The sequence below is a fragment of the Pseudodesulfovibrio senegalensis genome (genome assembly GCF_008830225.1).
Classification (GTDB): Bacteria; Desulfobacterota; Desulfovibrionia; order Desulfovibrionales; family Desulfovibrionaceae; genus Pseudodesulfovibrio; species Pseudodesulfovibrio senegalensis.
Genome location: NZ_WAIE01000001.1, coordinates 401,682 through 457,204 on the forward strand (window position 1 = coordinate 401,682; position 55,523 = coordinate 457,204).

Below are 55,523 nucleotides of genomic sequence, written 5' to 3' on the forward strand. Positions count from 1 at the left end.
CGTGTTCATCAACTGCGGGTTCTCTATGCTGGGCGGCCTCATGGTCTTCAGCGTGCTGGGATACATGGCCGCGCAAAAGGGCGTTGCGGTCAGCGAAGTCGTCAGTTCCGGCGTGGGGCTGGCCTTCATCACCCTGCCCACGGCCATCAACCTGATGCCCATGCCCGTGTTCTTCGGCGCGCTGTTCTTCCTTGCGCTGACCGTCGCGGGGCTGTCCTCGCAGGTTTCCATTACCGAGGCCGTTGTCTCCACCATCGTGGACAAGCTGGACATGACCCGCAAGGGCGCCTCCGTGGTCGTCTGCGTTCTGGGATTCCTGATCAGCGCGGTTTTTACCACGGGCGGCGGACTGTTGCTGCTGGACATCGTGGACCACTTCATCAACAACTTTGGCGTGCTTTGCTGCGGACTGCTGGAAATCGTCATGATCAGCTGGTTCTGCAAGCTGGGTGACCTGCAGGAACACGTCAACTCGGTCTCCGAATTCCGGGTGGGTACGCTGTGGCAGGTCTGCCTGCGTTTCATCGCGCCGATCATGATGACCTACATGGTGATCATGAATTTCTACACCGACCTGACCAAGAATTACGGCGACTATTCGGATACGGCCATCATGGCTTTCGGCTGGGCCGTGCTGGGCGTGAGCCTTGTGCTGGCATTCGTGCTGCCGAGCAAGGAAATGGCCTTTGCCGGATACTCCGGCTCCAACCGCAACTTCCTGAGGAGGGGCTAGTCATGACTACCGGAGCAATCTTCATGCTTGTTTTCGGGCTGGGTATCACCTGGGGCGGTGCCGCTCTCTGCATTCGCAAGGCCATAACCTCCCGTAAGTAGCCGAACCGCAATAACAACGGTTTTCAGGGCCGCCTCAGCGATGGGGTGGCCCTTTTTTGCAGGGCCACGCGGGGCCTGCCGCACAAATATGGATGCCGGAATCCTTGACGCGGACAGTGCCGTGCGGTAGGGCTTCATGCACAAACCAGCAACGTCCACGGGGACGTGGCCTTTTCAGGGGCCATGCTGGTATTTGCTTGATACCGGCCGTACAGCAGGCGATGTTTTCGTTTTCGTGCTCATGTTCATGGGTGACCAATGGGCTCCGGTCGGGTGTTCACTTTTTTGATTTGGAGTTTTTTCAATGGCCAAAAGCATTTATGTTGGCAACCTGCCCTGGAGTTCCACCGAAGACGAAGTGCGTTCCGCCTTTGCCGCTCATGGTGAAGTCCTTTCCGTGAAATTGATTGAAGACCGTGAAACCGGCCGCCCGCGCGGATTCGGATTCGTGGAGATGGAAGACGAAGGCGCTCTGGCCGCTATCGACGCCCTGGACGGTGCCGATTTCGGCGGACGCAATATCAAGGTCAACGAGGCCCGGCCCCGCGCCGAACGCAGCCCTCGCTGGTAGTTTCGCTTTTTGCATGGTTACGGCCCTGCCTGTATTGGGCAGGGCCGTTTTACGGATATATTTCAAGAACAAGGAGTCTCAATGGCCAAGGAAGAAGGCATTCAGGTCCAGGGCACGGTTGAAGAAGCCCTGCCCAACGCCATGTTTCGTGTGCAGCTCGAAAACGGGCACGAAGTGCTCGCCCATATTTCCGGCAAGATGCGCAAATTCCGCATCCGGGTCATGCCCGGCGATACCGTCACGGTAGAGCTTTCCCCGTATGACCTGACCCGCGGTCGCATCACCTTCCGGCCCCGTTAACAGGCTGCCTTGAAACGGTGATCCGCCGCATTGCGGAAGAGATCGGCAGCGGGCCTGCGAACATGCAGTTCCGGTCCGGTACTTGTTCGCATTGAGCTTACAGCCGTTTTGGGACCGTAGGAAAAAGGCCCGGCGCACATGCGCCGGGCCTTTTTCCTGTTTATGGGTCTGACGATCATCCCCACAGGGCCGGGATGGGCGGATTGGCCGTTCCGTTTTCCTCGTAACAAATGCCGTGTGCGTGGTCTTCCTTGAGCAGCAGCGGGCCGTCCAGATCCACGAAGTCTGCATCCCTTGCCAGCAGCAGGGCCGGGGCCATGGCCAGCGACGAACCGAGCATGCAGCCGGTCATCACGCCAAAGCCCATTTTTCTGGCTTCGCGCAGCAGGGCCGCGCCTTCGGTCAGGCCGCCGGTCTTGTCCAGCTTGATGTTCACCACGTCGTACAAGCCCTGCAACCGGGGCAGGTCGCTGCGGTCGTGGCAGGATTCATCCGCGCAGACCGGGACCGGGCGTTCGAGACGGGCGAGGGAATCATCCTTTGCGGCGGGAAAGGGCTGCTCGATGAGCACCACGCCCAGCGATCCGAGGATCGGGCTCAGCTCGTTGTATTCCTGATCATCCCACGCTTCGTTGGCGTCGATGATCAGTTTCGAGTCTGGCGCGTTTTCGTGCACGGCGCGGATGCGCTGCACGTCATTATCCCCGCCCAGCTTGACCTTGAGCAGGGGGCGGTGGCTGTTTTCCGCAGCCTTTTCGCCCATGCCCTGCGGCGTGTCCAGACTGATGGTGTAGGCCGTAACCGCGGGCTTGGGCGTGGCAAGGCCCAGCAGTTCGTGCGCCGGGCGGCCTTCCAGCTTGGCCCGCAGGTCCCAGAGCGCGCAATCCAATCCGTTGCGGGCCGCACCCGGGGGCAGCAGGCCCTGCAGCATGGTATTGTCCGGTGAAGAAAGTTTCTGCCCTGCGGCCTCGATGCTTTCCACCACGCCTTCCACGGTTTCCCGGTAGCGCGCATAGGGCACGCATTCGCCGCGTCCGGTATGGCCGTTCATGCTGGCGTGGACCTCCACGACAACGGCCTCGGTGCGCGAGCCGCGGGAGATGGTGAATTTTCCGGCCACGGGCCAGGAGCGGACATGGGTGCGTATTTTCAATGGTTCGGTCGGCATGGTCGGTCCCCGGTTGCGGTTTGTTTTTCGTTGAACGGATATGATATCCTTTGGGTCGGATTTGCGCAAACCGAAAACAAGCAGGGGTGTTGTCGGGAAACAAGCATTTTTTAGCCATAAAATCCTTGCTTCCTGCCGTGAACTGACGCAAACAACCTGCAGCACCATACAGCAGACATCCAACCCGAAACCAGGGGAGAACCAATGAATACTCAGCCGACCATGAAGGCGCTGGTCAAGAGCAGGGCCGAGCAGGGCATCTGGATGGAGCAGGTTCCGTTTCCGGTCTGCGGCCACAATGACGCCCTGATCCGCATTACCAAGACCGCCATTTGCGGCACGGACATCCATATATTCAACTGGGACCAGTGGGCGCAGCAGACCATTCCGGTTCCCATGGTTGTGGGCCACGAGTTTGTGGGCGAAGTGATCGAGATCGGCGGCGAAGTGCAGGGACTCAAGCCCGGAGACCGTGTTTCCGCGGAAGGGCACATTACCTGCGGCTATTGCCGCAACTGCCGCGCGGGCAAGCGTCACCTGTGCCGCAATACCGTGGGCGTGGGCGTGAACAGGCCCGGTTGTTTTGCCGAGTATCTGTGCGTTCCGGCCGTGAACGTGTTCCGCATTCCCGACAATATTTCCGACGACATGGCCTCGGTGCTGGACCCGCTGGGCAATGCCGCGCATACCGCACTTTCCTTCGACCTTGTGGGAGAAGACGTGCTCATCACCGGGGCCGGGCCCATCGGCATGATGGCTGCGGCCATTTGCCGCCATGTGGGCGCGCGGCACGTCGTCATCACGGATGTGAACGACTACCGCCTTGAACTGGCCGGACGCATGGGCGCCACGCGCACGGTCAACGTCACCAAGGAGTCCCTTGAATCCGTCATGGACGATATCGGCATGGTGGAAGGATTCGACGTGGGGCTGGAGATGTCCGGCAATCCTTCGGCCTTTGGCGACATGTTGGAAAAGATGAACCACGGCGGCAAGGTGGCCCTGCTGGGCATTCTGCCGCCGGACACGGCCATCGACTGGAACACCGTGGTGTTCAAGGGCCTGTTCGTCAAGGGAATTTATGGCCGCGAGATGTTCGAGACATGGTACAAGATGACCTCCATGCTCCAGAGCGGCTTGGACATTGCCCCGGCCATCACGCACCATTTCGCCATTGATGACTACCAGGAGGCCTTTGAGGTCATGCGCTCCGGCCAGTCCGGCAAGGTCATTCTGGATTGGACCCGCTAGGTTTGAAAGACAGAACATGATGCCGCCTTTGGCGGCATTGACGACAGGATTTCGCCTCCGGCGGGCAAGGGACACGTCCCTTGCAACCCTGATTTGATTTTTTACGTAGACGATCATGAAAACTGCGGCCCGTCCTGCAATAGCAGGGCGGGCCGCAGCGCTATAAAGTTTTGGTGGAGGGGTTTGGGGAGGCCCCTTTTTCAAAAGGGGCCTCCCCAACTGTCTTCCCGAATATTCTTGTCCGACCTGTGCTAGTCCAGGTCTTCGGCAATCTTGTCCGAGTGCAGGAAGCAGCGCACCATGTGCCCGTCACCCAGATCGGTCAGGGCCGGGGCGTGCTGGCGGCATTTGTCCATGACGTGCACGCAGCGGGTGTGAAAGTGGCAGCCTGTGGGTGGATTGAGGGGGCTGGGCAGTTCGCCCTTGACGCCCTCGCGTTTGGGCTTTTCGCCCACGTTGGCCGTAGGTGCGGCCTTGAGCAGCACCTGCGTGTAGGGATGGCTGGGGTTGTCGTAGAGGGCGTGCTTGTCTGCCAGTTCCACGATGCGGCCCAGATACATGACCGCCACGCGGTCGCTGATGTGTTTGACCACGCTCAGGTCGTGGGAGACGAACAGGTAGGTCAGGTTGAATTCTTCCTGCAGGTCCATGAGCAGGTTGATGACCTGCGCCTGAATGGACACGTCCAGCGCGGAAACCGGCTCGTCGCAGATGATGAGTTCCGGGTTCAGCGCCAGTGCGCGGGCGACCCCGATGCGCTGGCGCTGGCCGCCCGAGAATTCGTGCGGGTAGCGCATGATCTGGCCCGGACGCAGTCCGACCTTGTCCATGAGTGCACGCACGATGTCCATGCGTTCGCTTTTTTTGCCGATGTTGTGGATGGTCAGGCCTTCACCGATGATCTGGCCCACGGTCTGGCGCGGGTTCAGGGACGAGTAGGGGTCCTGGAAGATGATCTGCATCTTGCTGCGCATGGGGATCATGGCCTTGCGCGACAGGGAGAGCACGTCCGTGCCGTTGTAGACCACTTCGCCGGCCTCGGGGTGTTCCAGACGCAGGATACAGCGTCCCAGCGTGGACTTGCCGCAACCGGATTCGCCCACCAGACCGAGGGTTTCGCCCTTGTATATGTCCAGGTCCACGCCGTCCACGGCCTTGACCACGCCGCTTTTGCGGCCCATGTCGGCCTTGACTTCGAAGTGCTTGCGCAGTCCCCGGAGCCGGACGAGTATTTGCTTGTTCGATTCGCTCATGAGCTACTCCTGATACAGCCAGCAGCGGACAGGATGCTTGCCGTCGGCGATTTTGAGTTCGGGTTCCTCGTGCTTGCAACGCTCCATGGCGTGGCGGCAGCGGTCCTGGAACCGGCAGCCCTTGGGCAGGCGGAGCAGCGAGGGCACAACGCCGGGAATGGTTTCCAGGCGTGCCTTTTCCTCGTGTGCGCCAAGGCCCGGAATGGAGCGCATCAGCCCGCGGGTGTACGGGTGCATGGGGTTGGTGAACAGGTCCTTGACGTCGGCCTCTTCGACCACGCGGCCCGCGTACATGACCAGCACCTTTTGCGCTGTCTCGGCAATGACGCCCAGATCGTGGGTGATGAGCTGGATGGCCGTGCCGGTTTCCTCGCGCAGCTTGTCCATGAGCTCCAGAATCTGGGCCTGAATGGTCACGTCCAGCGCGGTTGTGGGTTCGTCCGCGATGATGAGCTTGGGCTTGCAGGCCAGCGCCATGGCGATCATGACGCGCTGGCGCATGCCGCCGCTCATCTGGTGCGGGTAGTCGTGAATCCGCGATTCGGGCGAGGGGATGCCCACCTGATTGAGCAGGTCCACGGCGCGCTCGAGAGCGGCCTTGCGGCTCAGTTTTTCGTGCAGGATGATGGCCTCGGCGATCTGGTCGCCCACCCGGAAGACCGGGTTCAGGGAGGTCATGGGCTCCTGAAAGATCATGGAGATGTGATTGCCCCTGATCTTGCGCATCTGGCGTTCGCTGAGACTGAGCAGGTCTTGACCGTCAAAGGTGATCTTCCCGGCAACGATCTTGCCCGGCGGATCGGGTATGAGGCGCATGACGGACAGCGAGGTCACGGACTTGCCGCACCCGGATTCGCCCACCACGCCCAGCGTCTCGCCCGGCTTGATGTCGTAGCTCACATCGCAGACGGCCTGGGCCACGCCGCGATCCGTATAGAAGTAGGTGGACAGTCCGTCCACGGTCAGCAGTGGTTGTTGTGTCATTGTTGGCTTCCCCTAGTCCCTGAGTCTCGGGTCCAGCGCATCGCGCAGGCCGTCGCCGAGAAGGTTGAATCCGAGAACCGCCAGCAGGATCATGACGCCGGGGAAGGTGACCACCCACCAGGCACGCAGGATGAGTGCGCGCCCGCCCGCGAGCATGGCGCCCCATTCCGGTGTCGGCGGCTGTGCACCGAGGCCCAGAAAGCTGAGCGCGGCGGCTTCCAGGATGGCGGAGGCGAAGCCCAGCGTGGTCTGCACGATGAGCGGCGCAAGACAGTTCGGCAGAATGTGCATGAAGATGAGCCGCGTATCCGAAGCGCCCAAAGCGCGTGCGGCCTGCACATAGTCCTTGGAGTATTCCTCCAGCACCGAACCGCGCACGATGCGCGCATAGCGCGGTATGGAAACCACGCCGATGGCGATCATGGCGTTTTGCAGGCTTGGCCCGAGAAAGGCCACGATGACGATGGCCAGCAGGATGCTCGGGATGGCCAGCAGGATGTCCATGATGCGCATGATCACGATATCCACCCAGCCCTTGTAGAATCCGGCAATGGCGCCGGACACCGTGCCGATGATCAGGGAGATGGACACGGAAACTACGCCCACGAGCATGGAGATGCGTGCACCGTAGATGATGCGCGAGAGCAGGTCGCGTCCGAAATCGTCGGTTCCCAGCAGGTAGCCGTCCGCTGCCTTGGGCATCCAGAACGGCGGCTTGAGTTTGGTGTACAGTGACTGTTCAAGCGGGTCGTGCGGTGCGATCCAGTGGCCGAAGATGGCCAGGATGGCGAAGATTGCCACGATGACCAGCCCGGCCAGCGCCGTATGGTTCTTGTGCAGCCGCAGCAGCGCCTCCACCAAGGGGGAGTGCGACTTGTAGGCCGCGGCTGCCGTATTGTTTGCGGTTTGCGTATCGGCCATGGGCTACACCTTGATCCTTGGGTTGATCCATGCGTACATGATGTCCACCACCACGTTGATGAGCACGAAGACCATTGCTATGAGCATGGTTCCGCCCTGCACGGCGTTGAAGTCGCGCGCATAGACCGAGTTCAGCAGCCACGAGCCGATGCCGGGCCATGCGAAGATGGTTTCGGTCAGGATTGCGCCGCCCAGCAGGATGCTGAATTGCAGCCCGATGATGGTAACGACCGGAATGAGCGCATTGCGCAGGGCATGCTTGTAGTGGACCATGCGCGGGGAAAGCCCCTTGGCCTTGGCCGTGCGGATGTAGTCCTGCCGCAGGACTTCCAGCATGCTGGAGCGGGTCATGCGGGCGATGATGGCCATGGGAATGGTGCTCAACGTGAATGCGGGCATGATCAGGTGCCACAGGGCGTCCTTGAATGCGACCCAGTTGCCCTGCAGCAGCGAGTCCACCAGATAGAGGTGCGTGATGGGCTCAAGCACGATGTCATAGCTCAGCCTGCCCGAGAGCGGCAGCCACGCGAGCTTGACCGAGAATATGATCATGAGCACAAGTCCAAGCCAGAAGATTGGCATTGATACCCCTATGAGCGATAGTACCATGGATCCGTAGTCGAATACGGAATACTGGCGCGTGGCGGAAACGATGCCCGCGAGCATTCCGAAGACGATGGCGAATGTTATGGCTACCAGGGAAAGCTCAAGGGTCGCCGGGAAATGTTCCTTGATTTCCTTGGTGATTTTTTCGTTGGTCCGCAGTGCGCGGCCAAGGTCGCCCTGTACGAGGCGCCCCATGAATTTTCCGTACTGGACATACAGCGGCTGGTCCAGTCCGAGCTGGTGGCGCAGCTCCCGGAGCGAATTTTCATTGGCGCGCTCCCCCAGCATCATTTCGGCCGGATCGCCGGGAACCATGTGGATCATCAAAAAGACGAGCACGGAAAGTCCCAGCAGGGTCGGAATGACTTGCGCCAATTTCTTGAGAATAAAATTTAGCAAGGTTCGGCTCTACTTTCATTGAAGCGGCAGGGACGCATAAACGCCCCTGCCGCAGGTTTACGGTGTGGTCAGGACAAGGAGAGTCGCTACTTCATCCAGACCTTGTGCAGGTACACGCTTGCGGTCGGGTGCAGCTTGAAGTCCTGAACGCGCTTGCTCTGGGGCTGAGCCACGATGGAGTGGGCCATGTTGATCATGGGCACTTCGTCGTGAATCAGCTGCTGGGCCCTGCGATAGATTTCTATGCGCTTGGCCTTGTCGGTGGTGGCGCGGCCATCCACCATGAGCTTGTGGTATTCTTCGTTCTTCCACTGGGTGCGGACGTTGGGGTCGGCCAGGCCGTCCAACAACACTGCCAGGAAGTTGTCCGGGTCGCCGTTGTCACCGGTCCAGCCCAGCTGGAACAGGTCCATGGTCGGATCCTGCTTGCGCTGCTTCTTGAGGTAGGTTCCCCACTCCATGGTCACCAGCTCGACGTTGATGCCCAGCTTCTTGAGGTCGGCCTGCAGGGCCTCGCCCACCTTCATGCCGGAGGGGTTGTACGGACGGGCGACAGGCATACACCACAGGGTGATCTTGTCCTGTCCGGCAGCCTTGAGCTTTTCGAAGAACTTGGCTTCGGTCAGCAGGGCCTTGGCCTTTTCGATGTCGTAGGGGTAGTCCACGATGTCGTTGTTGTAGCTCCACAGGTTCGGCGGAATGGTGTTCTTGGCCGGGATGCCCATGCCGTAGTAGATGTTGTCCACGATGGCCTTCTTGTTGACCACGTGGGCGATGGCCTGGCGGACCTTGGGATCCTGCCAGATGGACTTGGTGTGGTTGAAGCTCAGGTAACCCACGTTCATGCCCGGCTGGGTCACGACTTCGAGGTTGGGATCGGCTTCAGCCATTTCCACGTCTTCGGGGTTGGGGTACTGGCAGACATGCACGTTGCCGGACTTGAGTTCCAGGAAGCGGACCGAGTTGTCCGGGATCACGCGGAAGATGACCTTGTCCAGGTAGGCGTCGCCGTTCCAGTAGCCTTCGGCGCGTTCAAGGATGATGCGGTCGTTCTTCATCCATTTGGTCAGCTTGAAGGGACCGGTTCCCACGGGGTGGGTGATGTAGTCCTGTCCGTACTTGAGCACGGCGGTGGGGCTGACGATGTCGGCGAAGTCCATGGCCATGTTGGCGATGAACGGCGCTTCGGGCTTCTTGAGCTTGTAGACCACGGTGTAGTCGTCGGTGGCTTCGATGGAGGCGATCAGGTCGTCCATGCCCATGGAGAGCCAGTATTCCGGAGCCGGCGGATTCTCAGGCCAGGCCCAGGTCTTGGAGAAAAACTTGATGTTGGACTTGTCCTTCATCTGGCGGCCATGGGAGAAAACCACGGCGTCGGCGTTGAAGTCGGTTCCGTCGTGGAACTTGACGCCCTTGCGCAGGTGGAAGGTGTAGGTCTTGCCGTCCGGAGAAATGTCCCAGGACTCGGCCAGGCCGGGCAGCAGGTCGGTGGATTCCGGTGCGAACGCAACCAGTGCGTCGTACAGGTTGTCGCAGACCATGAAGGAGTTGCCGTCGGTTTCATACGCGGGGTCCAGACCGGGGCTGTCGGCGCCGCGGGCAAAGACCAGGGTGCCGCCCTTTTTCGGTGCGGCGATGGCGGTGCCCGTGATCACGAACACTGCCAACATTGCGAACAGCAAAGCTTTTTTGAACATTCAAACCTCCAACGGATCAAGTTCAGATTTCAGAATGGGAACAGTTGTCCAACACCTCTCGTCAATCGCAACCGGCCAAGCGACAGCGGGCCGATTACGCTATCAAACATGCGCTTCACTACATATACGATTTTGTCACTTTAGCAAAGTGTCCAATTGTGCGTTGTTACTTAGTTTGCGGGCTAAATTTCGTTTTCCATCTCCAGAAGCAGCGTCCGTATCGCATCGTGCAAATTGCCGACGCTCGGTATGGATACGCATTCCTCGGAAGTGTGGATGGAACCGAAGACCTCGGCTCCCCATACCACACCTGCCATGCCGTTGTCCTGCAAATACCGCGCGTCGCTGGCTCCGTGTTCCTGCACGGCCTCGGCCCCGGATATGCGCAGCAACCGTTCGGTGTATTCGGATTCGGGCGAAGCAAAGACCGGATCGATGCGTTCCACGCTCACATCCCCGGAAACCGCGGCCTCAATGGCGCTGATGATGGCCTGGGGATCGTCATTTTCCGTGTAGCGGATGTTGAAATGCCCGGTGGCGGTTTCCGGAACCTGGTTCACGGATTCCCCGGCCCGGACAATGCCGAAGTTCACGGTGCGATGCCAGTGGTCCTCGGTGTCTTCGGTGAAAAGTGCCTTGATGGCCTGATAGTCCTCGATGAGCGCGTCGATGGCGTTTTGGCCCAGCCACGGGCGTGCGCCGTGTGCAGCCTTGCCATGTGCGGTCACGGCCATGTTGATGATGCCTTTTTCCTTGAGCACCATGCGTTCGGGCGTGCCGCCGTCCAGTGCAATGACGTAGTCGCATTGGACCTTGGTCATGGCGTAGCCCGCGCCGTTGGCGCCGCCGATTTCCTCGTCGCCGGTGATGATCACGCCGAAGACCATGTCGTTCTGGTCCATGCCCTTGGCGCGCAGGGCCATGAGCCGGTCGCGGAAAAGAATCAAGGACAGGGCGGCCGCGTATTTGTCGTCGCCCGCGCCGCGGCCATAGAGCCGGTCGTTTTCAATGCGCGGTTCGAACATGTCGTCTGCGGCGTCCACCACGTCGATGTGGGCCATGAGTCCGAGGCGCGCCCGATTGTTCTCGTCCGGCATGATCAGGATGGAAGGTACGCCCTTGCGTTCGATCTGGGTGGCGCGGATGTCGTTGTCCGCGCACCACTGTACGATGAAGTCGGCGCAGGCACGGATCGCCTCCGGGTTGGAGTGCATTGATTTGAAGCGGATGAGCTCACTGGTCAGGCTGATGATTTCGTCGAGGGTGTTCATTAGGCGATCCTATTTGATGATGTTCAGTTCCCGGCCTGCGGTGATGAAGGCGTCCACGGCCCGGTCCACCTGCTCGAGGGTATGCCCGGCCGACATCTGGGTGCGGATGCGTGCCGCGCCGCGCGGAACCACCGGAAAGCTGAAGCCCACAACGTAGACGCCCAGCTCCAGCATGCGTGCGGCCATTTTCGTGGCCAGCACCGCGTCGCCCAGCATGACCGGGATGATGGGGTGCTCGCCCGGCACGAGGTCGAATCCGGCCTTTTCCATGCGGGTGCGGAAGCGGCGGCTGTTTTCGCGCAGCCGGTCGCGCAGTTCGCTGGAGCCGGAGAGCATGTCCAGCACGGCTATGGATGTGGCCGCGATGACCGGTGCCAGCGTGTTGGAAAAGAGATAGGGCCGGGAACGCTGCCTGAGCCAGGCGATGATTTCCTTGCGGCCCGAGGTGTACCCGCCGGATGCTCCGCCCAAGGCCTTGCCCAGTGTGCCGGTGATGATGTCCACCCGGTCCATGACCCCGCAGTGCTCGTGGGTGCCGCGTCCGTTTTCCCCGATGAAGCCCACGGCGTGGGAGTCGTCCACCATGACCAGCGCGTCGTATTTGTCGGCCAGGTCGCAGATGCCCTTGAGGTTGGCGATGATGCCGTCCATGGAAAACACGCCGTCCGTGACGATGAGGCGGTAGCGGCAGTCGGCCGAGGCCTTGAGCTGGGCCTCGAGGTCGGCCATGTCGTTGTTGGCGTACCGAAAGCGTTTCGCCTTGCACAGGCGCACCCCGTCGATGATGGAGGCGTGGTTGAGCTGGTCGCTGATGATGGCGTCTTCCGGGCCGAGAATGGCCTCGAACAGGCCGCCGTTGGCGTCGAAACAGGAACTGTAGAGGATGGTGTCTTCGGTGCCCAGAAAGTCGCTGAGCCGTTCCTCGAGCTGCTTGTGTATATCCTGCGTGCCGCAGATGAACCGCACCGAGGACATGCCGAACCCGTATTTGTCCAGTGCCGCCTTGGCGGTTTTGACCAGTTCGGGATGGTTGGAAAGGCCGAGGTAGTTGTTGGCGCAGAAATTGAGGACCCGGCTTTCTTTTCCGACCTGCACGGCGGCCTGTTGCGGGGAGGTGATGATGCGTTCTTCCTTGAACAGGCCGTCAGCCTTGAGCGCCTCGGTCTGGTGTGCAAGAGTGGACAGCAACTCGTTTCGCATGACTTTGCTCCACGGTATGTTGTGGTTATTCCGTAAAAACAGCGAGCTTCTATTGATGGGTAAGGAAAAAATATACTATGAATTTCCACGATCCGCAACCAGGCTGTAATTGCTCCTTCCCGTATTGAGAGATAATTGACCAATGCGCAGTAAAGTGGCTATTATTTGTCACAAAACGTAGGCAAACCACCAATCCAGATTGACGGCAAACCGCAATCTGGCAGGCTGTCGGAATAGTTTCGAGGGCAAGAAAGGAGAGAAGGCCGACGCGTATTTCATATGCGCACCGAGAGATCGGCCTGCATCTTTGTTGCGTTCGTGGCTGTGTCGCAGCCTGCAATCTGCCGCGGGCCCACGGTTCGGGGCGCAGAAAAAAGGAACCCCGGTGAAGAAGAAACCATTGACCCTTGACGAGATTGATCACAGCATCATTCGGGAATTGCAGAGGAACGGACGCGAGTCTTACAAGAATATCGCCCGCAAGCTCAATGTTTCGGACGGAACCGTGCGCCTGCGCACCGAGCGCATGATCCGCGAGGGATACCTGCGCATTTCCGCATCGGTGAACCCCCTGTTTTTCGGTGACACGCTTACGGCCATGATCGGCATTACCCTCAGCATCCCGGCCAACAGGGCGCTCATGAACCGCGTCTCATCGCTTACGGCCGTGCAGTCGGTCATCAACGTGACCGGCCGCTACGATCTCATCCTCGAGGTGTTCGTGCAGTCCAGAAAGGACATGCATCGCTTTCTGGTGGAAGAACTCGCATCCATCAGCGAGATTACGTCCACGGAATCGTTCATCTACCTTGAGGCCATGAACAAGTGGGTGGAGTTCAAGGTCTGATCGAGACGTTTCACACAACAAAATGAAAACGGTCGCTCCTTGTGGGGCGGCCGTTTTTTTACGTCAGCCGCAATTTATGCGGCGGGCCAGTTCACCCACTGTTTCCAGTCCCTGCCGGATTTCTTCGGACCAGACGCCCGTGCAGCTCAGGCGGATGTGGTTGTTGAACTTGTCCTGCGTGGAGAAGATGGACCCCGGCGCGATGTTGACGCCTTTGGCGCGGGCCGCCAGGAAAAGCTCCACGGAGTCGGTGTTGCCGGGCAGTTCCAGCCAGAGCACGCCGCCGCCCTCGGGATGGGTGGCCCGGGTCCCTGCGGGAAAGTATTCTTCGATGTGGCGAAGCATGGTGTCCATCTGCTGCTCCACGCGGTCGCGCAGTTTGCGCACGTGGCGTTCGAACCGTCCACGGTCAAGGTACTCGGCAACGGCCATCTGCGTGGGCGTGGGCGTGCAGACGTTGGTGGTGTATTTGACCTCCTGGGCCTTGTCCATGAACCGTCCGGGCAGCATCCAGCCCACCCGGTAGCCCGGGGCGATGGTCTTGGAAAACGAGGAACAGAGCAGCACCAATCCCTTTTCATCGAATTGCTTCATGGTTCCGGGCCGTTTGGGACCGAAGTGCAGGTCCGTGGAAACGTCGTCTTCAATGATGGGGATGTCCAGCGCGGCCAGCATGGCCACGATTTCGCGTTTGGCCTCGTCCGGTGTGGTGCTGGCGTCCGGGTTGTTGAAGTTGGGCGAAAAGATGCAGGTGCTGATGTCGAATTTGCGCAGGGCTGCGGCAATGTCTGCGGGCTTGACCCCGCAATCCGGGTACGAGGGGATTTCCACCGCGCGCAGGCCGAGGTTTTCCAGCAGGTGCAGGAAACAATAGTACGTGGGAGCCTGTATCAGCACCATGTCGCCCGGCCGCGTGGTGGCGCGCAGGGAGATGTACAGGGCTTCAAGGCAGCCGGACGTGATGAGCACGTCGTCCGGCCGGGCCGGTGTGCCCGTTTCCACGGAGCGAAAAGCGATCTGTTTGCGCAGGCGGGCGTTGCCCGGGATGGTGTCGTAGACCAGCGCGTCGCCGGGGTGGTCGCGCAGCACCTGCGCCATGATGCGGCCCATTTCCGCCACGGGCAGCAGCTCCGGAGTGGGTTCCACCACGTTGAGGGGCACGGCCTGTTTGTTGCCTACGGCGTCGAGCACCGTGCGTATCAGTCCGCTGCGGGTCACGGGCAGGGCTTCGCTGGTGGTTTCCGTTGCGGTTTCCGGGGCGGGCAGGCGGCTGGCCGCGCGCCGCACGAAAAAGCCGGAACGCGGGCGGGATTCGATGATGCCGCGCGATTCAAGCCCTACATACGCCTGGTTCACGGTGCTGATGCTCACGCAAAGGTCGCGGCTCAGAATGCGCAGGGACGGCAGTTTGCTGCCCATGCCCAGCACGCCGGAGTCGATCATTTCCAGCACGCGACGCTCGACCATCTGGTAGCGGTAGTCGTCATTCTTGTTCATGGCGGAATCTGTTATGGTTATATTTTTTGCAATCTGTATCTGTACCGATGACAGATTGTGATGTTCACTGCAACCATGAACGTCGGTTGAATCCCGTAAAAAAAGTTGCAGCGGGCAAAGGGAGTGTGATGGAACAAGTCATGGAAAACGGAACATCCACGTGGAGCGAGGCCTTTCGTCGGGTCGCGCCCCTGGCCATGGGCTATCTGCCTGTTGGCGTGGCTTTCGGCGTGCTGGCGCAGAAGGCCGGGCTTTCGGACCTGAATGTCGTGCTCATGTCCCTGCTCGTGTATGCCGGGTCGGCCCAGCTTATTGCCGTGGGCATGTTTGCGGCGGGCATGCCGCCCCTCACCATCGTGGTCACAACATTCGTGGTCAACCTGCGTCATCTGCTCATGTCCGCGGCATTGGCCCCGTATGCCAAGTCGTGGCGACTGCGGGAGATGGCGGCCTTTTCCTTTGAACTGACGGACGAGACCTTTGCCGTGCATTCGACACGGTTCAACGACGGGGATGTGCGCAAGCCCCTGAGCTTTCGCATCAACATGCTGGCCCATTGCGTGTGGACGCTGGCCTCCTGGGGCGGGGCGCTGGCCGGCAGCACCATCCCGGACGTGAAGCCGCTGGGCATGGATTTCGCGCTTCCGGCCATGTTCATCGCCCTGCTGGCCATGCAGGCGAAGAACGGTTTGCACTGGCTGGTGGCCGGTTTTTCCGGTCTGGTGGCCGTGGTGCTCATGCAGGCCGGGCTGGACCAATGGAGCGTGATTGCGGCCACGGTGCTCGGCGCAACCCTTGGCACGGGAGTGGAAACATGGACCAGACGATAGTGTTTATGACCATAGCCGGCATGTGCGCCGTGACCTACGTGCCCCGCGCCTTGCCCATGCTGGCGCTGGCGTCGCGCTCCATGCCCGCAATCGTCATCCGCTGGCTTTCCTTCATTCCCACGGCCGTGCTTTCCGCGTTGCTGCTGCCGTCGCTGGTGTTGCAGGAAGGCGCCGTGAGCGTGAGTCACAACGAGTTTTTCTGGGCAGCCATTCCCGCATTCGTGCTGGCTGTGCTGACCCGCAGTTTTTTCGGTACCGTTGCCTTGGGCATGGCCGTGGTGGCCGGTACCCGTTTTTTCCTCATGTGACGGGTTAGGCTGTCAACGGATCACCGGCTTCCTCTCTCCGGTGGGTCCGTGTGCGGCTGCGCAGCCTGCCTGTTTTCGGGCAGGGGAGCATGAATAATCAATGCGAACAAGGAGCAGCAATGAAAACCATCGGCCTGTTGGGCGGCATGAGCTGGGAATCCACGGTCAGCTATTATCAATTCATCAACCGGGGCGTGGGTGAACGGCTGGGCGGCTGGCATTGCGCCCGGATCGCCATGTTCAGCGTTGATTTCGACGAATACGTGGAGTGCATGCAGAATGCGCAGTGGGAGCGCATCGGCAGCAAGCTCGCAGAAGGCGCACGCCGGGTGCAGGACGCCGGGGCCGACCTGTTGCTCATCTGCACCAATACCATGCACAAGATGGCCCATGAGGTGGAGCAGGCCGTGGATATCCCGCTTATCCACATCGGCGACGCCGCGGCCGGGGCGGTCAAGGCAAAGGGCCTTTCCCGGGTGGGGCTGCTGGGCACCTCATTTACCATGGAGGACGGTTTTTTGCGCGACCGGCTGGCAGGGCACGGCATCGAGACCGTGGTGCCGGACAAGGACGACCGCGACGTGGTGAACGCCATCATTTTCGATGAGCTGGTCAAGGGCGTTGCCAGCGACGCGTCGCGCGTGGAATATCTGCGGATTATCGGCGACCTGCAACGGCAGGGAGCGCAGGGCGTGGTGCTGGGCTGCACCGAGATCGGTCTGCTGGTGGGGCCGGATCATACGGATCTGCCGTTGTTCGACACCGCGGAAATCCATGCCCGCGCCGCCGTGGAGGCCGCCCTCGACCGATAGTCTCGGCACCGGTAACACTTGACCTCCTCGCGCCAGATGATACACGGTGCTGTCCACGGCCGGTTCGGGCCGCAGATCACTTCGAGGAGGCATGGTTTGAACTCTCTGGAAACAACCACTCTCAAGGCCGCGCTGGAGTCCAGCGCACAACGCTTTGCCGATCGTCCGGCCGTAGGATTGGTGGACGGGGACATGTTGACGTTTTCCCAGTTCCATCAGCTGGTGCAGGACGTCACCCTGCTCTTGCAGGACCGGGGGGTTCTACCGGGCGACCGGGTGGCCATTCTGGGCGAGAACATGCCCAACTGGGGCGTTGCCTACTTTGCGGTGACTTCCATGGGCGCGGTGGCCGTGCCCGTGCTGCAGGAATTTCACGACACGGCCGTGCACCACATCCTGCGCCATTCAGAATCCGTGGCCATGTTCGTTTCCCGCCGCTTCATGCACAAGGTGGAAGAGGGCGAGTTCGACGACATGCACACCGTGATCACGCTGGATGATTTTTCCGTGGCCCCCAAGGACGGACTGAACCAGAGTTTCAAGGAAGCCATGGCTCAGGCACGCAGCCGCTACGAACAGGCCAAGGGCCGCTTCATGCGCTTCATGGACAGGAAGGGCGACGGTTCGCAGGCAGGCGTGCAGCCGGACGATCTGGCCGCCATACTCTACACCTCGGGCACCACCGGCCATTCCAAGGGCGTCATGCTCACTCACCGCAACATTGTGTTCGACGCCCAGTCCACGGCCAACATCGTGAACATCGACGAAACGGACCGCCTTGTTTCCGTGCTGCCTCTTGCCCATACCTACGAATGTACGCTGGGGCTGGTCATTCCCATATTGCGCGGCGCATCCGTGTATTACCTTGCCAAGCCGCCGACCCCGAGAACGCTTCTCCCGGCCATGGAAAAGGTCAAGCCCACCTACCTGCTCATCGTGCCGCTGGTCATCGAAAAGATTTACAAGAACCGCATCCTGCCCAAGCTGGCCGGGTCCGGCATCGGCCGCAATCTCATGAAGATCGGCGCGGCCAAGAAAAAACTGCAGCAGGTGGCGGGCCGCAAGCTCATGGAGGCCTTTGGCGGCAACATCAAGTGCATCCCCATCGGCGGGGCGTTTCTGGCCCCGGAGGTGGAGCTTTTTCTCCGGAATGCGGACATCCCCTATGCCATCGGCTACGGCATGACCGAAACCTCTCCGCTGGTGTCCGGTTCCACGCCGGAAACCACCAAGTTCCGCGCCGCCGGATATCCGGTGCCGGGCGTGGAGGTCATCGTGGACAATCCCGACCCGGAGACAGGGGAAGGCGAGCTGTTGGTCAAGGGTCCCAACGTCATGCAGGGGTATTACAAGGCACCTCAGGTTACGGAGGAAGTCCTTACCGAGGACGGCTATTTCCGAACCGGCGACCTTGGCTATGTGGACGAGGACGGTTACATTTTCCTGCGCGGCAGACTCAAGAATGTGATCATCGGTCCCAGCGGGGAAAACATTTATCCCGAGGAGATCGAAGCGGTCATCAACGAATGCACTTTCGTGCAGGAGTCGCTGGTCTACAGGCAGGAAGGCAAACTCATGGCCCGTGTTTTTCTGGATTCGGAAGGCATCGACGAGAAGTACGCCACCCGCAAGATGACCGAGACCAAGGCCTATGCAAAGGTCCAGCAGGTTATCGAAGACATCCGCAAGAAGGTCAACGGCAAGGTGTCCACGTTTTCCCGGTTGGCGCGCATCATCGAGCAGGGGGAGCCGTTTGAAAAGACGCCCACCCACAAGATCAAGCGGTTCCTGTATATCGACGCCGAGGAAAACACGGTGCGCTAGAAGGCGCGCCGTTGCCACGGAGCCGCACGCCTGTGTCGCGTCCGCAGATGACAAAAATACGGGCCGGAGTTCGCATGAACCCCGGCCCGTCTTTTTTGAGCAAATCAGGTGAAGCGTCTACTTGTTGTTTTCCATGAGCAGCAGGTCCAGCCACGAGGATTTGTAGCCATTCATGTGCCTGCCGCGTGCAATGATATGCGGCGTGCCCTTGAACCCCAGTCTGCCCACGGCCTGTGCCGTTTCAAAGTATTGGGGGAACCGTGCGGCCGCAAACTGTTTCATGGTCATGTCTGCCAATTCTTCAGGGAATCTTTCCTGGAATGTCTTGTAGATGATCGCTCCGGCTTGAGAGTAGCTTTTGGTTTCCGGCTGCTCAATGCGGTAGGCCAGGTCGAGGGCCTCGCGGCCCTTGCCCTTTTCCGCAAGGTAGCCGGCCAGGGCGCCGGCCATGTCCGATCCGGGATGCCCGGCCAGAGCAACATGGACTACATACAGCTGGCCGACCTTGTCGGCCTCGCGCATCAGGTGGTCATAGGACATGCGGCAGAAAACGCAGAACGGGTCCGAAACCATGACCACTTCCGTGCCGTTGCCCATGGTCACGCCGTGGGCCATCTGCTTGAGGGCATCGACGGTTTCCGGCTTGATTTCCGGCATGACGTTCAGTGTGGGTTCCGCGGCCCGGGCGTACGGGGCCAGCATCAGCAGGCAGGCCCCGACCATGAACATGTGTGCGGCGTTCTTTTTGATCAGTGATTTCATGTGGCCCAACCTCGTTTATTGTTCGACGTCCGCTGCGACCTGCATGCGGATGATGTGGTCAGGATTCGTAACGGCTCCATTGGCGTGCGGGTTGCCTTTCTTAATCATGTCCACATATTCCATGCCCTTGATGACCTTGCCCCAGACCGTGTACTGGCGGTCCAGGTGCGGTGCCTTGTCGTACATGATGAAGAACTGGCTGTCCGCGCTGTCCACGTCGCGGGCGCGGGCCATGGAGCAGACACCCCGGTAATGGCGGTGGTTATTGAATTCGGATTTGATCTTCTGGCCGGAGCCGCCCGTGCCGTTGCCCTGCGGGCAGCCGGTCTGGGCCATGAAGCCTTCGATCACGCGGTGGAAGGTGAGCCCGTCATAGAATCCCTGACGCACCAGTTCCTTGATGCGGGCAACATGCTTCGGAGCCAGGTCCGGGTACATCTCGATGACCACGCGGCCGTCCTTGAGGTCCATGTAGAGCGTGTTTTCCGGATCGGGAGTGTCGGCGGCCCATGCGGCTGTCGCGCCCAAGGCCAGAGTCAGGAGAGCCAGTGTCGTGAGAAATATGCGTTTCATGTTGTTCATTTCGTACCTCATGGGCTGCGCCCGTTTGATCTTTTTATCGGAAAGCGGCAACAAGAATACCCGCCGGAGGCGGGGCTGGCAAGGATGTGCATGCGGATGCACCCGTGCCCCGGGAACCTGTTGGTCCGGGGCAGGAAATGTTGGTGGGATCAGGTCTTTTTCTTGGGCTGGGTCTTTTTCTTGACTTTGCTGCCGTTTCCGGATTCGTGGACGCAGCGTTGGATGTATTCCTGCAATTCCTTGCGATCCAGAGGCTTTGCCAGGAACAGGGTCGCTCCCAGCTTGAGCAGGTTGGATATTTCACCGATGCCCACCACCGCGGACATGATCACGATGGGCAGGTCCATGAACTGCTGGTCGCCGCGCAGGGTCTGGATGAGCTGGCGGCCGTCCATTTCGGGCATCATGATGTCCGTGAGCAGCATGTCGAAGTCGTTGCAGGCCATAAGGGCCTCGTAGGCATGCTTTCCGTGCGGACTGACGTAGGCGTCGTGGCCCATACCTTCCACGATTTTTACTGCGAGCTTTTGTGAAATTCTGTCGTCTTCGGCTATCAGCACTTTTGCCATGTTCTGATTTCTCCCTCGTTGCTGCAGAAGCCCCTCAGCTCTGCCTATTCCGCGCGTAGCGCCTCCCTCTATTTCACAGAAATGGCAGTATTGCCGACAATTGCGGCAAAGTCCATGATATTGAGTAAAAGACGAGAGGGGCGGACCCTTTCGGATTCGCCCCCGTCATGGTTCAACACTTTTCGATTTTCATGGAGTCTTCAAAGGTGCAGGTGATGCGAAAGCTTTCTCCATGGGCTTCAAAGCTGTATTCGTTACCCGGGAACAGGGTTGTGGCCGGTGAAAATCCGTCATTGATCATGATGTCCTTGGCCTCGCCGTTGGATTCGAAGCGGACCGAGGTGCCGTCGCTCAATGTGACCAATTCGCCGTGATGCACTTCGACCGGCAGGTCTTTTTCGGTAAACTGTGACATAGTCCCACTCCTTATGGGTTGAAATTTTCCTCTCATTAATAGGACAATAGATGTGTGCATATGTCAAGAGTTGTGTCGGACCCGTTGCGTCCGGGCTGTTCTTTCGCATGACGATGGTGTACTGTTACTCCCCGGGGAGACATGACAAATTACAAGGTGGGAGTTTTGCGATCCAGATTTCTCGTGTGTGACCGTAATCAGCGTGTGCGGCGTCTGTTGGCCGACATTTTGGAGCAGTGCGGTTACGATGTTGCACAAACAGATGATCCGGAGGAATTTTTCAGGCGCCTTGATGAGGGGTGGCCCGATGTGGCCATGGCCGGCAACCTGCCTCTGGAACATGGACAATCGTTGGTGGACCGTTTTCTGGATATGGGCTTGCACGTGCCGTTGATCGTGATGGTGGAGGACGACGGCGTGGATCATGCCCTTTCCATGTTCGAGCATGGCGTATTCGGCTATGTTCGGATTCCGGTGGAGCGGGCTACGCTGGCTGCGGTGGCGTTTCGTGCCGTGGATCATTGCCGCCTGCTCAAGCGCGTGCGTCTGCTGGGGCACGAGGGACGCGACCTGCGCAGTCTTTTTCAGGGGCTTCTCAACACCTGTCCTACTCCGGCGTGGGCTCTGGACCCGGCCGGGCATGTGGTGGACGCCAACACGGCGGCCGCATCGGCGCTGGGACGGACCGTGGATTCCGTGCGCGGCAGGCAGTACCGCGATTTGGTGGACCCCGAGGCCGGCGACCTGTTCGAGCGGGCCGTGGAAGAAGTGCGCCGCGGCGCCGAGAACGTCCAGTTCGAGAAGGCGCGCGGCGAAGCCATGTTTGAGATCATGCTCAGGCCGGTTTATCGCGACAGGGTTCTGGTGGGATTCACCCTCGTGGAAACGGACGTGACCGCCCGCAGGCGCTCCGAGCAGGAGCTGGCCCAGAGCGAGCAGCGATATCGCAGCGTGTATCAGGCCGCGCGGGATGCCATTTTGCTTATCAACCGTTCGGATGGCCGTATTCTGGACACCAATGACGCGGCCTTGCGCCTGTACGGATATTCCCGCGAGGAAATGCTGGGCCTGAGCCTTGAGGACATTGCCGCGGAACCGGAGCAGAGCATGCAGGACCTGCGGCAGGGCTATGAAGCCTCCCCCCTGCGGCACCACGTTCGCAAGGACGGCTCCGAATTCCCGGTGGAAGCGTCCATGAGCCATTTCGGGCATGACGGGCAGGCCGTGACCACGGCGTTCATCCGCGACATTTCCAACCGCAAGGTGGTGGAAGAGGCCCTGCGCGAGGGCGCACGGCTTTATCGGGCCGTGGTTGAAGACCAGACCGAACTCATCTGCCGTTTTGCCCCGGATTTTTCGCTCACCTTCGTCAATCCGGCCTGCACCAAGTTTTTCAACCGTGATGAGGACGACCTGCTGGACACCAGCTTCCTTTCGCTGGTGGTGGCCGAGGAGCGGGACAACCTTATGGAATGGGTGCGCAAGGTCACGCCCGAACGCCCGGTCATGGCCGTGGAACAGCGGACCATGCGCAGCGACGGCGCCATTCGCTGGATGCGTTGGATCAACCGGGCCATTTATGACCACAAGGGCCATCTTCGCCAGTTCCAGTGTGTGGGCCGCGACGTGAGCGACCGCAAGGCAGCGGATGAGGCCCTTGAAATGGCCAATCGCGAAAAGGAGCGTCTGCGCCTGAATCTGGAGGCAACGTTCCGCAGTATTCCGGACGGCATCATTACCGTGGACAGCGACATGCGCGTCATTTCCACCAACAGTGCGGTCACGCCCATGTGTTCCATCGACCGGGACAATGCTCCCGGCCGTCCCGTAGGCGACGTCATGACCTGTGCGAACAGTCCGTGCGTCAGCGTTTTGCAGCAGGTGCTGCGCACCCGCAGGCCCGTGCGCGGGTACGAGGTGCAGTGCAGCCACGACGGCGGCCCGGAACGTATGCTGGAACTGAACTGCTCGCCGCTCATGGACGCCAACATGCAGTTTGTCGGCGCCGTGCTGGTGATCAAGGACATCACCCGCATTGCGGATTTGGAAAAACGGCTTCAGGAACGATTCGGGTTCCGGGGCATGGTGGGCAAAAGCGAGTGCATGCAGGAGGTCTATCATCTGCTGGAACAGCTTTCGCCACTGGACTCCACGGTGCTCGTGCGCGGGGAATCCGGAACCGGCAAGGAACTGGTGGCCGACGCCCTGCACTACGGGGGCAGCCGTGCCGCGTGCGCCATGGTCAAGGTCAACTGCTCGGCCCTTTCCGAAAGCCTGCTGGAAAGCGAGCTGTTCGGGCACATCAGGGGAGCGTTTACCGGGGCCGTGCGCGACAAGGTCGGGCGCATCGAGGCCGCACAGGGCGGCACCCTCTTTCTGGACGAAATCGGCGACATATCCCCGCTGCTCCAGGTCAAACTGCTTCGTTTCCTTGAGCAGAAGGAATACGAAAAGGTCGGGGAATCCAAGACCCGCAAGGCAGACGTGCGCATCATCGCGGCCACCAACGTGGACCTTTTGGCCAAGGTGCACGAGGGAGCCTTCCGCGAGGACCTTTATTACCGGCTCAACGTCATGCCCGTATACCTGCCGCCCCTGCGCGAACGGGATGGAGACATGCCCCTGCTGGTCAACCATTTTCTGGAAGCGTTCGGCGAAACGTTCAAGAAACGTTTTACGGGCGTGAGTCAGGAGGTGCTGGACCTGTTCATGCGCTACCAGTGGCCCGGCAACATCCGCGAGCTCAAGCATATCATGGAGCATGCCTGCATTCTGGCCCCAGAAGGAGAAATCGGGCTGGAATACATTCGACGTGATATTATTGAGGATTTCAGCGGCATACGGGAAAGCGCCCCCATGAGGAAACGCAAGCCCGTCAACGCCGATGCGGCCGCCATCGTCGAAGCCCTGAAAAAGACCGGGGGCAACAAAGCCAAGGCCGCCAAGTTGTTGGGCATTCACAGGGCCACCCTGTACCGCAAGATGGACCAGTTCGGCCTGGAGCAGTAGACTTTTCGGATTACTGGACACAGGACTCGTCGCCACCAGCAAGCGCCGCAAGTGTCGCGGTGTCGCTTTTTTATGCCTTTCTGTCGCATTTCAGTATGTTGTGCGACAAAGAGGCGTTTTTTTTAACATTCTGTAATTGTTGCTTTTGTTCGCATGGCGCGCAATGCGGGTACGTTTGTTCATGTGCTCATGTTCAATGAGCTGAAAATACTAACATTTTCATACGGCAACAAAAACGGGTGGTTATGTTCGGCCATGCAGGAATCTAAGGGGGCTAAGGGATTCGGGGCATGAACCTTGGATCAACCACGGCAAAATGGTCGTGAATACAGGTGCAGCATGGTCGAATGGATTGATCCGAGGCAGGAACATCAGGAAGTGGTCCGTTTCCAGGGGACGGTGTTGCTTGGTTTTCTCAAACGCGACCCGCTGTACGCCCGGCAGGTCGCGCTTTTGGACCGCATGCAGCGCAAGTACGGGGAGCGATTGCGCTGCCTCGTGTATCATGAAGGTTTTTTGGACGCGGGCATGCGGCGCCATATGGTGCGCGGCACGCCGAGCTACGTGCTGTTGGAGCGCGGCGACGAAGTGGATCGTCTGGTGGGGGTTTCCGACGCAGAGACCATGGACGCGTTTCTCAGTCGGTGCCTGAATCGGCGTTGAAGGCCCTTGCCTGATCGGAATTGTCGATGATTTTCAGATTTGTTTCGGTTTTTTCGATGTGGTGCACCACCCCGGAACTCATGCGGCGCAGCACGCCTTTGGGCGATGGCGGACCGCACAGGACGTGGTCCGGAGAAAATTGGCGGACCATGCGTTCGGCAGCGCGTTCCGCGTCCACATTTTCCAGCAGGCGCAGCCCCCAGAGCGCTCCCCTTTCCCGGCATTGCCGCAATCCGGCGCCCAAAGTCTTGAACAGTTGCGCCTTGAACATCTCCAACTCGCCATAGGCCAGATTCACGGGAATGAGGCTGACGAACAAAAGCGCGTCGTCGGTTTCTGCCGCGCTTTCCAAGGCCTCGGCGAACAGGTGTGGCGCGTGCCGGTCCGGTTTGACAAAAACCATGACATGGCGGCGTCCTACTGTCTCGGGACGCGGCGGGTCTTCCACCTCGGGCGCAATGGCGTATTCTCCGCGGGCCGTTGCCGCGAGAATGTCCACGGCCTCGGCCATGGTGGGCCGGTCTTCGGCACGGAAGGCGCGCGACTCCCTGATCAGGGCGCGGACCGCCGGGGGCAGTGATTCGTCCGGTTTTGTGGTGACCAGCAGTTTCCAGAGTTGGGGCATGGAGGCAAGCCATTGGGCAATGGAGTGGCTTTTGGGAGCCGGGTTGGTGATTTCCTGCAGCAGGGTGCCGAAGGCGAAAATGTCGGCGGGCGCATGGGCCGGATCGCCGCGGATCAGTTCCGGGGCGGCGAAACGCCAGTCCACGGCCGTGCGCCGCGTGTTGGCCCACATGTCCTGCCATCCGGCGCGTATTGATTGCCCGAAGCGCATGAGTTTCGGCTCATTGGTGGAGGCATCGCGCAGCACCGAATGGGTGCAGATGTTCAGATGGGCCGAGCCGTGGGCGTGCAGGGTGTTGACGGTCACGGCCAAGCGGTAGGCGAAATCAAGGGCCGTTTCCCTGTCCAGCGGCGCCTTGGCCGTGTTCTGGAACAGCGTTGGCAGGCGCGGGTCCGGCAGGATCACGCCGCCGTGCCATTCGCGGCAGGCCCGCACGAACGCGGGATGTTCGTCCAGATGGGCAAAGCGGGCCTGATGCTGCCAGCGCAGAAAGGCCCCGGTGTCCACGTCATAGAACTGGCGGACCTCGAAGGGGCGCAGATCAGCCAATCCCCTGTAGCGGCGGTTGCCGACCATGAAGGGGATGCGCTGCCGGATGGTCACGCCTCCGGCCTTGTCTCCGGGTTCAAGCTCGTCCGGCGCTTCACGCCGGATGGCCATTTCCTGAATACGCGCCCACATGTCTTATCCCCCGTATGCTTTCATACAACGGCACAGGGGGATCGAAAACAATGATTTTTGCGCGTCAGAAACCGGGCTGGCTCTGAATGTCCGGCTCGCGGTATTCCCGGTTGTCCTTGCGCCGCACCAGTCCGTAGCCCGCGGCAAAGAGCAGCACGCAGCCCAGCCAGCCCAGAAAGACCGGGTGCGACCAGTCCGCGTCCAGCCACCAGTCGCCGTTGGCCTCGTGCAGCACGGAGAGGAACGCGCCGGGCAGGTCGTTGACGATGGCGAGGTATTGGTACAGCAGCATGACGGCAAAGGACAGGTATGCTGTCGCGCCGAGGGAAACCCAGAAATGGCGTATGAAATTGCGTGTAGTTTTCGACATTGTCTATCCTGCGTTTGCGTAAAACCAGAAGCCCACCCCCAAAATGACGATGAGCAGCATTTCCAGAAGGGTCAGCTTGAACATGAACGAGCAGATGCGTCGCTGCGTGGGGTTCATTTTGAGCATGACCTTGTTCATGAACAGCCGCCAGAAGCGGTTGCGCGTGGAATCCGAGGTGAAGAGCCTGTAGTATTCCCGCAGGCTCGGCAGCCAGAAACGCATGGCGGATTCAGCCTTTTCCGGGTCCAGCCCGGCTGCCACGCCGTGTTCGTAGCGATAGGAAAGATCGGTATTTCCCTTGTCGTTTTTGCGCGCGGCGATTCGCATTCCGGTCCCGGCGAATTCAATGGTGTACAGCCCGCCCTGCACGGCAATGCCGGGGCGGGTTTTGAATTTGGTCTGGGAAAGGATGTCCTCCACCTCATATGCCTCGCCCTCGGCATCGATATGCCAGTGGGGATTGAGGCGCATGACGGTCATGGCGTCCAGTCTGCTCCAGAAATCGTCTTTCCATGGCAGGTTGGTGGGCATCCAGTCCGAGGTCGTTATGGTGTTGGCGTTTTCCATGCGTTTGCGCTCAGGGTGCCACCAGCAGCGGGCAGGGCAGTTGCGGATGCAGTTGCCTGTTTTCAAAGCGGGCCTTGAAGCCCGGAGCCTGTTTTTTCTGGTACGCGCCAAGAACCACGATGTCCGCGCCGGTTTCTTCGGCGGCTTTGCAGAGTTCGTCCTCCACCACGCCGGATCGGCGCAGGAAGCGGACGTTCAGTCCCTGGAACTGTTCGCGCAGGCGTTGTTCCAGCGCGTCCATTTCATCATTGACCTGATCTTCCACATAGCTGGCGAACTGCATGCGGGCCGTGGACGTGTTCAACCAGTCGTCGCCGGTCATGTGCTTCCAGTCGTCGTTGAAAATGGAAACGACCGCGAGCTCGGCCCCGGTCTTCCGCGCCCAGTCCGCGGCGAGGTCTTCGGCCTTGCGCGCACCCGGGGTCCCGTGTGTGGCGAGAAGAATGCGTTTGAACATGATGCTCCGAAACGCGGGAGGAGGCCGGTGCCCCCTCCCGTGTGAGTATTGTGTTTATGCCAGCCACTTGGTGAACAGCAGCACCACGAAGGTCACCACGAGCACCAGGGACAGGGCCACGAGGTCTTCGTTTTTTTCGGATGCGAACACCGAAAGGGCACGCTCTTCGTTTTCCTGCTGGTCCTGTTCGTTTGCCGTGGGGCAGTTTTCCTGCTCAAGCTTTATGTTTTCTTCCATGTTTCCTGCTCCTTACTTGAGAACAACGTCTTTGACGAAGTACATGACGACGATAAAGGACAGCGACGCCTTGGTTATGCCGGAGATGGCGCCCATGACTAGCGGCCATCCGCCCGCCTGTGCCAAGGATTTGCGCGTGATCTGCATGCCCAGTCCGATCAGGCCGTAGGCAAAGAACCAGATCATGGCGTCGGTCAGGGTCACGATGGTCTTGGACTTCTTGTGCACCTGACGGACCGCGTGCTTGAGCGCGCTTTTCACTTCCGCGCCGATGGTGATTTCCTTGCCCTTGGCGCGCGCAAGGATGGATTCCAGTCCGGCCATGCGCTGGCGGGCCGTGGTGTCGAAGGCCGTCTTGTTGTCGCGGTCCGCGAAGTTGCCCGCGATCTGGTGCTGTTTGACCAGATCCTCGAATGCGGCCTTTTCATCGGCGTTCAGGCCCGGAATGCCAACGGTCTCGGCGTTCTGCAGCACGGTCAGTTCCTCGGGGGTGATCTCGGTGCGCTGGTTGTAGCTGAAGTCGAGGTATTTGCCCTTGTAGTGGTCCGAAGGGCTGAACAGGCCGAAGGAAGACATGAGGAAGAGCAGCAGGAAGCCCAGGATGAAGAGGGGGAACTTGTCGATGACAACTTCCTTGAAGCTCAGTTTTTTGCCCGACTGCTTGCCGTACCAGCTGGCCAGCACCAGAACGATGACCGGCAGGAACAGCACGCGGGTGATGTTGAAGATTTCACCGACCTTGAGGGTCTTGATGTCCACGGCGTTGAAGGCCAGGCAGGCGGCGGCCACCTGAGCGGAGTTCAGGATGCCGGTGCCGGCCCATGCGCCGAACTGGGTCGGGTTCATGCCCACGATCTTGCCGATGGTGGGGAAGGCGAACATGCACAGGATGCCGAAGCCGAGGATGGTGCCGATGGTATAGGCCATCTCGGAACAGCGGGCGCGCACCACCGGGGCGCAGGCCACGGTGGCGGAAACGCCGCAAACGCCCATACCCGCGGAAAGCACGCCGGTCATGGATTTGGGTTGCTTGAACAGGTTGCCCAAAAAGAGCACGAAGAACACCGTGCCCAGCACGAAGAACCCGATCATCCAGACCGAAACCATGCCCAGCTTGGCCAGCTCGGCAAAGGAATAGCGTGCGCCCAGAAGGATGACGCCCATCTTGAGCACGAACCGTGCGGTCTTGACGCCGCTGGCCGCGAACTTGGGGATGCCCCAGCTGTTGGTGATGACGATACCCACGAGGATGCCCAGAACCACGTAGTTCAGGTTGAGCACCTTGTGGAGCTTGAAGCCCAGCACCGGAACAAGTTGCTTGGACATGAGCACCACCACCGGTTCCATGAACCAGCGGATGCCCATGGCCAGCACCATGATGAACAGGATGCCGGGAACGGTTTCGAGCACGAATACGTCAAATCGCCCCATGGGTTTGTTCATGCGCACCTGTCGCAAAAGGGCCGTGACGAAACCGAGAATCGCCCCCACGAAGGTCATGGTCTCCATGAGGTCGATCTGTTTGTGGGTGTGCAACGATTTGAACATCGGAGTGAGCGCCCCGGATACAACCAGGACACCGAACAGGAGCATCAGGCTGCTGATGATGATCAGCGGCGTGTTGCTTGGACGCCCTACGTCGGAATTTGCCATACTACCTCTCCTTACAATGAGTTTTTTTACCGGACAATGTGTTTGTCGGTCCGGTGTAGGCAAATGGCGTACCAACTTTTTATAATCGTTATTTACCCATAATAATTGAATAAGTTGTTTTTCGCGCGGGTCTCAACTGCAAACTTTTGTTTGCAGTTGTCTCCGGGTGTTGGCAATATGCCGAAATAATTCAGTTCCCTTGCCTAACCGCCCGTGTGTGATACAGTGGTCATCCGTGCCGGGCATGCCATGTCCCGGCATCGGCAAACTGCAATCACGGAGTATTTCGCCCATGACGACCCTGCGCCCACAGAGCCTGCAATCCCGATTCCTGCTCGGACTCGGTGCCATCGTGTTGCTGGTGGGCGTGTTCTTTTCCGCCAGCATGTATTTTCATCTCAAGGACCTGTTGCATTCGCAGGTGGTGGACAAGGCCGAACTGATGCTGGCGCAGGTGGATTCCGTGCAGCAATACGTGCGCACGACCCTGCGGCCCAAGATGTACACCATGGTTTCCGACGACCAGTTCGTGATCGAGGCCATGAGTTCCTCGTATATTTCCCGCAAGGTCATGGATCGGCTGAACATGGAAAAATCCCAGTACCTGTATCGCCGGGTTTCGGAAAACGCCCGCAATCCCAAGTTCGAGATCAATGAACTGGAGCGCGGACTCATGCAGGAATTCCGGGCGGACCCCGAGCTTGCGTTCTGGGAAGGGTATCGCAACATCAAGGGCGTGGAATATTTCCTGACCGCGCGCCCGGTGGTCTTTGCGAAAAAGTGCATGCATTGCCACGGCAGCCCGGACAAGGCTCCCAAGGTGCTGCTGGAGCGCTACGGCGACAGGCGCGGGTTCGGCAGGAAGGTGGGGGAGATCGGCGGCATCGACCTCGTGGGCCTGCCCGTGGATTCGGCCGTGAGCCAGATTCGCGACGCCACCGTGGGCTATGTGGGTATCTATGCTTCTGGAATGCTGATCTTTTTTACCGTGGTGCAATTTTTCTTCAACCGGCTGGTGACCCACAACCTGCATCGGCTGACCCGCGTGTTCCGCGAGCGTTTCAAGGACCAGGAGGAAATCCGGGTTCTGGACAAGGTGGAGCAGAAGGACGAGATCGAGGAAGTGGTGCAGGGCATGGAGGAACTGGGCGACCATCTCGTGAACGTGCAGAACCAGTTGCGCGACTATGCGGCCAATCTGGAATGCATGGTGGAACGGCGCACCGAAGAGTTGAGCATCGAAGCCGCGGAACGCCAGTCGGACGTGGCCCTGTTCGTGCTCCTGCTGGACAAGCTGAACCGCGCCCGTTCGCGGCATGAGATGTGGCACAGCGCCCTGCCGGAAATCGCCCGGCGTTTCGAGGCCTCGAGCGCGGCCTTCATCTGCATGCTGGCCACCCAGAACTACTACTCGTGGCCCGAAGGGTTGGAACGGCCGGAAATGCCGGAAAACTGGCGTGAAATCCTCACGGAGAGCGTGCCGCTTTTCGAACCGGGCCGGGCGGTCATTCCGGTGGGCGCGGACGATTCGGTCAACGAGGGGCTGCTGTTCGTGACGTGGGATCACGGCGTGGACCTCAAACAGCAGGACCGCACCCTGTTGCGTGCGCTGGGGCAGCAGATCGGCATTGCCATGGAAAACCTCGGCGCCCTGGACAACCTCGTGCGCCAGAAGGATCTGCTGCAATCCGTGGTGGAAGGCATTGCCGACCCCCTGTTGTTCATGGACGGCAACTGCACGGTGGTGCTGGCCAATCAGGGAGCGCGCACATTGGGTGACAGCCTTGCCGGACTGGACGATGACTCTGACGAAGGAGACGGTGCGCAGAAACTCATTCCCGCCCTGTTTTCCGAGTGTTACGGGCAGGAGGGCAGCGATTGTCCGCTGCGCCAGACCATGGACCGCGGCCAGCCGGACCAGCGCGAGGTGGGCACCCCGGACGGCCGCCATTTTTCCGTGAGCATGTATCCGGTGGGCGACGCGGACCGGCGATTGGTGGTCTACGTGCGCGAGGTCACCAACGAGAAGCGCATGCTGGCCCGCATGCGCCAGAGCGAAAAGCTGGCCACGGTGGGCAAGTTTGCCTCGGGGCTGGCCCATGAGATGAACAATCCGCTGGGCGTGATCAAGTGCTATGGCGAGCTGTTGCGCAACGCTGCACCTTCGGATCAGGCGCGTGAGGACGTGGACGTGATCATGCGGCACGCTACCCAGGCCCAGAACGTGTTGCAGGATTTGCTGAACTTTGCACGGCCCGCCAAGCTTGCCGCCGAGGACGCGACGCTGGGCGAGGTGGTCCGCGGAGCCGTGCGTTCCTACGGAGTGCAGGCCGAAACCCTTGGCGTGGGACTGAAAGCTCATGTGGACCCTCAGGCCGGGGATTTCGTGCTTTCGCGGCAGGCGGGCGACCAGATTCTTTCCAACCTGCTGGGTAACGCTCTGGATGCGCTGGAAGGCTCTGAAGACGGGCGGATTGATGTGGATGTGAGTTGTTCCGCAGACAAGGCGGAGGTGGTGCTTTCCGTATGCGACAACGGGCCGGGGGTTCCTCCGGACGTGCTCGAAAGCATTTTCGACCCGTTCTTTTCCACCAAGGACGTGGGCAAAGGCACCGGCCTTGGGCTTGCCGTGGTCTACGGCATCATCAAGGACATGGGCGGCAGCATTGACGTGAGCGCCGGCGCTGGCGCACGATTCGTGGTCCGTTTTCCGGCCCGGAACAATGATACGGGGAAAGCATGAGCGAAAACGCAAGTATTTTGGTAGTGGACGACGAGCGGGATTTCGCCCATGGGGTGACCCGCCTGCTTCAGGCCCAGTTTCCCGGACGCCGGATCATTTCGGTCCACTCCGGGGACGAGGCGCTGGGGGTCCTCGAGAATGAGCCGTTCGGCGTGCTCATGACCGACCTTTCCATGCCCGGCATGGACGGCCTGGAGCTCATGGACCGGACCCGGGAAATGTGCCCGCAGACCACGGCCGTGCTGCTCACGGCCTACGGCACCATCGAGACGGCCGTGCAGGCGGTCAAGGGTGGCGCCCACGATTTTCTGACCAAGCCCGTGGAACCGGAGAATCTGTTCCGGGTTACGGCACGGGCATTGGAACACCATCGCCTTCTGATGGAAAACACGCGCCTGCGCAGCCTTGTGGGCCGTTACGCGCAGTGCGATGCGCTTGTGGGCGACAGTGCGCCCATGCGTCGGCTCAAGGATGCATTGGCTGCCATTGCCGAATCCGACTACACCGTGCTCATTCGCGGGGAGTCCGGCACCGGCAAGGAACTGGTGGCCCGGACCATCCACGATCTGAGCCGTCGTTCCGGACGCGAATTGCTGAGCGTGAACTGCCCGGCCATTCCTGAGCAGTTGCTGGAATCCGAGCTGTTCGGCCATGTGCGTGGCGCATTCACTGGTGCGGATCGCGACCGGGACGGGCTGTTCGTTGCGGCCCGGGGGGGCAGCCTGCTGCTGGACGAGATCGGGGACATTCCCCTCGCCCTGCAAACCAAGCTGTTGCGTTGCCTGCAGGAGCAGGAGGTCCGGCCTGTTGGTGCCAACCGCAACGTGCCCGTGGACGTGCGCATTCTGGCCAGCACCAATCAGGATCTGGAAGCGCGGATGCGTGACAAAAGCTTTCGTGAGGACCTTTACTATCGGCTGAACGTGCTTTCCGTGCAGGTGCCGCCACTCAGGGACCGGCCCGGCGACATCCCTCTGCTGGCGCACCATTTCATGTTTCGGACCTGCGAGGAAATGGATCGGGAACCGTGCGAGCTTTCGCCCGAGGCCCTGGCCTATCTCGGTGCCCGGCAGTGGCCCGGAAACGTGCGCGAATTGCAGAATTTCGTCAGGCGGCTTTCCGTGTTCTGCAGCGGCTCCGGAGTGGTGGACATGGCTCTGGTCCGCTTTGTGGAAAGCCAGACATCGGATTCGTCCGGCACCGGGCAGGGGGCTCCGTCCGTTTCTCCTTACAAGGAAGCCAAGGCCGCGGTGGTGGACGATTTTACGCGGGCCTACGTGGAGAACCTCTTGACGGTCACCTCGGGAAATGTCTCCGAGGCCGCACGGATCAGCGGGCTTTCCCGCGTGGCCCTGCAAAAGATCATCAAGCGTCTTGGTGTCGGCGTGGCCCGGTTTCGATAGCTTTTGGCGTTACTTTTTGGTGGCGTGTGTTGACGGAATGTTCACTTGCCGCCATTATGGGGCATTGTTCAGAAAAAGGAGTTGTTTTGCATACTCTCGCCACCGATTATCTTCCGGCAGAGCGGACCGACATGGATGCGTTGGTCCGGGCGGCCGAACGCCTTGGAACATCCCTTGTCCCCAAACTTTTCGATGCCATGCCTCTGGGCATAATCATCATCAACGAGACTCGGCAGGCCGTGTATTGCAACGGGGCATTCCGCGGGCTTGCGGAAGAGGTGGGCAATGCCGACCCCGTGGGTATGCGTCCGGGCGAGGCCCTTGGCTGCGTGCATGCGCTGGATGGGGTGAATGGTTGCGGCACCACGGTTTTTTGCCGTCATTGCGGTGCTGCGCGGGCAATCCTCGAGAGTTTCCGGGGGACCACTGGCTTTCACGAGTGTCTTTTGCAACGTTCTCGCGAGGGCTTCAGCGATGCGCTGGTGTTGCAGGTTTTCACCGTGCCTTTCGAGTTCGAGGGGCGTCAGTATTCGTTGTTTTCGGGCATGGATGTCGGGCATGAAAAACGGGCCCTGGAAATGGAGCGGCTCGTATTTCACAAGTTGCTCAACAGCGCCTCCGGGCTGGTCATGCTCAGCAACCTTCTTGAAGACGAAGTGGGAGAGCCCCTGTCCGAATACACGAGCCACATGCGTTCCGCATCCAAGGCGCTGGTTGGCCAGATTCGCAACTACCAGATCTGGGGTGCGGTGGAGCAGGGCCGGATCAAGGTCATTCCCGAGTCAATGAGTCCCGCGCGCCTCGTGGGGCAGGTCGTGGGCGATTGCGATAATATCGACGTTGGTCATGAATGCAGGGTTCTGACGGATTGTTCCCATGCCGGAGAGATCAGCACCGACCCCGATCTTGTCCGGCTGGTGCTTGGCGTGTTGCTGGAAAACGCCATGGAGGCTAGTGCTCAGGGCGGCTCCGTATCCCTGGCGTGCGAGACGCTGGATCAGGGTGTTTTGTTCAGTGTTACCAATGAGGGCTTTTTCACGTCCGTGCAGCGTGCGCGCATGTTCAAGCGGGCTTTTTCCACCAAGGGCGAAGGGCGCGGGTTCGGTCTGTACCGGGCTTCGCTGGTGGTGAATCGCTACCTGAACGGGCGCATCTGGTTCGAGGAGCAGGACGGCAGGGTCGTCTTTTACGTGCAACTGCCCGCAAAGCTGGACGCCAGCATTTAGGGCATCGTTGTATTTGTCATGCAAACGGGCCGGAAACGTGTTGTTTCCGGCCCGTTTTTTTTGCGCGCTGTTTAATCCTTGAGAAAGTATTCCACGGTGTTGACCACCCGGACGCGCTTGATTTCCGGCGTGTACTGGTCCCGGTTGCTGATGGAGAACATGCCCTGACGCGCGCGCCGGATGTTGCCCACGCTGCTGCCGGAGTCTTCGGCGAACTGGCGTGCTGCGCGCCGTGCGTCGCGGGTGGCTTCGGCGATCATTTCCGGCTTGATGGTTTCCAGACCCGTGTACATGAACCGGGGCTGGAACTCGTAGTTGCGGACCATCATGACCCCGCGCGACACCAGCTCGCCCGATTGGGTCATGGTTTTCTTGACCAGTCTGATGTCCTTGGAGCGCACGGTAATGATTCCCTGGCCCGTGTACCGGGGCGGGCGGGGCATGCCCGGATTGTGCTGCGGGTACATGTTTTCGGAAATCAGCGGGGCGGAAGGCGTTATCTCCGCATCGCCCAATCCCTTTTCTTCGAGAAAGGCCATGATGGTTTTGGAGGAGGACTCCAGTTTGGCCTGCAGTTCCCGCAGGTCATCGGCCGTGGATCGGAAACTGATGGGCCATATGGCCAGGTCTGCCGGGTATTCCCGTTCGCAAAAGCCCTTGACCGTCACGTAGCGGTCCATGGCCTTGAAATTGGTGACCGCGTTGCCGAGCAGGGCGCAGCCCGCGGCGATTCCCGCTCCCAGAACGAGCGCGGCCAGAACAAGGTGGATGGATCTGTTTTCGTTCATGCGTTCGACTCCGGTTGTTTTTACGACGCGCCGCAGGTCACAGCCTGCGTTTATGTGCCGCACGGTTTGTGCTTTTTCTTTTTTTGAAAGTGTGCTTGTATCGAATCATGGATACCACTATCGGGCCGTCGAACGGCCCGCATGCCGCACACATATTCCTCACGCCCGCGCAGGCCGTGGAGGCCATCTGCATTGATTTCGGCCAGTACGGTCCGCAAGGTGAACTCTGGACTGTTGTGGCTTCCCTGCTGGGAGAACCGGCCGCCGTTTTCGATGATCGCCTTGCCGCCGGAGGCATGCATTCTCTTTTTGCCATGCATCCACCGGACAATGCAACCTTGTGCACCATTTGCGGCCATGTTTTCTGGGGGGAGACGTGCATTGTCCCCGGACCGGACGGCCCGCAACTGTGTGTGGCCACGCAGACGGCGGATTTTCAATGCACGCGGTGCGGCAAGTGTTGCCGCACGCTCGATTTTCATCGCGACTGCGTGGCCGAAGACGTTCAGGTATGGCGGGATGCCGGGCGAAACGACATTCTGGAGTGGGTCCACCGGGACGGGCAGGGAAACCTGCGCATCTGGTACAGGCCGGGCACCGACCTGCTGGCCGAGATATGCCCGTGGCTGGAGGAAGCCCACGGGCTTTGGACCTGTGGCATTCATGAACTCAAGCCTGCGGTCTGCCGCGATTATCCGGGAACGCGCAAGCACGCCTTCATGACCGGATGCCCCACCGCACTTGTGTGATTCCGTCTTCTTTTGGCGCTGACAATTATCAGCGCGAACTCCGAACCCGCTATGCTCCTTTTTCCCAGCGCATTGCCCGGGGCGTTGTGATGCTTCCGGCTATAGGGGCATTGACGGTCCGGTTCCCATTCTGGAATATATGATCCATGGAATCGTGGAGTGCTCGATGAATGGCCGCGTATTGATCCCGGGCTCTGTCCATGACCATTCACGGGAATGCTTGTGAAACAGGGACGGGGATCGATGTGCCACTGATACAGGGAGATTTTTCATGGAAGGGATGCTGACGCGCAGGGATTTTTTGCGGGTGGCGGGCTGCACGGCCCTTGGCATGGCCGCAGGGTGTGCCAAGAATCCGGTGACCGGCGAGAGCCAGTTGATGCTGGTGTCCGAGGAGCAGGAGATAGCTTTGGACAAGCAGCAGTCCCCGCACCAGTTTTCCGCGGACTACGGGCCGGTGACCGATGCCGCCCTGAACCGCTATGTGACCTCCGTGGGCATGGACATGGCGCGGCGGACCCACCGACCGAACATGCCGTATTCCTTTCGCGCGCTCAATGCCACCTATGTGAACGCCTATGCCTTTCCGGGCGGCAGTATCGGGGTGACCCGCGCCATCCTGCTCGATCTGGACAACGAGGCGGAACTGGCTGCCCTGCTGGGGCATGAGTTGGGGCACGTCAACGCCCGGCATACGGCCTCGCGCGTGAGCACGGCCCAGCTGGCCTCGCTGGCCGTGGGCGTGGGAACGGCCGCTGCAAGCTCGGCAGGGCTCGGTTCCATGGCGGCCGGACTGGGGCAGATCGGCATGGGCGCGCTGCTTGCGCACTACAGCCGGGACGACGAGCGCCAGGCGGACTCGTTGGGCGTGGAATACATGACCCGTGCCGACTACAACCCGGATGGCATGGTCGGACTCATGGACATGCTCAACGAGCAACACCAGTCCCATGCCTCGGCCCTGGAGGTCATGTTCGCCACCCATCCCATGAGCAGTGAGCGGCTCGCCGCGGCCCGCCGGGCAGCGGCGAAATTCCCGGATTCGCGGGAGTTCAGGATATTGCGCGAGCGTTATCTGGACAATACGGCAGGGGTCAGAAAACAGGCCGTGGCCATCGAGGCCATGCAGGATGGTGAAAAGTCCATGCGGTCCAAGGCCTATGCCCGGGCCGAAGAGCATTTTCAAGCCGCGCTCAAGAAGGCTCCGCGTGATTATGCCGCATTGCTGATGATGGCCAAATGCCAGCTGGCAATGAACGAAAACACCAAGGCCGTTCGTTTTTCCCAACGGGCCCGGGAAGCATACCCGGCGGAGCCGCAAGCCATGCAGGTGGCCGGGCTGGCCATGGTGCGCAGCGGTCGGTACTCCGAGGGGCTGGCCGAATTTGCCGAATATGAAAAGCGGCTGCCCGGAAACCCCTACACCGTGTTTTTCAAGGGTTTGTGCCGGGAAAAGATGGGGGACCGCGATCAGGCCGCCCGGGAATACTATCGTTTCCTGCAGGACGTGCGCTCCGGCGACGAGGCCAGGCACGCGTATGGCCGTCTTGTGCAGTGGGGGTATATCAAGTCGTAATTGCTTGTTTTTTTGAGCTATAATTTGGTTCCATTTGTGTTTGCCGTTTTCCTGTGTACACGGTATGGTATATGGGACTGTATAGCTCACATCGTGGTTCGGCGGGGAAGTGCCCATTTGCCGCCGTTTCGCGAAAAGGGAAGAGGGGGAGACATGCAAAGACGAGGGTCTTTGATGCGTGTTGCACTGTGCCTGTGCAGCATGTTGTTGGCAGTTTTCGTCGTTGTGTCCGGAGCCGCCATGGCTGCCGATTTGCCTGCTGCGGCACAACGCAACGCATCCGAACAGATCCAGCGAATCCAGAATTGGAAGAAAGGCTGGACAAAGGCTGAGCAAAAGGTCGGCTCCTCGCTGCTCATGGCTATTGAGCAGAGCAGGAAGACCTCGTTTGCCGAGTCGTTGCCTGCGTTCAGGCCCAGAGCCTTGCCGCGTGCCACGGACAAGGGTGTCGGTTCCGGCGTGCTGGTGGACATTCGCGCCACGGTCAGCGACGAACTGCTGGCGGCCATTGCCGATGCCGGTGGCCGGGTGATCAACGCCCATGCCCGTTACGATGCGGTGCGTGCCTACGTGCCGCTGGACGCCATGACCGGACTGGCCGCACGAACCGACGTGCGCACCATCCGCGAAGGCGAGATTCCGTATTTGAAGAAAGTCAACACCAGTGAAGGTGTGGTGGCCCACAGGGCCGACGTAGCTGTCTCCGACCTCGGCGTGGACGGAACCGGCGTGAAGATCGGCGTGCTTTCCGACTCCGTGGACCATCTGGCGGACGTACAGGCCACGGGAGACCTGCCTGCCGTAACCGTGCTCAAGGATGCCACCGGCAACTCGGGCGAGGGGACGGCCATGCTGGAGATCGTGTACGACATGGCTCCGGGAGCGGACCTGTATTTTGCCACCGCATGGAACGGTGTGGCCGACTTCGCCGCCCAGATTCGCGCCTTGCGGGATGCGGGCTGCCAGGTCATCGTGGACGACGTGGGCTATTTTTCCGAGGCACCGTTTCAGGACGGACCCATTGCCCAGGCCGTGGACGACGTGGCTTCCACCGGGGTGTTCTACTTCTCTTCGGCTGCCAACTCCGGCAATATCGACGCGGGCACCGGCGGCGTGTGGGAAGGCGATTACAGCGGTATGGCGCCCACCGGAGGGATTACCGTCGATGGTGCGGACGTGCATAATTTCGGCGGCGGTGACTGCACCAACCTGGTTACCTATTTCTGCAGTACGCTTACGTTGCACTGGAACGATCCGTTGGGCGAGTCCTCCAACGACTATGATCTGTACCTTGTGGACACATCCGGCAACGTGGTCGCCCAGAGCACGGATACCCAGGCCGGGAGCAGCGATGCCTTTGAAATCATACAGGGCAGCATAACCGCCAACAACTATGCTGCAGTCGTTGTGCGCTACGATGTCAATGCGGCAACCCGCATGCTGCACCTGAATTCGAACCGGGGGCGGTTCGAGTACGCAACGGACGGCCAGACCCACGGCCATGCCTGTGCCGAGGGCGCGTTCGGCGTGGCCGCGGTCGGCGCGCAGGGCAGGATCACGCCCTTTGACGGCAGCGAATCCGTGGAGAGCTTTTCGTCCGATGGGCCGCGGCGCATGTTTTTCCGCGCGGACGGCACCATGTATGTCCCCGGCGATTATTCCTCATCCGGCGGGACCGTGCGCTCCAAACCGGATATAACGGCCGCGGACGGCGTGGCAACGGCCACGCCGGGATTCGAACATTTTTACGGTACCTCGGCGGCCGCGCCGCATGCAGCGGCAATTGCCGCGCTCATGGTCGAGGCGGACCAGGACATCACCCGGAGCGAAATGTATTCGGCGTTTCAGGACACCGCGCTTGATCTGGGAAGCAGCGGTTGGGACCGCAATTCCGGTCTGGGATTGATCATGGCCGATGATTGCGTGGAAAGGGTTCGCCGTTCAGGAGCTGTGGCTCCGGTGAACATGCTGCTGCTCGGTGACTGACGTGCCGCCGGGCGGGAATCGGAAAATAAAGGTCGGGCGCAAGCGTCCGGCCTTTTTCATGAGTTCGGCGCGTTACTCTGCCGGATTTTCATCCGAATCGTTGCCAACGCCGTCGTCGTGCATGAGATCGTCATGCTCAGCCGCTTCTTTTTTGGCCTGCTTGCGTTTGCGTTTTTCTTCTTTCTTTTTTTTCTTTGCCAGTTCCTTCTGCCGTTTTTCAAACGAGTAATTACGTTTTACTGCCAAGTTCCACTCCTTGTTGTAGGAAAAAGGAAACGCCCGTCTCCCGAAAAGGAAACGGGCGCCGTTTGCCAGATATATGCCGGCGAGTAGCCTAAACTACCAGCGCGGACGTTCCGGACGGGGGCGTGCTTCGTTGACCTTGATGTTGCGGCCGCCGAAGTCGGTGCCGTCCAGGTTCTTGATGGCTTCAACAGCACCTGCATCTTCCATTTCCACAAAACCGAAACCACGGGGGCGACCGGTTTCACGATCTTCGATCAGTTTCACGGAGGTGACTTCACCGTAAGCTTCGAAAGCCGCGCGGACTTCGTCTTCGGTGCAGGACCAGGGCAGATTGCCAACATAGATGTTCTTGGACATTCAGAATTCTCCTGAAAAAAATAAAGTGATAATGCGCATTGGCGCCCGTGCGCCAAAAAAAAGAAGCAGTGGACAAGATGCCATTCACTGCTTCTTGAAATACCTGTTCTACGAAAAACCAGCGCCGGCCAACATTCAGACCGCGCCTCCACGGGTGCCGCTGGTGTATAAGTGCGTACAATTTGCGAATATTAACGGAATGTCAAGCGAAATCTGGAAATAATTGTAAAAAACATTCATTTTCTTGTTTTGTGTACTGTTCAGGAGGGGTTGGCAGCCTGTTTTGCCGTTTGTCGACTTTGTACGATCAGGTTTCGTCCACGTTCCTTTGCCGTATAAAGGGCATGGTCGGCCATCTGGTACAGTTTTTCGATGGATTCACACGGCGCAGCCTCGGCAACGCCTGCCGCGCCGATGCTCACGGTCAGCGCAATGGGGAGGCGTTCCGAATTCATGGGGGTCGACTCTATGTCTTTGCGAATGCGCTCGCCTATGGAAGCCGCCATTATTTCATTGATGCCGGAAAGCAGGATGGCGAATTCCTCGCCGCCGATGCGGAATAATCTGTCTGCCCCGCGAAGGTTGCGGTTCAGAATGTTGGTGACGTGCCGCAGCGCCTTGTCTCCCACGGCGTGCCCCCATGTGTCGTTGATGCGCTTGAAATGGTCGATGTCCAGCAGCAGCAGCGAGAATATCGTTCCATTTTCATTGAAACGGTGCAGTTGTCCGGCAAGTTCCTTGTCAAAGCTGCCGCGATTTTCCGCTCCGGTGAGCGAATCCTTGCGCGCCCGTGTACGGAGTTTTTCTTCCTCCTGTTTCCGTTTAAGGATTTCCACCGCGATTCCGGCTATTTTTTGGACTCTGTCCTTGGTGTCTCGCGAAATCTTGGCAATGATTTCAACCCATACGTACTTGCCGTTTTCCTGGCAGATGCGCAGATCCTTGCGAAAGGTGGTCTGGAAACGGGAAATGTGTTGGCGGATGTCCGCAAGAAGTTTTTTTCTGTCGTGCGGGTGTATGCGGTGCAGGATTTGGCGCAGGGAGAGATGAATGTTTTCGGTGAGTCCGGTTTGCTCTGAGAGCAGTTCCGGGCTGCACCAGAAGTGGCCGCTGGCGACATCAAGCTCCCATGCGCTGGCATCGGTAACGCCTTTGAGAATATTGAACTGTTTGGTCTTGGCCGAGAGCCGGTCGCGCAGGATTGCATTGGAGAGAAGATAGGTGGCCGTTCGCAACAGCGCTATTTCGACTTCACTCCAGCGGTATTCGCGCAGGCAATCGTCAAACCCCAGTATGCCCCACCATTTTCCTTCCACGATGATGGGAATGGTCAGCATGGAAAGTATTCCCTGGGAAGCAAGGTCTTCCTTGAGCTCCCCTTCAGGGAGCTGTGAAACGACCATGCTTTGCCATTCGCCCCGCTTTCTGCTTTCCAGCATTTGCATGTATTCGGGTGAGGCGTGTTTCAGGTCCTTGCGGAACGTGTTGAACCGGGACAGGGAAAGCTGCACGTGGTCGTTACGGTCTGCCCACTCGAACGGGTAGTCCTGAATGATGTGGTCATCGGTCAGTTCGATGAGCTGAAAAATCCAGACGCGGCTGACCCTGGTGATGCGGCCGAGGTCGGCCATGAGGTCGATGACGCCGTCTGGCCAGCCCTTGCCGCTGGTCAACTCCTCCGCGCTTCTGGCGATGGCTGCCAAAAGGCTGTTGTATTTGGTGTCCTGTTCAAGGCTCAAGTCCTCGACGCGCCCTATTCTGATGGTCATAAAAAATATTCACACAGTCGGGCCGGGCTGTAAAGGCAATGATCGGGGAGTGGCGGGGGAGGTGGGTGCCGGGGCATGTAACGTTTTTCCGGGAGGAAAGGCCCGAAACGCTATAAATAAAGGCCCGAAGCCAAAAGCTTCGGACCTTTTCATTTTCCTGGTGGAGACGAAGAGATTTGAACTCTCGACCCCTGCCTTGCGAAGGCTTTTGTCAGCTAATTAATATACTGAATTTATTACGTTTCATATTGGCTTACCATACCAAAAAGCGGCAAAATATGGGCATCAGTATGGTAAAACGGTATGGCAAGCCTCGCCTCATCAGATGCTGGGTAGTCCATTGACCACGGCTTCTTTCTGCTTATCCAAAACGTGCTGGTAGTTCTTGTAGATCATCGCCATTGAGCTATGCCCCATGAGCTTCCGCAGGGCATTCGGGTCTGCCCCTGCCTCCAGCGCGTAGGTTGCGAATGCGTGGCGCAGATCGTAAGGGCGAATTTTGCGTGTGATCCCAGCTTTCTCCAAGGTGCTATCCCATGCCTTCTTGATGGAAGCCACCGGCTTGCCCCTGTAGTTCACAATGTGAGTTGCGCCACACTCGTCATCTTCTGCTTTCCACTGTTTTAGGACAGGCAACACGTCTTTGCGAATGGGAACCTGACGCCACTGGTTCTTCCCTTTTTGGGCGGCTGGAATGGTGGCAACCCTCCTGTCAAAATCGATACGGTCCCAAGTGACCCGAAACAGTTCAGAGTTCCCCACGCGCATGCCGAGGTTGAACGCAAGGTAAATTGCCCGGTCCACATGCTTGGGCGCGGCCTTGCGAATTCTCTTCAATTCTTCCGGGGTGGGTGGCACGAACTTCTTGTCCTCGCCGGGAGCGCACTTGTACCCCTGCAAGTTGTGACCGGGGAGATACTCTTCCTCTACAGCCCAGTTTAGAACAGCGAGGACGATACCGACTTTGCGCTTAATCGTGTTCTGCTTGGCTCCCTCTAATGTGCGGGTCCATTTTTTCCCGTTCGGCCCTGTGTACGTCTTTTCGCGGGGCTTCCTTAACTCCCTTTCAAAATGCTTCATCATGGACTTGTCCACCGCCACAATCTCAGGGTTGCCCAAGATGGCATAGAATGACTCTAGGTGGTGAAGTGTGGTCTCTTTCGTGCTCTGCGCCATAGGCCTCTCAACAAGGTATCTGAGGGCCAACCCTTGGAAGTGGGTGGGCGGCGCGTCAGCGGCCACGACAGAGGGTCTAAACGACTCCTTGTCGCGCTTGAGCCGATACAAGATGTCCGTGTTGTAGTTCTTGGCTTCCTGCTCGTCGTGAAAGTTCTTGGATTGTATGCGTTTTGTGAAGGGGTTCTTCCAATACACTTCCCAGAACTTCGACCCGTTCTTTTTCTTCCTCGTTCTGATTGCCATACCACAAAACTCCAATTTTGCCATACTAGAGCATGTTGAATACATTGTTCTTCATGGAATTATTCGTGCCAAGAACTGCCTTGTGGGTACTGCTACGCAGATATATATTGCCCGTCAAGCCCCGCCACATGTGTGATGCGATGGGGATTGCGTGGCCGAGGCAGTACCAGAAAATCAAAGAAGACAAGGTGTTGGGCGCAACCGTTACCGAGATGGGAACGGTTGGAAATGACGGCAAGACCAGAAAGCACACCATGCTCCCCCTGTCCATGCTTTCCGGCTGGCTCTTCAAGATCAACCCGAAGCGTGTTGCCCCCTCTCCATCCACCCGCCACCACTCATTTCTTGCACCTCTCACATAAAAACACTGTGGATAAATATTTGAAATTGCTTGCAAATTGCATCCGTTCGCGTATGATCACCTGAAATTTCTCACGGAAAAAAGTGCCCCAAACAAAGGGGTGCTCCGTTAAGTACAGTGAGGGGAAAGAAAAACATGCGGCAAGCAAAGGGGTGCTGCATTAAGTACAGTGAGGGGAAAGAAAAACATGCGGCAAGCAAAGGGGTTCTCCGTTAAGTACCATAGGAGGCCCATTTTCAGTAACCATCAACCGGAGGCAGCAAACCCATGAACAAAAACAAGGCTGAGGACATCAAGAGGCTCGTCTCTCTCCTCCACCTGTACAAAGCGCAGTATGAGACCACTCTCAGACGCGCCAGACAGGACGCGAAGTACTGGACGGCCACCAAGCAAGCCGAACTGATGAAAGAGGTCGCCAAGCTCATCCTGAGCATGCGAGACGAAGCCCTCAAGGTCATCAAGGCCACTGGGCTTGCCAAGATGGAAGAAGCCCTTGAGACGGCCACCAGCGAACTGGCCGCGCTCGACATCGAACTTGGAGACCTCGACAAGCTGCTTGGCACTCTGGACTTCAAGGCCATCAAGGACGCGCAACTCAGTGTTGAGCAGTTCACGGCCCAGATGCAGGAACAGACGCGCAAGACGCTCAAGCGTGACCTCATGACGATCCACCAGAAGGCCACCGAAAACGGATGGAGCAGCGGCAAGGCATATCGTGAGCTTCGTGACACGGTCATGACCAATACCCCTGACTTCACCTTCACGGATCGCGCAGGACGCAAGTGGAAGCCCGAAGGGTACCTCAGGATGGTCAGCCGCACTCTGATGGCTCAGGCGCAGCGTGAGAGCCATGAAGCGGCATACACTGAGGCCGGGGTTGACCTTGTGAAGGTCTCCATCCACGGCACCAAGTGCAAGAAATGCAACCCGTGGGAAGGTAAGGTCTTGAGCCTGACCGGAGCAACCAAAGGTCACGCCACCGTTGACGATGCCAGAAAGGCTGGGTTGTTCCACCCGAACTGCAAGCACAGACTGCTTGCACATGTAGCATAACCAACTAAAACGGCTGTAGATTCTTTGAGAACCCACAATTGTGGGGCGGTATCTTGCGGCCAAAAAACAAGATTGGAGGACACTAAAAGTGACTCGTATCACCGTCATCACCACGGAAACCAACGCCCACGCCGAGACCGTCGAGGTGGATCGCTACAGCGTTCCGGCAACCATCGACAAGGTCAGCCGTGAGACCGTCGAAGAGGACCGCAACGAGCGCAAGGGCTATGACCTTGTGTGCTTCGTGAAGCCCGGTGACGTGCCTGAAGGCCTCGACCTCATGACCGTCGATTTCCTTATCGACATCGACGGCCTGACCTATGACCCCGCCAAGATCGACGCGCAGCGCGGCTTCGGCGGCACGATTGAACACTACACCATCAAAGCCCGCCTCGCGTAGGCGGCAAGGAGATTGAACATGGACATCAAAGACGAGAAATTGACCGCAACGAATGCCCGCCGCCATGCACATGGTGACAACGTGAATGAACTGGCCGTCATGAGCATGAAACTGAAAGATCGGTTTGTCATCAAATGCGATGACGGCGTCACCAGAGAGCGACTGCTCATGCAGTGCATGGGTTGTGGGGAATACCACATGACCGAGCGCGTTGTTGGTGAGCGGTGGGAACCCCGCTACTACGCTTGCGACAACGGTTGCAACTCCATCCACTGGACGCCTGAAAAGAAGCGTAACCCTTATTGGGCAATCGCCTGTCTTTCTCACCTGATTTCTATCATTGCCCCTGAGATGGATGACAATGAAATCGAGAGGCTTACGGGCGCGGTGAGTGAACTCGCCAACACCATCCGTGACCCGCACAACCCTCACAATCTCTGGGGAGAAATCATCTGGGGTGTTGAGGATGACATCTTCACCGTTGAGAAGCGCATCGGCAAGACTCCCCGTGTGATCGCCGCATACAATCTGCTTGCCCACGTTGCCGAATACAGCCCGTGGGACAATGTCAAAGAAACTGACCTTGATCGCGCAGTAGCCACCCTCCGCAACATGCATGGAGACATTCGATACAAAAACCATAAGCGGAAACACCCCAACGCTCTTCCCATGCCGCCCATCGACCATGAAGCCATTCTCGCCAAGGCCACCAGCCTGAGAGACGTTACCGCACCCCCTGTGAGTGCCCTCCACGCCCTCGACCTTCAGTAACCCCAAAGGAGAATCATCATGGAATTCATGCGCATCGTGTCTGCCCTGTACATCGGACAGGTCAACACCCAGATCATCAATGCTGACCTTGGCGTCTACTTCTGCGCCGACACCAACGAACTCATTGTGCTGAACACGGACGGCGAGACCGCAACGGTCTTCCCCAAGTAACTCGACAACCAGAAAACAACCGGAAGAAAACCCCGGTGCTGCTCTGAGAATGAGCCACCGGGGCTTTTCCATAAAAGGAGAGGGAGAATGATCACTGCACCAACTGAAATCACCCTGAAAGCCCCTGACGACAATGCCCACTACTGGAAATCCTTCGTGAGCATGCTCAAGCAGCGCAAAGAATACCACCTCAAGCACGGCCTCACCATCAGCCGAAGACGTACTCAACTCAAGAGACTCCTGAGCCGAGAACTGGACCTGTGCCAGATCGCACTTGAAATGAGCTTGCCCTTGAAACTCGTTGACGAATACATCTGGTATCTTGGCTGGGAAGAGTTTCTGCAACCCGGCAAGCGTAAGGAAGCAGACCGAGCGGCATGGCAAGCACGAAAGAAAGTCATGGCAACCGATGAGCAATACAAGGTGCTTGAGAGTGCCATTAAATATGCACTCAGGCGATTGCGAGACGCGAATTATCTCCCTGCCGACTCTGACCCGGCCATGTTCAAAGATTGGGTTGAAGATGAGGCGCGGGCACATTTCATCAGGTGCCTGAGAAACTACAACTCTGCCCATGAGGCCGGGGCCAGCTTCAAGACGTACTTTAACAACATCTGGCGTCTCAAAATTAAGCGAGTCATGGAAAAAATCGGCAAGGAGTATGACTTCAACCGAACGATTCACAGAGCTAGAAAAATAGCAATGGAAACAGCAGCTTAGAAAGAAAAATCAGACTAATTGCAAAAAAGTTGTGCTTTTTCAGGAAAATCCATTCTGACGCGGGTACAATATATTAGAGCAAGTTGTTTTTTCTCTCCATCTACTAAATAGAAATCAAAAAGCTGTGAGCGTCGAAGACGCGAGCAAGGCAGCTTGCTGCCTAACACAACAAAATGACATGATTGAGTGACATTGGTTGATTCGCTTCGCTCATCAACACAATGCCACCGGGCTTCGCCCGTTGCTGGGTCTCTTTCTCTTCTGGGTCTGCATGATCCACAACACCCAGCACAAATGTCATTTACTTCATTGGGATGATGACACGATTTTGGTAAATTCCTTGCCATTTTTGCGTCTTTTGACCTCCAGAGTTTTCAGCGATTCTCTGGAGGTCACATATTTTCGGATGTCACATTCTCCAAGACCAATCCGGTCCACGAAAGAGCACCCAGCAATTCTGTTGGGTGCTCTTTCGTTTTGCAATCAACGTGCGTCATTTGCCGCACACAACCAGTGAGGCCCAGCATGCCCAAACAACATACGTCTTTCCGCATCGATGAGCATGACCGGGAGTACCTCCAGCAAATCGCAGAGGCCACCGGCACCACGCCCAGCAATGCATTGCGCCACCTCATCACCATGAGCCGCTTCATCATCAGTCCTGAGATGCTGGCAATGGGCGTCTACCCCGACCAGACTGCCGTGGCCCTCGGCCCGATCATGCAAAGCTGGGGCATCGCCCCGAAGAGGTAAGTCGTCATGATTGTAGGAACTCTAGAAGGCAAGCTTAAACTTGACTCTTCCCAATATAACAGAGGTTTCCAGAAGCTCCGGCAGGGCTTCAAGAACATCCACAACCAGAGCATCAAACTCAACCAGAGTTTTGAGCTGATGAAAAACGCTTGGCAGTCTTCGGCTGACGCAATGGTCAAAGCCTTCCAGATCACAGAACGAGCAGCAAAGAAGGCCGACCTTGAAGCTACCTTCAAACGACTTTCAGAAGCGCAAGGCCGTCAGGCTGAGGACATGGTCAAGCAAATGCGGAAGGTCACTAAGGGCGCAATGTCTGAGATGGACATGATGGCGAACAGTGCCCAAGCCATGATGGCCGGGATGGACTTTCGTCAGACCATCACCGCATTCCAATACCTCCAGCGGTACGCCAAGGCCACCAACAAAGACTTCAAACAGCTTTCTGAAACAATCATGACCGGCCTTGCCCGTGGTTCCACCCTAATGCTGGATGACGCTGGCATCATCATCGGCCAGACCGGATTCATTGCCGATAAGGAAAGGGAACTTGGCCGCTCTCTATCTGATGTGGAAAAGAAAACGTATCTGGTCAATGAGGCAATCGCCCAAATGAGCCGTAAAATGGGTGTTCTGGGCACCGACACGATGACCACATATGACCACATTCAGAAAATGAAGGCCGAGTGGCAGAATTTTGTTGATTGTCTTGGTTCCATCGGTCTCAAGGTCTTTGGTGGACTCAAGGCCAGCCTCCTTGGCTGGAAAGCAATTTTCCTTGATACAGAAATGGCAATGACCAAAGTCGCCTTGGCTGTTGAGAAGAACTACGGCGACATGGTTGTTTCGATCCGCTCCAAGCTGATGGAAGCCATGATGGTCATCAGAGACATGCTCAACAAGACCGCTATGGCCTTGGGCGAGTATGACAACGCAATAGCCCAGCAAGCGGCTAAGACCGCCAGCGCAATGAGCAATTGGTTTAATGAGGGCGCAATCGCACTGTTTGACGCCAACATGAACACGCTCACCGGCACCACGAAAGCCAAACTCACGGCCCATATTGAAACGCTTAAAGAGAAGCGCATTGAACTCAGGGCCGAAATGGAAATGCTTAACAAGTTTCTGCTTGGCAAGACTGACACGGCAAGCTCTGCAAATGCCGCCGCATTCGATTTGTCAGCTTCAACCGGCAGTGGAGTCAGCAACGGCAGCAAAAAGGCCGCAGAGGCTCAAATCAACGCCCGTAAGGCCGCACTTGACGAACTCATGAGGGTCACTCTCAAACAGCAAGAGTATGAGAAGTGGCGGCTCAGACAGGACATCCTCGACTTCAAGAAGAACCTCGATGAGAAGAGGATCACAGAAGACCAGTACAACGCATACAGAAAGGCCAAGCTGGACGAAATAAAACGCCTTGAGCTTGAGGCTTCCGGCACCATCGCAGACGGCTGGAAAGCTGGGTGGAAAGACTCCATGAAGGAAATGGAGAAGACTTTTAACCAAGGCAAAGAGATGGCCTCAAATATGTCTGGCGAAATGTCGGGTTCGTTCAAGATCCTGTTCGCAGACAGCATGAAGGGCCAGCTTGATAATGTTGGCGATTACTTCACCAACTTTGCTAACTCCATCCTCAACGCATGGATCGACCTGCAAGCCGAAATGATGGCTAAGAGCATGATGTCTTCCCTCATGGGCGGTCTTGGTGGTGGCGGTGGCTTTTGGGGCAGTCTTTTCGGTGGTCTCTTCGGCTTCGCCAAGGGTGGAGCATTCCAGAACGGCAAACTCACCGCTTACGCCTCTGGCGGTATCGTCAATAGGCCCACCATGTTTACCCATTCTGGTGGGCTGGGCATCATGGGTGAAGCCGGTGCAGAAGCAATCATGCCACTCACCAGAACCAGAAGCGGCGACTTGGGCGTCAAGGCAACAGGAGCACCTCACATTAAAATCGTGAACAACGTCACTACCGACACCACGACAGATGCAAAGGTGACGCAGAGTCAGCCCAAATTCAACGGTGAAGAGTGGGTGATCAATACTTGGGTCGATGCCTACGCCAACAACAAACACGGCCTGAGAGATGCACTTGGGGGATAATATCATGAAGATGACCACCGACATCAATAAGGCTCTCAAACAACTAAACAAAGCCCAAAGGGCAACAGAGCGACAACTCAAAAAGGCCATGACAAAGGCCGCAATGCAGTTTGAAGCAGAAAGCGTCAAACGGTCACCAATAGATGAAGGCCACCTCCAGAGTAGCCACCGCCACAAGGTGGAGCAGAACGGAAGTGATACAACTGCCATCGTCTACATTCCGACGAACAGCCCCGCATCAGACTATGCAATCTACATGCATGAGGGCACATACACCCTTGGCCCGACATCTTTACAGAAGCAAGGTTCTGTTGGCGTCAGGGTGGGCAAGAAATACATGGAACGTGCGTTATTGGAAGAGGAAGACAAGATCATTGCCACTATCGTGCGTGAACTCAAACGAAACCTCAAATAGTGTGGAGCTATGACATGGGAAAGAAAGTGATCAATCTTGATGCACTCAAGGAACGGGAAGTTGTGCTTGGCGGTGAGACCTACAAGGTACGCAAGCCGAGCGTGAAGGAATACATGAGCGACAAGTTTCAGGGTCTTGAAGGTAAGATGAAAGCCGCCAAGAATACCATGGAGCAGTTCACCATTTTCGTGGGTATGATCGTTGAGTATTCAGACATTCCCGAAGGGGTACTCATGGAGCAGGATGGAGACACCATTCTGACCCTTGCACAGATGCTTGTTCCGAGTGCGATTTAAACGACTCGACAGACGCAGAGACGCGCCAAGCAAGGACAGCATAATATTGGCTGTTTATTCAATGTCCTCAGTGTGTTATGCTTGACGCATCTTTGCACCTTTGATAGTGTTTCCAAACGACCCTTTATACACTATCAAAGCCAAGAGGATATAGCCCATGTGCAAGGTAGTTGCCTACGCCAGAATCAGCACAAACAAGCAGGACTTGGACAACCAGCGTCATGAGGTTGAGGCCTACGCCAAGAGCAACGGCCTGACCATTGACAAGTGGATCGCAACGGAAGAGTCCAGCCGCAAGACCACGACCAAGAGACGCATTGACGAGCTACTCACCACCCTCAAGCGGGGTGACGTGCTCATCGTCGGTGAACTCTCAAGGCTTGGCCGCTCCATCCGTGAGAATCTCAATATTGTGCATGAGCTTCACCGCAAGAGCATCAATGTCCACCTCGTCAAGGAGCGCATCCAGACCAATGGCGAGAGTGACGCGATAGGCAACATGCTCATAGGCAACCTGAGCTTTGCGGCAGAGCTTGAACGCCAACTTATCAGCCAGCGTACCAAGGCGGCACTCGCCAGACTCAAGGCAGATGGCATCAAGCTGGGCAACCCTCGCATTAAGGAGTTGCATGCTGACAGGTCCAAGGCCACGGCAGAGAATGACGAGCGACTCAGACCGATCCTGACGGGCTTGGTCATGCAGGGCATGACCCAACGGCAAATCATCGCAGAGCTTGACCTACAGGGCATCAAGACCATCAGGGGCAACCAGTGGTCTCAGTCCACCCTCATCAGCACTATGCGGCGGCTGGGCTTGAAGACAAAGCGCACCAAGTAGCCGCACCAACCACAACGACTTTAAAGACCGTGTTCAAGACGAACACGGTCTTTTCTTTTGGAGCACGAACATGACTGACGACATCAAGCGCGGACCCGGCAGACCGCCCACCCGCAACAAGCCCCATGAGGGCACCGAAAGGGCCATCAGAAGCGGCAAGCTGGATGGACGCACCAAGGCCGCAAAGAAGATCAAGCAGCACACCGAAGACTTCCGGCAAGACCCCATTGCCCACGTCACGGCAGAGCTTGAGGACGATGTTGCCGTCAACAAGCTCCTGAAAGACATGCTTGTCGGCTACATCGCCAACAACGTGGACAAGCTGACCCCCGATGAGATGGGCCAGTTGCTCCAGCGGCTCTCGGTGATCCAGACGTGCTCTGTGAGGGCATACAACTCACTGCTCGACGTGGTTGAGGAGGAGTAAGATGCCCACAAACAAAGGCCCAAATCTCAGCAGGAAGCCCAAGACAACCGCACCCCCGCCCTATGCTCCCAAGCCTGAATGGCTCGACGGCGCACAGGGCTTTTTCAATTGGTGTGAGGACGTGAAGCCCCGCATCCTGACGAAGCGCGGCCAGTACATTGAATTTCAGCCGGAACCGTGGCAACACCAGATCATCACTGATGTGTTGAGCACTGACGCCAATGGTGACTTTGCCCATGATATGGCCCTGCTCATTACGCCACGGCGTCATGGCAAGACCAACATTTACGCGCTCATTGTGCTCTGGCTCTCTGTGACACGCCAGAACCACACCACTCAGGTGCTGGGTAACACTGAGCAGCATGCCGAGCGCGTCCAGATGAAAACCCTCAAGGGCATCATCAGGCACACACCCAAGCTCTCCGAGTTGATCCCTGAGCCGCTCATTCAGCGGCACATGGTCAAGACCGTTGAGACATGGGGCAGCGTGATCCAGATGGCGGCGGTCAACATGTCCAACGCCTTCGGTGACAAGCTCAACGTGCTTTGGGTGGGTGACTTCCACGCATGCCCTGACACTGGTCCTTTTGACGCATACCAAGCGGCTCTGTTGGACTCTGAAAACACCCTGTGCCTCATCGATTCCAACCCCGACAGCGAAGATGGACACGTTCACACGCTGGAAAAAGACGCGGGCGAAGATGAGAAGACCTACTGCCACCGCATCGAATACCGGGACTTTGAGCACTACAGGGCCGAAGCCCCGTCATGGATCGACAGGCACAAGGCCGCAAAGCTCCAGCGCACCCAGCTTGAAACAGCCTTCAAGCGTGACATCCTTGGGCAGCGCACCAGTGCGGTCAACGCGCTCTTTCAGCCCGAAGACATCAAGGCATGTGTCTCCGATTTCAGCATGCCGGTGCCGCCTGAGAGCCTCAGTGATTTCTTCGACGGCAGAAAGTTTGTGGTGGGTGCTGGCCTAGACAAGGCCAAAGCCATCAGGTTGACCAGCAATGACCGCACCGTCTGGACGGTGGTGGCGAAGACGCCCAACGCCGATGACGGCGAACCCGAATATTGGGTGCTCAACCAAGTGACATGGGACTTGGGCTTCGACAAGCGCATCAAGACCCAGATGACCGAAGACTATAAGCGGTATGGGCCGGTTGGCATCGCCCTGGAGGCGTATGAGACCGAACAAATCCTTCTCTGGGGTCTGGACAACAACATGCCCGTTGAGACAGCCCAGCCCACCGCACAGGGCCAGTACAAGCCCTTCGTCACCTTGCATGAGGTGGTGAAGCAAGGCCGACTTCATTTCTCGAAAGACTGCAAGCACCTTGAACAGGAAATGCGGACCTTCCTTGTTGACGAGTCCACCAAGTTGCCGACCTTCGGCCACGCCAAGAAGTGCCACGATGACCATGTGTACAGCTTGGCATGGGCAATCTGGTCCATGCGGCACAAGGAACTTGCCATCTATGAGCTTCCGCTCTTCCACTGCGAGAGCAAGAGCCACCTGCAACAGTTCTGCTACCTGCGAGGCGGCACGGAAGTGCTTTCTTGCGGTCAATTCTGTGAGGGGCACTACCACTGCCGCCAGATGTACAACCAATACAAGGCGGTTCATCCATACACCGAACTGACCTTGCCGGAATTCCACGCCAGCAAAGTCAAGTCCAAGGGTGGTGGCCCCATCGTTTCCATCACCTAAACGAGGTACAACATGCCGACTATCACAACTGAAAACAGCTTTTGCACCATCGCAGAAGCTGACGATATTCTTGACAACTTTCATGCGGGCACGAGTTGGGCAGCACTGGACGATAACATCAAAGCCAGACTGCTCATCACGGCGACTCGCATTCTCCGCATGGTGTATGGGGTACAGGTCGAGGGGGCTGAGGCGGCGGTGTTGAAAAACGCCGCCGCCTTTCAGGCCGTCTTCATGCACCAGCACGGCGACCTTGTTGAGAACGTCATAGGGGCGGGCATCGCGCATGCCACCTCTGAAACGCTGGGCAGCATGGCCCGCGCAAGGGCCAAGGCGGGCTTCGACATCGAAGACGCCGTCAGCCCGTATGTGCGCCCGCTGTTCCCCGCTCAAACCATCGAACTCATGAGGGGGTAACATGGACCTGTTTGGACACACCAGAATAAACCCCCTTTATGAGGTGGTTCAAAGCGCCGAGACCAAGGAACGGAAAGACCGGGCCGTCAAGCGGCTCGACTACTACAACGGCGAACAGGTGGACTACCTCAACGATGAGATTGCCCGCACCTTCCAGAAGCCTGAGAAGGTCAAGCCGCTGGTGGTCAACATCGTCAAGAAGGTCGTGGACAACCTTGCCACGGCTTACATCAGCCCGCCCAAGCGCGAGGTTGAAGGCACTGACCGAGACAAGGAACTCTTTGAACATATTGCCGAAAACTCCATGCTTTCGATCAAGATGCAGGACGCTTCCCGACTCACCAAACTGCTCAAGACGGCCATGATTCGCCCGGTCTGGAGCAACGGCAAAATCAGGCTCGACATCCTGACGCCTGACATGCTCGACGTGGTCACCGGAGACGCCCCGGAAGACCTTGAAAAAGTCATCGTGACGCATGACCCCACCGGCTACACGAAGGACGTGAGGCGGCGAATCTGGACGCCTGACGAGGTGGTTACGACAGACCACCACTTTTCCATTCTGGAAAGAGAAGTGAATCCTTACGGGGTGCTTCCCTTCGTGCCGCTCTGGGATGCCCTGCCCATCGGTTCCAGTTTCTGGGTGAAGGCTGACGGGAACCTTCTCAACGCTCAGGACAGGCTCAACGACCTGTGGACGAAGCTGCTTCTGATGATCGACTATCAGGGGTTTGGCATTTTTGTCATGAAGGGCGGCAAGCTCAATGGTGGCCTGAGCGGTATGGAAGTGGTGCCGGTGGATGAAAACGGTGACCTCAAGGTGGTGAACCCCAGCCCTCTGGTGCTGGAGACCATTGAAGCCATCAAGGAACTTCAGCGGCAAGTGGCCGTCAACTACGGTCTGAGCGCGGCCATCATGAGCACCGACAGCAAAGCCGAGTCAGGCGTTGCCAAGCTGGAAGACAACCGGGAACTGCTCACCAAACGTGACCGGGAAATCGCCCTCTTCCGGGGTTATGAGAAGCGACTCTTCGACCTCATCAAGATCGTCTGGAACACCAACAACCCGACCCAGAGCTTCAGCGATAGTGCCGAGCTTGCCGTTGACTTCGCAGAGGTCAAGAAGAGCCTCTCTGAGTCCGAACGGCGGGAAATCTGGGAACGAGACCTTGAGCTTGGCATTAAAGACCGGGCTGACATCCTGATGGAGGCCAACCCGGACTTCACCGACAGGGAAGAGGCGAAGGCCTACCTGATGGAGCGCAGACGCTTCAACGGTGAGTATGTGAACGACATTGAACAAAACTACCCCGATATGGAGGAAGAGAATGAATTGTAACAACGCCCTTGGCGTGAATAGCATCGCCATGAATGCGATTTTGGAACTGGTTGGTGGCATCTGTTATGCGAGGCAGATTATCAGGTATTCTGACCTTGAAGACAAAGAGACCTGTGACGAGTCGTTGAGACGATATGAGGAGTGCGGTCTGGGCGTGCTCGACGTGCTGAACAACAATATGGACGCCATTCGTGAGCAGGTCAGCAAAATCGACCCAGCCCCCAACGACGACTAGCCCACCCCGGTGGGCTTTTTCATTTCAGGCGTGGAGCATTGCCCCACGCCTTTCTTTTTCAACCGCCTCCCAAGGCACAAAATGCGAG

At 58.3% G+C, this 55,523-nt stretch carries 58 protein-coding genes (1 of these 58 only partly in view); 34 read left to right on the top strand and 24 right to left on the bottom strand.

Features of this window, described 5'->3' with window-relative positions; translation table 11 throughout:
- From F8A88_RS01835 to infA, 4 genes are all read left to right on the top strand, one after another.
- On the top strand, nt 1-733 hold the 3' portion of the coding sequence (locus F8A88_RS01835; RefSeq protein ID WP_151149286.1) for a sodium-dependent transporter. 776 nt of this gene lie to the left of the window's left edge; 733 of the gene's 1,509 nt are visible here — the last part of the coding sequence; its start codon lies off the left edge, out of view; it ends in the stop codon at nt 731-733.
- 2 nt (nt 734-735) lie between these two features.
- The gene (locus tag F8A88_RS01840) at nt 736-834 is read left to right on the top strand and encodes a MetS family NSS transporter small subunit (RefSeq protein WP_151149288.1); all 99 of its coding nucleotides are present in this window, start codon (nt 736-738) and stop codon (nt 832-834) included.
- Nucleotides 835-1,138: 304 nt separating this feature from the next.
- Nucleotides 1,139-1,405, top strand: a complete 267-nt coding sequence (locus F8A88_RS01845) for an RNA recognition motif domain-containing protein (RefSeq protein ID WP_151149290.1) — start codon at nt 1,139-1,141, stop codon at nt 1,403-1,405.
- Nucleotides 1,406-1,486: 81 nt separating this feature from the next.
- Entirely contained in the window at nt 1,487-1,705 is a 219-nt protein-coding gene (gene infA / locus F8A88_RS01850) for a translation initiation factor IF-1 (RefSeq protein ID WP_147820531.1), read from the top strand.
- A gap of 175 nt (nt 1,706-1,880) precedes the next feature.
- Here the strand turns inward: infA and dgcA are convergent, their stop codons facing one another.
- Nucleotides 1,881-2,873 (bottom strand): N-acetyl-D-Glu racemase DgcA, encoded by a 993-nt coding sequence (gene dgcA, locus F8A88_RS01855; protein WP_151149292.1) that lies wholly within the window; start codon nt 2,871-2,873, stop codon nt 1,881-1,883.
- A 204-nt stretch (nt 2,874-3,077) separates the two neighbouring features.
- On the opposite strand from dgcA, the gene tdh reads away from it, so the two are divergent.
- Nucleotides 3,078-4,124 (top strand): L-threonine 3-dehydrogenase, encoded by a 1,047-nt coding sequence (gene tdh / locus F8A88_RS01860; protein WP_206666388.1) that lies wholly within the window; start codon nt 3,078-3,080, stop codon nt 4,122-4,124.
- A gap of 251 nt (nt 4,125-4,375) precedes the next feature.
- Here tdh and F8A88_RS01865 read toward each other — a convergent pair whose 3' ends face one another.
- The 7 genes from F8A88_RS01865 to F8A88_RS01895 form a co-directional block, all read right to left on the bottom strand.
- Entirely contained in the window at nt 4,376-5,377 is a 1,002-nt protein-coding gene (locus tag F8A88_RS01865) for an ABC transporter ATP-binding protein (protein WP_151149294.1), read from the bottom strand.
- A gap of 3 nt (nt 5,378-5,380) precedes the next feature.
- Entirely contained in the window at nt 5,381-6,361 is a 981-nt protein-coding gene (locus F8A88_RS01870; RefSeq protein WP_151149296.1) for an ABC transporter ATP-binding protein, read from the bottom strand.
- 12 nt (nt 6,362-6,373) lie between these two features.
- Nucleotides 6,374-7,282 (bottom strand): nickel transporter permease, encoded by a 909-nt coding sequence (nikC, locus tag F8A88_RS01875; protein WP_151149298.1) that lies wholly within the window; start codon nt 7,280-7,282, stop codon nt 6,374-6,376.
- Between the two features lie 3 nt (nt 7,283-7,285).
- A complete protein-coding gene (locus tag F8A88_RS01880; protein ID WP_194163263.1) occupies nt 7,286-8,287 on the bottom strand; it encodes an ABC transporter permease in 1,002 nt (333 codons plus the stop codon).
- Nucleotides 8,288-8,373: 86 nt separating this feature from the next.
- A complete protein-coding gene (locus F8A88_RS01885; RefSeq protein WP_151149300.1) occupies nt 8,374-9,984 on the bottom strand; it encodes an ABC transporter substrate-binding protein in 1,611 nt (536 codons plus the stop codon).
- Nucleotides 9,985-10,166: 182 nt separating this feature from the next.
- A complete protein-coding gene (locus F8A88_RS01890; protein WP_151149302.1) occupies nt 10,167-11,255 on the bottom strand; it encodes a M20 family metallopeptidase in 1,089 nt (362 codons plus the stop codon).
- A gap of 9 nt (nt 11,256-11,264) precedes the next feature.
- A complete protein-coding gene (locus F8A88_RS01895) occupies nt 11,265-12,455 on the bottom strand; it encodes a glycine C-acetyltransferase (protein WP_151149304.1) in 1,191 nt (396 codons plus the stop codon).
- 385 nt (nt 12,456-12,840) lie between these two features.
- On the opposite strand from F8A88_RS01895, the gene F8A88_RS01900 reads away from it, so the two are divergent.
- A complete protein-coding gene (locus tag F8A88_RS01900; protein WP_151149306.1) occupies nt 12,841-13,302 on the top strand; it encodes an Lrp/AsnC family transcriptional regulator in 462 nt (153 codons plus the stop codon).
- 63 nt (nt 13,303-13,365) lie between these two features.
- Here the strand turns inward: F8A88_RS01900 and F8A88_RS01905 are convergent, their stop codons facing one another.
- Nucleotides 13,366-14,799, bottom strand: coding sequence for an aminotransferase-like domain-containing protein (locus tag F8A88_RS01905; protein ID WP_151149308.1), 1,434 nt, complete (start codon nt 14,797-14,799; stop codon nt 13,366-13,368).
- A 140-nt stretch (nt 14,800-14,939) separates the two neighbouring features.
- Here F8A88_RS01905 and F8A88_RS01910 point away from each other — a divergent pair, with 140 nt between their 5' ends.
- The 4 genes from F8A88_RS01910 (at nt 14,940) to F8A88_RS01925 (ending at nt 18,573) form a co-directional block, all read left to right on the top strand.
- Entirely contained in the window at nt 14,940-15,629 is a 690-nt protein-coding gene (locus F8A88_RS01910; protein ID WP_241667311.1) for an AzlC family ABC transporter permease, read from the top strand.
- Nucleotides 15,614-15,937, top strand: a complete 324-nt coding sequence (locus F8A88_RS01915) for an AzlD domain-containing protein (RefSeq protein WP_151149312.1) — start codon at nt 15,614-15,616, stop codon at nt 15,935-15,937. The genes F8A88_RS01910 and F8A88_RS01915 overlap by 16 nt, the downstream gene beginning before the upstream one ends.
- 119 nt (nt 15,938-16,056) lie before the next feature.
- Entirely contained in the window at nt 16,057-16,749 is a 693-nt protein-coding gene (locus F8A88_RS01920) for an aspartate/glutamate racemase family protein (protein WP_151149314.1), read from the top strand.
- A gap of 96 nt (nt 16,750-16,845) precedes the next feature.
- Nucleotides 16,846-18,573, top strand: a complete 1,728-nt coding sequence (locus F8A88_RS01925) for an AMP-binding protein (protein ID WP_151149315.1) — start codon at nt 16,846-16,848, stop codon at nt 18,571-18,573.
- A gap of 117 nt (nt 18,574-18,690) precedes the next feature.
- Here the strand turns inward: F8A88_RS01925 and F8A88_RS01930 are convergent, their stop codons facing one another.
- The 4 genes from F8A88_RS01930 to F8A88_RS01945 all read right to left on the bottom strand — a co-directional run bounded on the left by F8A88_RS01930 (nt 18,691) and on the right by F8A88_RS01945 (nt 20,901).
- Nucleotides 18,691-19,335, bottom strand: a complete 645-nt coding sequence (locus F8A88_RS01930) for a DsbA family protein (RefSeq protein WP_151149316.1) — start codon at nt 19,333-19,335, stop codon at nt 18,691-18,693.
- Between the two features lie 15 nt (nt 19,336-19,350).
- On the bottom strand, nt 19,351-19,908 hold the full coding sequence (locus F8A88_RS01935; RefSeq protein ID WP_151149318.1) for a peptidylprolyl isomerase: 558 nt from the start codon (nt 19,906-19,908) through the stop codon (nt 19,351-19,353).
- A gap of 158 nt (nt 19,909-20,066) precedes the next feature.
- The gene (locus F8A88_RS01940; RefSeq protein ID WP_151149320.1) at nt 20,067-20,486 is read right to left on the bottom strand and encodes a response regulator; all 420 of its coding nucleotides are present in this window, start codon (nt 20,484-20,486) and stop codon (nt 20,067-20,069) included.
- Between the two features lie 172 nt (nt 20,487-20,658).
- Nucleotides 20,659-20,901 carry a hypothetical protein gene (locus tag F8A88_RS01945; protein ID WP_151149322.1) on the bottom strand — a complete coding sequence of 81 codons (243 nt, stop codon included), beginning with the start codon at nt 20,899-20,901 and terminating at the stop codon, nt 20,659-20,661.
- 141 nt (nt 20,902-21,042) lie between these two features.
- On the opposite strand from F8A88_RS01945, the gene F8A88_RS01950 reads away from it, so the two are divergent.
- Together F8A88_RS01950 and F8A88_RS01955 are read left to right on the top strand one after the other, a co-directional pair.
- Nucleotides 21,043-23,910: a sigma 54-interacting transcriptional regulator gene (locus F8A88_RS01950; protein WP_151149324.1), complete on the top strand. Its 2,868-nt coding sequence runs from the start codon at nt 21,043-21,045 to the stop codon at nt 23,908-23,910.
- Between the two features lie 339 nt (nt 23,911-24,249).
- Nucleotides 24,250-24,573, top strand: a complete 324-nt coding sequence (locus F8A88_RS01955; RefSeq protein WP_151149326.1) for a YbbN family protein — start codon at nt 24,250-24,252, stop codon at nt 24,571-24,573.
- Here F8A88_RS01955 and F8A88_RS01960 read toward each other — a convergent pair.
- The 6 genes from F8A88_RS01960 to F8A88_RS01985 form a co-directional block, all read right to left on the bottom strand.
- Complete coding sequence (locus F8A88_RS01960) at nt 24,548-25,879, bottom strand: protein kinase domain-containing protein (RefSeq protein WP_151149328.1); 1,332 nt, start codon at nt 25,877-25,879, stop codon at nt 24,548-24,550. The two genes, F8A88_RS01955 and F8A88_RS01960, sit on opposite strands and share 26 nt — an antisense overlap.
- A gap of 64 nt (nt 25,880-25,943) precedes the next feature.
- Nucleotides 25,944-26,249 carry a hypothetical protein gene (locus tag F8A88_RS01965; protein WP_151149330.1) on the bottom strand — a complete coding sequence of 102 codons (306 nt, stop codon included), beginning with the start codon at nt 26,247-26,249 and terminating at the stop codon, nt 25,944-25,946.
- Between the two features lie 3 nt (nt 26,250-26,252).
- The gene (locus F8A88_RS01970) at nt 26,253-26,816 is read right to left on the bottom strand and encodes a hypothetical protein (protein WP_151149331.1); all 564 of its coding nucleotides are present in this window, start codon (nt 26,814-26,816) and stop codon (nt 26,253-26,255) included.
- A gap of 10 nt (nt 26,817-26,826) precedes the next feature.
- Complete coding sequence (locus F8A88_RS01975; RefSeq protein ID WP_151149333.1) at nt 26,827-27,273, bottom strand: universal stress protein; 447 nt, start codon at nt 27,271-27,273, stop codon at nt 26,827-26,829.
- A gap of 54 nt (nt 27,274-27,327) precedes the next feature.
- On the bottom strand, nt 27,328-27,510 hold the full coding sequence (locus tag F8A88_RS01980) for a hypothetical protein (protein ID WP_151149335.1): 183 nt from the start codon (nt 27,508-27,510) through the stop codon (nt 27,328-27,330).
- A 12-nt stretch (nt 27,511-27,522) separates the two neighbouring features.
- Complete coding sequence (locus F8A88_RS01985; RefSeq protein WP_151149337.1) at nt 27,523-29,163, bottom strand: YeiH family protein; 1,641 nt, start codon at nt 29,161-29,163, stop codon at nt 27,523-27,525.
- A gap of 292 nt (nt 29,164-29,455) precedes the next feature.
- Here F8A88_RS01985 and F8A88_RS01990 point away from each other — a divergent pair, with 292 nt between their 5' ends.
- The 3 genes from F8A88_RS01990 to F8A88_RS02000 all read left to right on the top strand — a co-directional run bounded on the left by F8A88_RS01990 (nt 29,456) and on the right by F8A88_RS02000 (nt 34,535).
- Nucleotides 29,456-31,906: a c-type heme family protein gene (locus tag F8A88_RS01990; protein ID WP_151149339.1), complete on the top strand. Its 2,451-nt coding sequence runs from the start codon at nt 29,456-29,458 to the stop codon at nt 31,904-31,906.
- Complete coding sequence (locus F8A88_RS01995) at nt 31,903-33,309, top strand: sigma-54-dependent transcriptional regulator (protein WP_151149341.1); 1,407 nt, start codon at nt 31,903-31,905, stop codon at nt 33,307-33,309. Before F8A88_RS01990 ends, F8A88_RS01995 begins: the two co-directional genes overlap by 4 nt.
- Nucleotides 33,310-33,395: 86 nt before the next feature.
- Nucleotides 33,396-34,535 (top strand): sensor histidine kinase, encoded by a 1,140-nt coding sequence (locus F8A88_RS02000; RefSeq protein ID WP_161598306.1) that lies wholly within the window; start codon nt 33,396-33,398, stop codon nt 34,533-34,535.
- 71 nt (nt 34,536-34,606) lie between these two features.
- Here the strand turns inward: F8A88_RS02000 and F8A88_RS02005 are convergent, their stop codons facing one another.
- The gene (locus F8A88_RS02005; protein WP_151149345.1) at nt 34,607-35,323 is read right to left on the bottom strand and encodes an SIMPL domain-containing protein; all 717 of its coding nucleotides are present in this window, start codon (nt 35,321-35,323) and stop codon (nt 34,607-34,609) included.
- Nucleotides 35,324-35,430: 107 nt separating this feature from the next.
- Here F8A88_RS02005 and F8A88_RS02010 point away from each other — a divergent pair, with 107 nt between their 5' ends.
- The 3 genes from F8A88_RS02010 to F8A88_RS02020 all read left to right on the top strand — a co-directional run bounded on the left by F8A88_RS02010 (nt 35,431) and on the right by F8A88_RS02020 (nt 39,634).
- Nucleotides 35,431-36,072 (top strand): YkgJ family cysteine cluster protein, encoded by a 642-nt coding sequence (locus F8A88_RS02010; protein ID WP_241667312.1) that lies wholly within the window; start codon nt 35,431-35,433, stop codon nt 36,070-36,072.
- 271 nt (nt 36,073-36,343) lie between these two features.
- Entirely contained in the window at nt 36,344-37,648 is a 1,305-nt protein-coding gene (locus F8A88_RS02015; protein WP_151149347.1) for a M48 family metalloprotease, read from the top strand.
- Nucleotides 37,649-37,888: 240 nt separating this feature from the next.
- Nucleotides 37,889-39,634 (top strand): S8 family peptidase, encoded by a 1,746-nt coding sequence (locus tag F8A88_RS02020; RefSeq protein ID WP_161598307.1) that lies wholly within the window; start codon nt 37,889-37,891, stop codon nt 39,632-39,634.
- 72 nt (nt 39,635-39,706) lie between these two features.
- Here the strand turns inward: F8A88_RS02020 and F8A88_RS15825 are convergent, their stop codons facing one another.
- The 4 genes from F8A88_RS15825 to F8A88_RS02035 form a co-directional block, all read right to left on the bottom strand.
- A complete protein-coding gene (locus tag F8A88_RS15825; RefSeq protein WP_170283765.1) occupies nt 39,707-39,880 on the bottom strand; it encodes a hypothetical protein in 174 nt (57 codons plus the stop codon).
- Nucleotides 39,881-39,973: 93 nt separating this feature from the next.
- Nucleotides 39,974-40,237, bottom strand: a complete 264-nt coding sequence (locus F8A88_RS02025; RefSeq protein ID WP_151149351.1) for an RNA recognition motif domain-containing protein — start codon at nt 40,235-40,237, stop codon at nt 39,974-39,976.
- Between the two features lie 260 nt (nt 40,238-40,497).
- Entirely contained in the window at nt 40,498-42,006 is a 1,509-nt protein-coding gene (locus F8A88_RS02030; RefSeq protein WP_151149353.1) for a sensor domain-containing diguanylate cyclase, read from the bottom strand.
- A gap of 321 nt (nt 42,007-42,327) precedes the next feature.
- The gene (locus F8A88_RS02035) at nt 42,328-43,428 is read right to left on the bottom strand and encodes a tyrosine-type recombinase/integrase (RefSeq protein WP_161598308.1); all 1,101 of its coding nucleotides are present in this window, start codon (nt 43,426-43,428) and stop codon (nt 42,328-42,330) included.
- 53 nt (nt 43,429-43,481) lie between these two features.
- Here F8A88_RS02035 and F8A88_RS16070 point away from each other — a divergent pair, with 53 nt between their 5' ends.
- The 16 genes from F8A88_RS16070 to F8A88_RS02110 all read left to right on the top strand — a co-directional run bounded on the left by F8A88_RS16070 (nt 43,482) and on the right by F8A88_RS02110 (nt 55,435).
- A complete protein-coding gene (locus F8A88_RS16070) occupies nt 43,482-43,790 on the top strand; it encodes a phage antirepressor N-terminal domain-containing protein (RefSeq protein ID WP_421958087.1) in 309 nt (102 codons plus the stop codon).
- Between the two features lie 266 nt (nt 43,791-44,056).
- Nucleotides 44,057-44,842 (top strand): phage minor capsid protein, encoded by a 786-nt coding sequence (locus F8A88_RS02045; RefSeq protein ID WP_151149359.1) that lies wholly within the window; start codon nt 44,057-44,059, stop codon nt 44,840-44,842.
- Nucleotides 44,843-44,930: 88 nt separating this feature from the next.
- Entirely contained in the window at nt 44,931-45,242 is a 312-nt protein-coding gene (locus F8A88_RS02050) for a hypothetical protein (protein WP_151149361.1), read from the top strand.
- Between the two features lie 18 nt (nt 45,243-45,260).
- Nucleotides 45,261-46,013, top strand: a complete 753-nt coding sequence (locus F8A88_RS02055) for a hypothetical protein (RefSeq protein ID WP_151149363.1) — start codon at nt 45,261-45,263, stop codon at nt 46,011-46,013.
- Between the two features lie 18 nt (nt 46,014-46,031).
- A complete protein-coding gene (locus F8A88_RS15720; RefSeq protein ID WP_161598309.1) occupies nt 46,032-46,184 on the top strand; it encodes a hypothetical protein in 153 nt (50 codons plus the stop codon).
- Nucleotides 46,185-46,271: 87 nt separating this feature from the next.
- Entirely contained in the window at nt 46,272-46,904 is a 633-nt protein-coding gene (locus F8A88_RS02060; RefSeq protein WP_151149365.1) for a hypothetical protein, read from the top strand.
- Between the two features lie 525 nt (nt 46,905-47,429).
- Nucleotides 47,430-47,657 carry a ribbon-helix-helix domain-containing protein gene (locus tag F8A88_RS02065; protein WP_151149367.1) on the top strand — a complete coding sequence of 76 codons (228 nt, stop codon included), beginning with the start codon at nt 47,430-47,432 and terminating at the stop codon, nt 47,655-47,657.
- 6 nt (nt 47,658-47,663) lie between these two features.
- The gene (locus tag F8A88_RS02070; RefSeq protein ID WP_151149369.1) at nt 47,664-49,754 is read left to right on the top strand and encodes a phage tail tape measure protein; all 2,091 of its coding nucleotides are present in this window, start codon (nt 47,664-47,666) and stop codon (nt 49,752-49,754) included.
- 4 nt (nt 49,755-49,758) lie between these two features.
- Nucleotides 49,759-50,169, top strand: a complete 411-nt coding sequence (locus F8A88_RS02075; protein WP_161598310.1) for an HK97-gp10 family putative phage morphogenesis protein — start codon at nt 49,759-49,761, stop codon at nt 50,167-50,169.
- A gap of 14 nt (nt 50,170-50,183) precedes the next feature.
- Nucleotides 50,184-50,465: a hypothetical protein gene (locus tag F8A88_RS02080; protein ID WP_151149373.1), complete on the top strand. Its 282-nt coding sequence runs from the start codon at nt 50,184-50,186 to the stop codon at nt 50,463-50,465.
- 157 nt (nt 50,466-50,622) lie between these two features.
- Nucleotides 50,623-51,303: a recombinase family protein gene (locus tag F8A88_RS02085; RefSeq protein ID WP_151149375.1), complete on the top strand. Its 681-nt coding sequence runs from the start codon at nt 50,623-50,625 to the stop codon at nt 51,301-51,303.
- A 70-nt stretch (nt 51,304-51,373) separates the two neighbouring features.
- The gene (locus F8A88_RS02090) at nt 51,374-51,730 is read left to right on the top strand and encodes a hypothetical protein (protein WP_151149377.1); all 357 of its coding nucleotides are present in this window, start codon (nt 51,374-51,376) and stop codon (nt 51,728-51,730) included.
- 1 nt (nt 51,731) lies between these two features.
- Complete coding sequence (locus F8A88_RS02095; protein ID WP_151149379.1) at nt 51,732-53,444, top strand: hypothetical protein; 1,713 nt, start codon at nt 51,732-51,734, stop codon at nt 53,442-53,444.
- Nucleotides 53,445-53,456: 12 nt separating this feature from the next.
- Nucleotides 53,457-53,861 (top strand): hypothetical protein, encoded by a 405-nt coding sequence (locus tag F8A88_RS02100; RefSeq protein ID WP_151149381.1) that lies wholly within the window; start codon nt 53,457-53,459, stop codon nt 53,859-53,861.
- 1 nt (nt 53,862) lies between these two features.
- On the top strand, nt 53,863-55,200 hold the full coding sequence (locus F8A88_RS02105; protein ID WP_151149383.1) for a phage portal protein: 1,338 nt from the start codon (nt 53,863-53,865) through the stop codon (nt 55,198-55,200).
- Nucleotides 55,190-55,435 (top strand): hypothetical protein, encoded by a 246-nt coding sequence (locus F8A88_RS02110; RefSeq protein ID WP_151149385.1) that lies wholly within the window; start codon nt 55,190-55,192, stop codon nt 55,433-55,435. Before F8A88_RS02105 ends, F8A88_RS02110 begins: the two co-directional genes overlap by 11 nt.
- The last annotated feature ends 88 nt before the right edge of the window (nt 55,436-55,523 follow it).

Excerpts from the sequence above, each read along its gene's own strand:
- F8A88_RS01840 (WP_151149288.1), top strand. The coding sequence starts at position 736 with ATGACTACCGGAGCAATCTTCATGCTTGTTTTCGGGCTGGGTATCACC.
- F8A88_RS01845 (WP_151149290.1), top strand. The coding sequence starts at position 1,139 with ATGGCCAAAAGCATTTATGTTGGCAACCTGCCCTGGAGTTCCACCGAA.
- infA (WP_147820531.1), top strand. The coding sequence starts at position 1,487 with ATGGCCAAGGAAGAAGGCATTCAGGTCCAGGGCACGGTTGAAGAAGCC.
- dgcA (WP_151149292.1), bottom strand. The coding sequence starts at position 2,873 with ATGCCGACCGAACCATTGAAAATACGCACCCATGTCCGCTCCTGGCCC.
- tdh (WP_206666388.1), top strand. The coding sequence starts at position 3,078 with ATGAATACTCAGCCGACCATGAAGGCGCTGGTCAAGAGCAGGGCCGAG.
- F8A88_RS01865 (WP_151149294.1), bottom strand. The coding sequence starts at position 5,377 with ATGAGCGAATCGAACAAGCAAATACTCGTCCGGCTCCGGGGACTGCGC.
- F8A88_RS01870 (WP_151149296.1), bottom strand. The coding sequence starts at position 6,361 with ATGACACAACAACCACTGCTGACCGTGGACGGACTGTCCACCTACTTC.
- nikC (WP_151149298.1), bottom strand. The coding sequence starts at position 7,282 with ATGGCCGATACGCAAACCGCAAACAATACGGCAGCCGCGGCCTACAAG.
- F8A88_RS01885 (WP_151149300.1), bottom strand. The coding sequence starts at position 9,984 with ATGTTCAAAAAAGCTTTGCTGTTCGCAATGTTGGCAGTGTTCGTGATC.
- F8A88_RS01890 (WP_151149302.1), bottom strand. The coding sequence starts at position 11,255 with ATGAACACCCTCGACGAAATCATCAGCCTGACCAGTGAGCTCATCCGC.
- F8A88_RS01895 (WP_151149304.1), bottom strand. The coding sequence starts at position 12,455 with ATGCGAAACGAGTTGCTGTCCACTCTTGCACACCAGACCGAGGCGCTC.
- F8A88_RS01905 (WP_151149308.1), bottom strand. The coding sequence starts at position 14,799 with ATGAACAAGAATGACGACTACCGCTACCAGATGGTCGAGCGTCGCGTG.
- F8A88_RS01910 (WP_241667311.1), top strand. The coding sequence starts at position 14,940 with ATGGAAAACGGAACATCCACGTGGAGCGAGGCCTTTCGTCGGGTCGCG.
- F8A88_RS01915 (WP_151149312.1), top strand. The coding sequence starts at position 15,614 with ATGGACCAGACGATAGTGTTTATGACCATAGCCGGCATGTGCGCCGTG.
- F8A88_RS01920 (WP_151149314.1), top strand. The coding sequence starts at position 16,057 with ATGAAAACCATCGGCCTGTTGGGCGGCATGAGCTGGGAATCCACGGTC.
- F8A88_RS01930 (WP_151149316.1), bottom strand. The coding sequence starts at position 19,335 with ATGAAATCACTGATCAAAAAGAACGCCGCACACATGTTCATGGTCGGG.
- F8A88_RS01935 (WP_151149318.1), bottom strand. The coding sequence starts at position 19,908 with ATGAAACGCATATTTCTCACGACACTGGCTCTCCTGACTCTGGCCTTG.
- F8A88_RS01940 (WP_151149320.1), bottom strand. The coding sequence starts at position 20,486 with ATGGCAAAAGTGCTGATAGCCGAAGACGACAGAATTTCACAAAAGCTC.
- F8A88_RS01945 (WP_151149322.1), bottom strand. The coding sequence starts at position 20,901 with ATGTCACAGTTTACCGAAAAAGACCTGCCGGTCGAAGTGCATCACGGC.
- F8A88_RS01950 (WP_151149324.1), top strand. The coding sequence starts at position 21,043 with ATGACAAATTACAAGGTGGGAGTTTTGCGATCCAGATTTCTCGTGTGT.
- F8A88_RS01955 (WP_151149326.1), top strand. The coding sequence starts at position 24,250 with ATGGTCGAATGGATTGATCCGAGGCAGGAACATCAGGAAGTGGTCCGT.
- F8A88_RS01960 (WP_151149328.1), bottom strand. The coding sequence starts at position 25,879 with ATGTGGGCGCGTATTCAGGAAATGGCCATCCGGCGTGAAGCGCCGGAC.
- F8A88_RS01965 (WP_151149330.1), bottom strand. The coding sequence starts at position 26,249 with ATGTCGAAAACTACACGCAATTTCATACGCCATTTCTGGGTTTCCCTC.
- F8A88_RS01970 (WP_151149331.1), bottom strand. The coding sequence starts at position 26,816 with ATGGAAAACGCCAACACCATAACGACCTCGGACTGGATGCCCACCAAC.
- F8A88_RS01975 (WP_151149333.1), bottom strand. The coding sequence starts at position 27,273 with ATGTTCAAACGCATTCTTCTCGCCACACACGGGACCCCGGGTGCGCGC.
- F8A88_RS01980 (WP_151149335.1), bottom strand. The coding sequence starts at position 27,510 with ATGGAAGAAAACATAAAGCTTGAGCAGGAAAACTGCCCCACGGCAAAC.
- F8A88_RS01985 (WP_151149337.1), bottom strand. The coding sequence starts at position 29,163 with ATGGCAAATTCCGACGTAGGGCGTCCAAGCAACACGCCGCTGATCATC.
- F8A88_RS01990 (WP_151149339.1), top strand. The coding sequence starts at position 29,456 with ATGACGACCCTGCGCCCACAGAGCCTGCAATCCCGATTCCTGCTCGGA.
- F8A88_RS01995 (WP_151149341.1), top strand. The coding sequence starts at position 31,903 with ATGAGCGAAAACGCAAGTATTTTGGTAGTGGACGACGAGCGGGATTTC.
- F8A88_RS02005 (WP_151149345.1), bottom strand. The coding sequence starts at position 35,323 with ATGAACGAAAACAGATCCATCCACCTTGTTCTGGCCGCGCTCGTTCTG.
- F8A88_RS02010 (WP_241667312.1), top strand. The coding sequence starts at position 35,431 with ATGGATACCACTATCGGGCCGTCGAACGGCCCGCATGCCGCACACATA.
- F8A88_RS02015 (WP_151149347.1), top strand. The coding sequence starts at position 36,344 with ATGGAAGGGATGCTGACGCGCAGGGATTTTTTGCGGGTGGCGGGCTGC.
- F8A88_RS02020 (WP_161598307.1), top strand. The coding sequence starts at position 37,889 with ATGGCTGCCGATTTGCCTGCTGCGGCACAACGCAACGCATCCGAACAG.
- F8A88_RS02025 (WP_151149351.1), bottom strand. The coding sequence starts at position 40,237 with ATGTCCAAGAACATCTATGTTGGCAATCTGCCCTGGTCCTGCACCGAA.
- F8A88_RS02030 (WP_151149353.1), bottom strand. The coding sequence starts at position 42,006 with ATGACCATCAGAATAGGGCGCGTCGAGGACTTGAGCCTTGAACAGGAC.
- F8A88_RS02035 (WP_161598308.1), bottom strand. The coding sequence starts at position 43,428 with ATGGCAATCAGAACGAGGAAGAAAAAGAACGGGTCGAAGTTCTGGGAA.
- F8A88_RS16070 (WP_421958087.1), top strand. The coding sequence starts at position 43,482 with ATGGAATTATTCGTGCCAAGAACTGCCTTGTGGGTACTGCTACGCAGA.
- F8A88_RS02045 (WP_151149359.1), top strand. The coding sequence starts at position 44,057 with ATGAACAAAAACAAGGCTGAGGACATCAAGAGGCTCGTCTCTCTCCTC.
- F8A88_RS02055 (WP_151149363.1), top strand. The coding sequence starts at position 45,261 with ATGGACATCAAAGACGAGAAATTGACCGCAACGAATGCCCGCCGCCAT.
- F8A88_RS15720 (WP_161598309.1), top strand. The coding sequence starts at position 46,032 with ATGGAATTCATGCGCATCGTGTCTGCCCTGTACATCGGACAGGTCAAC.
- F8A88_RS02060 (WP_151149365.1), top strand. The coding sequence starts at position 46,272 with ATGATCACTGCACCAACTGAAATCACCCTGAAAGCCCCTGACGACAAT.
- F8A88_RS02065 (WP_151149367.1), top strand. The coding sequence starts at position 47,430 with ATGCCCAAACAACATACGTCTTTCCGCATCGATGAGCATGACCGGGAG.
- F8A88_RS02070 (WP_151149369.1), top strand. The coding sequence starts at position 47,664 with ATGATTGTAGGAACTCTAGAAGGCAAGCTTAAACTTGACTCTTCCCAA.
- F8A88_RS02075 (WP_161598310.1), top strand. The coding sequence starts at position 49,759 with ATGAAGATGACCACCGACATCAATAAGGCTCTCAAACAACTAAACAAA.
- F8A88_RS02080 (WP_151149373.1), top strand. The coding sequence starts at position 50,184 with ATGGGAAAGAAAGTGATCAATCTTGATGCACTCAAGGAACGGGAAGTT.
- F8A88_RS02085 (WP_151149375.1), top strand. The coding sequence starts at position 50,623 with ATGTGCAAGGTAGTTGCCTACGCCAGAATCAGCACAAACAAGCAGGAC.
- F8A88_RS02090 (WP_151149377.1), top strand. The coding sequence starts at position 51,374 with ATGACTGACGACATCAAGCGCGGACCCGGCAGACCGCCCACCCGCAAC.
- F8A88_RS02095 (WP_151149379.1), top strand. The coding sequence starts at position 51,732 with ATGCCCACAAACAAAGGCCCAAATCTCAGCAGGAAGCCCAAGACAACC.
- F8A88_RS02100 (WP_151149381.1), top strand. The coding sequence starts at position 53,457 with ATGCCGACTATCACAACTGAAAACAGCTTTTGCACCATCGCAGAAGCT.
- F8A88_RS02105 (WP_151149383.1), top strand. The coding sequence starts at position 53,863 with ATGGACCTGTTTGGACACACCAGAATAAACCCCCTTTATGAGGTGGTT.
- F8A88_RS02110 (WP_151149385.1), top strand. The coding sequence starts at position 55,190 with ATGAATTGTAACAACGCCCTTGGCGTGAATAGCATCGCCATGAATGCG.